The 57,671-nt window shown below is 57.9% G+C and carries 49 protein-coding genes; 22 read left to right on the plus strand and 27 right to left on the minus strand.

The window, feature by feature from the left end:
- The 6 genes from WBG04_RS09735 to WBG04_RS09760 form a co-directional block, all read right to left on the minus strand.
- On the minus strand, nt 1-572 hold a 572-nt coding region (locus WBG04_RS09735; RefSeq protein WP_424314220.1), incomplete at its 3' end, for a hypothetical protein.
- 73 nt (nt 573-645) lie between these two features.
- On the minus strand, nt 646-1,794 hold the full coding sequence (locus WBG04_RS09740; RefSeq protein ID WP_424314221.1) for a Gfo/Idh/MocA family protein: 1,149 nt from the start codon (nt 1,792-1,794) through the stop codon (nt 646-648).
- 15 nt (nt 1,795-1,809) lie between these two features.
- Complete coding sequence (locus tag WBG04_RS09745; RefSeq protein ID WP_424314222.1) at nt 1,810-3,120, minus strand: hypothetical protein; 1,311 nt, start codon at nt 3,118-3,120, stop codon at nt 1,810-1,812.
- A gap of 43 nt (nt 3,121-3,163) precedes the next feature.
- A complete protein-coding gene (locus WBG04_RS09750) occupies nt 3,164-4,165 on the minus strand; it encodes a sugar phosphate isomerase/epimerase family protein (protein WP_424314223.1) in 1,002 nt (333 codons plus the stop codon).
- Nucleotides 4,166-4,195: 30 nt separating this feature from the next.
- Nucleotides 4,196-5,296, minus strand: coding sequence for a hypothetical protein (locus tag WBG04_RS09755; RefSeq protein WP_424314224.1), 1,101 nt, complete (start codon nt 5,294-5,296; stop codon nt 4,196-4,198).
- Nucleotides 5,297-5,303: 7 nt separating this feature from the next.
- Nucleotides 5,304-6,386 carry a hypothetical protein gene (locus WBG04_RS09760; protein ID WP_424314225.1) on the minus strand — a complete coding sequence of 361 codons (1,083 nt, stop codon included), beginning with the start codon at nt 6,384-6,386 and terminating at the stop codon, nt 5,304-5,306.
- 70 nt (nt 6,387-6,456) lie between these two features.
- Here WBG04_RS09760 and WBG04_RS09765 point away from each other — a divergent pair, with 70 nt between their 5' ends.
- The 6 genes from WBG04_RS09765 (at nt 6,457) to WBG04_RS09790 (ending at nt 12,804) form a co-directional block, all read left to right on the plus strand.
- Nucleotides 6,457-7,932: a sulfatase gene (locus WBG04_RS09765; RefSeq protein WP_424314226.1), complete on the plus strand. Its 1,476-nt coding sequence runs from the start codon at nt 6,457-6,459 to the stop codon at nt 7,930-7,932.
- Between the two features lie 126 nt (nt 7,933-8,058).
- Complete coding sequence (gene upp / locus WBG04_RS09770; RefSeq protein ID WP_424314227.1) at nt 8,059-8,682, plus strand: uracil phosphoribosyltransferase; 624 nt, start codon at nt 8,059-8,061, stop codon at nt 8,680-8,682.
- Between the two features lie 102 nt (nt 8,683-8,784).
- Nucleotides 8,785-8,940: a small basic protein gene (locus WBG04_RS09775; RefSeq protein WP_424314228.1), complete on the plus strand. Its 156-nt coding sequence runs from the start codon at nt 8,785-8,787 to the stop codon at nt 8,938-8,940.
- Nucleotides 8,941-9,034: 94 nt separating this feature from the next.
- Nucleotides 9,035-9,901: a pseudouridine synthase gene (locus tag WBG04_RS09780; RefSeq protein ID WP_424314229.1), complete on the plus strand. Its 867-nt coding sequence runs from the start codon at nt 9,035-9,037 to the stop codon at nt 9,899-9,901.
- A gap of 70 nt (nt 9,902-9,971) precedes the next feature.
- Entirely contained in the window at nt 9,972-11,924 is a 1,953-nt protein-coding gene (gene acs, locus WBG04_RS09785) for an acetate--CoA ligase (RefSeq protein WP_424314230.1), read from the plus strand.
- Between the two features lie 10 nt (nt 11,925-11,934).
- Nucleotides 11,935-12,804, plus strand: a complete 870-nt coding sequence (locus WBG04_RS09790; protein ID WP_424314231.1) for a hypothetical protein — start codon at nt 11,935-11,937, stop codon at nt 12,802-12,804.
- Between the two features lie 27 nt (nt 12,805-12,831).
- On the opposite strand, the gene WBG04_RS09795 is transcribed toward WBG04_RS09790, so the two are convergent.
- The 4 genes from WBG04_RS09795 to WBG04_RS09810 form a co-directional block, all read right to left on the minus strand.
- On the minus strand, nt 12,832-14,241 hold the full coding sequence (locus WBG04_RS09795; protein ID WP_424314232.1) for a DUF1501 domain-containing protein: 1,410 nt from the start codon (nt 14,239-14,241) through the stop codon (nt 12,832-12,834).
- The gene (locus WBG04_RS09800; protein ID WP_424314233.1) at nt 14,231-17,479 is read right to left on the minus strand and encodes a PSD1 and planctomycete cytochrome C domain-containing protein; all 3,249 of its coding nucleotides are present in this window, start codon (nt 17,477-17,479) and stop codon (nt 14,231-14,233) included. Before WBG04_RS09800 ends, WBG04_RS09795 begins: the two co-directional genes overlap by 11 nt.
- Before the next feature lie 235 nt (nt 17,480-17,714).
- Nucleotides 17,715-19,319 carry a LamG-like jellyroll fold domain-containing protein gene (locus tag WBG04_RS09805; protein ID WP_424314234.1) on the minus strand — a complete coding sequence of 535 codons (1,605 nt, stop codon included), beginning with the start codon at nt 19,317-19,319 and terminating at the stop codon, nt 17,715-17,717.
- Nucleotides 19,316-20,062 (minus strand): sigma-70 family RNA polymerase sigma factor, encoded by a 747-nt coding sequence (locus WBG04_RS09810; protein ID WP_424314235.1) that lies wholly within the window; start codon nt 20,060-20,062, stop codon nt 19,316-19,318. Before WBG04_RS09810 ends, WBG04_RS09805 begins: the two co-directional genes overlap by 4 nt.
- Between WBG04_RS09810 and WBG04_RS09815 the strand changes: the two genes are divergently transcribed.
- The 5 genes from WBG04_RS09815 to WBG04_RS09835 all read left to right on the plus strand — a co-directional run bounded on the left by WBG04_RS09815 (nt 20,046) and on the right by WBG04_RS09835 (nt 28,081).
- On the plus strand, nt 20,046-20,777 hold the full coding sequence (locus WBG04_RS09815; RefSeq protein ID WP_424314236.1) for a PEP-CTERM sorting domain-containing protein: 732 nt from the start codon (nt 20,046-20,048) through the stop codon (nt 20,775-20,777). The two genes, WBG04_RS09810 and WBG04_RS09815, sit on opposite strands and share 17 nt — an antisense overlap.
- A gap of 55 nt (nt 20,778-20,832) precedes the next feature.
- Nucleotides 20,833-23,403, plus strand: a complete 2,571-nt coding sequence (locus WBG04_RS09820; protein ID WP_424314237.1) for an alpha/beta hydrolase — start codon at nt 20,833-20,835, stop codon at nt 23,401-23,403.
- Between the two features lie 66 nt (nt 23,404-23,469).
- Entirely contained in the window at nt 23,470-25,014 is a 1,545-nt protein-coding gene (locus WBG04_RS09825; RefSeq protein WP_424314238.1) for a hypothetical protein, read from the plus strand.
- Entirely contained in the window at nt 25,011-26,264 is a 1,254-nt protein-coding gene (locus WBG04_RS09830) for a hypothetical protein (protein WP_424314239.1), read from the plus strand. The genes WBG04_RS09825 and WBG04_RS09830 overlap by 4 nt, the downstream gene beginning before the upstream one ends.
- Nucleotides 26,261-28,081: a sulfatase gene (locus tag WBG04_RS09835; RefSeq protein ID WP_424314240.1), complete on the plus strand. Its 1,821-nt coding sequence runs from the start codon at nt 26,261-26,263 to the stop codon at nt 28,079-28,081. The genes WBG04_RS09830 and WBG04_RS09835 overlap by 4 nt, the downstream gene beginning before the upstream one ends.
- Before the next feature lie 56 nt (nt 28,082-28,137).
- On the opposite strand, the gene mpl is transcribed toward WBG04_RS09835, so the two are convergent.
- From mpl to WBG04_RS09850, 3 genes are all read right to left on the minus strand, one after another.
- On the minus strand, nt 28,138-29,517 hold the full coding sequence (gene mpl, locus WBG04_RS09840; protein ID WP_424314241.1) for a UDP-N-acetylmuramate:L-alanyl-gamma-D-glutamyl-meso-diaminopimelate ligase: 1,380 nt from the start codon (nt 29,515-29,517) through the stop codon (nt 28,138-28,140).
- Between the two features lie 3 nt (nt 29,518-29,520).
- Nucleotides 29,521-30,402 (minus strand): haloacid dehalogenase-like hydrolase, encoded by an 882-nt coding sequence (locus WBG04_RS09845; protein ID WP_424314242.1) that lies wholly within the window; start codon nt 30,400-30,402, stop codon nt 29,521-29,523.
- A 105-nt stretch (nt 30,403-30,507) separates the two neighbouring features.
- Nucleotides 30,508-31,401 (minus strand): TIGR01777 family oxidoreductase, encoded by an 894-nt coding sequence (locus WBG04_RS09850; protein WP_424314243.1) that lies wholly within the window; start codon nt 31,399-31,401, stop codon nt 30,508-30,510.
- A gap of 85 nt (nt 31,402-31,486) precedes the next feature.
- Between WBG04_RS09850 and WBG04_RS09855 the strand changes: the two genes are divergently transcribed.
- Together WBG04_RS09855 and WBG04_RS09860 are read left to right on the plus strand one after the other, a co-directional pair.
- Entirely contained in the window at nt 31,487-34,012 is a 2,526-nt protein-coding gene (locus WBG04_RS09855; RefSeq protein ID WP_424314244.1) for an LPS-assembly protein LptD, read from the plus strand.
- A gap of 38 nt (nt 34,013-34,050) precedes the next feature.
- Entirely contained in the window at nt 34,051-34,689 is a 639-nt protein-coding gene (locus WBG04_RS09860; protein ID WP_424314245.1) for an NAD(P)H-dependent oxidoreductase, read from the plus strand.
- Nucleotides 34,690-34,699: 10 nt separating this feature from the next.
- On the opposite strand, the gene WBG04_RS09865 is transcribed toward WBG04_RS09860, so the two are convergent.
- From WBG04_RS09865 to WBG04_RS09890, 6 genes are all read right to left on the minus strand, one after another.
- Complete coding sequence (locus WBG04_RS09865; RefSeq protein ID WP_424314246.1) at nt 34,700-35,374, minus strand: hypothetical protein; 675 nt, start codon at nt 35,372-35,374, stop codon at nt 34,700-34,702.
- The gene (locus WBG04_RS09870; RefSeq protein ID WP_424314247.1) at nt 35,358-38,366 is read right to left on the minus strand and encodes a type IV pilus modification PilV family protein; all 3,009 of its coding nucleotides are present in this window, start codon (nt 38,364-38,366) and stop codon (nt 35,358-35,360) included. Before WBG04_RS09870 ends, WBG04_RS09865 begins: the two co-directional genes overlap by 17 nt.
- Nucleotides 38,356-39,093 (minus strand): PulJ/GspJ family protein, encoded by a 738-nt coding sequence (locus tag WBG04_RS09875; protein ID WP_424314248.1) that lies wholly within the window; start codon nt 39,091-39,093, stop codon nt 38,356-38,358. Before WBG04_RS09875 ends, WBG04_RS09870 begins: the two co-directional genes overlap by 11 nt.
- The gene (locus WBG04_RS09880; protein ID WP_424314249.1) at nt 39,090-39,599 is read right to left on the minus strand and encodes a type IV pilus modification PilV family protein; all 510 of its coding nucleotides are present in this window, start codon (nt 39,597-39,599) and stop codon (nt 39,090-39,092) included. The genes WBG04_RS09875 and WBG04_RS09880 overlap by 4 nt, the downstream gene beginning before the upstream one ends.
- Nucleotides 39,596-40,231, minus strand: a complete 636-nt coding sequence (locus WBG04_RS09885) for a prepilin-type N-terminal cleavage/methylation domain-containing protein (RefSeq protein WP_424314250.1) — start codon at nt 40,229-40,231, stop codon at nt 39,596-39,598. Before WBG04_RS09885 ends, WBG04_RS09880 begins: the two co-directional genes overlap by 4 nt.
- 309 nt (nt 40,232-40,540) lie before the next feature.
- On the minus strand, nt 40,541-41,110 hold the full coding sequence (locus tag WBG04_RS09890) for a type II secretion system protein (RefSeq protein ID WP_424314251.1): 570 nt from the start codon (nt 41,108-41,110) through the stop codon (nt 40,541-40,543).
- A 226-nt stretch (nt 41,111-41,336) separates the two neighbouring features.
- Between WBG04_RS09890 and rnr the strand changes: the two genes are divergently transcribed.
- Complete coding sequence (gene rnr / locus WBG04_RS09895; RefSeq protein ID WP_424314252.1) at nt 41,337-43,724, plus strand: ribonuclease R; 2,388 nt, start codon at nt 41,337-41,339, stop codon at nt 43,722-43,724.
- Between the two features lie 96 nt (nt 43,725-43,820).
- Here rnr and WBG04_RS09900 read toward each other — a convergent pair whose 3' ends face one another.
- Nucleotides 43,821-44,516 carry a hypothetical protein gene (locus WBG04_RS09900; RefSeq protein WP_424314253.1) on the minus strand — a complete coding sequence of 232 codons (696 nt, stop codon included), beginning with the start codon at nt 44,514-44,516 and terminating at the stop codon, nt 43,821-43,823.
- Here WBG04_RS09900 and WBG04_RS09905 point away from each other — a divergent pair.
- From WBG04_RS09905 to WBG04_RS09915, 3 genes are all read left to right on the plus strand, one after another.
- Nucleotides 44,515-45,528, plus strand: coding sequence for a 6-bladed beta-propeller (locus WBG04_RS09905; RefSeq protein WP_424314254.1), 1,014 nt, complete (start codon nt 44,515-44,517; stop codon nt 45,526-45,528). The genes WBG04_RS09900 and WBG04_RS09905 overlap by 2 nt on opposite strands.
- Nucleotides 45,529-45,653: 125 nt before the next feature.
- Complete coding sequence (locus WBG04_RS09910) at nt 45,654-46,490, plus strand: FKBP-type peptidyl-prolyl cis-trans isomerase N-terminal domain-containing protein (protein ID WP_424314255.1); 837 nt, start codon at nt 45,654-45,656, stop codon at nt 46,488-46,490.
- A 13-nt stretch (nt 46,491-46,503) separates the two neighbouring features.
- Entirely contained in the window at nt 46,504-47,190 is a 687-nt protein-coding gene (locus tag WBG04_RS09915; RefSeq protein WP_424314256.1) for a metal-dependent hydrolase, read from the plus strand.
- 14 nt (nt 47,191-47,204) lie between these two features.
- Here WBG04_RS09915 and WBG04_RS09920 read toward each other — a convergent pair whose 3' ends face one another.
- On the minus strand, nt 47,205-47,810 hold the full coding sequence (locus WBG04_RS09920) for a polysaccharide biosynthesis/export family protein (RefSeq protein WP_424314257.1): 606 nt from the start codon (nt 47,808-47,810) through the stop codon (nt 47,205-47,207).
- A 108-nt stretch (nt 47,811-47,918) separates the two neighbouring features.
- Between WBG04_RS09920 and WBG04_RS09925 the strand changes: the two genes are divergently transcribed.
- Both WBG04_RS09925 and WBG04_RS09930 read left to right on the plus strand, forming a co-directional pair.
- Entirely contained in the window at nt 47,919-48,893 is a 975-nt protein-coding gene (locus WBG04_RS09925) for an alpha/beta fold hydrolase (RefSeq protein WP_424314258.1), read from the plus strand.
- A gap of 80 nt (nt 48,894-48,973) precedes the next feature.
- Nucleotides 48,974-49,273, plus strand: coding sequence for a hypothetical protein (locus WBG04_RS09930; protein WP_424314259.1), 300 nt, complete (start codon nt 48,974-48,976; stop codon nt 49,271-49,273).
- On the opposite strand, the gene WBG04_RS09935 is transcribed toward WBG04_RS09930, so the two are convergent.
- Nucleotides 49,260-49,625, minus strand: a complete 366-nt coding sequence (locus WBG04_RS09935) for a hypothetical protein (protein WP_424314260.1) — start codon at nt 49,623-49,625, stop codon at nt 49,260-49,262. The two genes, WBG04_RS09930 and WBG04_RS09935, sit on opposite strands and share 14 nt — an antisense overlap.
- An 82-nt stretch (nt 49,626-49,707) precedes the next feature.
- Between WBG04_RS09935 and WBG04_RS09940 the strand changes: the two genes are divergently transcribed.
- The gene (locus tag WBG04_RS09940; protein WP_424314261.1) at nt 49,708-50,976 is read left to right on the plus strand and encodes a class I SAM-dependent RNA methyltransferase; all 1,269 of its coding nucleotides are present in this window, start codon (nt 49,708-49,710) and stop codon (nt 50,974-50,976) included.
- Between the two features lie 9 nt (nt 50,977-50,985).
- Here WBG04_RS09940 and WBG04_RS09945 read toward each other — a convergent pair whose 3' ends face one another.
- Nucleotides 50,986-52,131 (minus strand): phosphotransferase enzyme family protein, encoded by a 1,146-nt coding sequence (locus WBG04_RS09945; protein ID WP_424314262.1) that lies wholly within the window; start codon nt 52,129-52,131, stop codon nt 50,986-50,988.
- Between the two features lie 128 nt (nt 52,132-52,259).
- On the opposite strand from WBG04_RS09945, the gene WBG04_RS09950 reads away from it, so the two are divergent.
- Nucleotides 52,260-52,889, plus strand: coding sequence for a hypothetical protein (locus WBG04_RS09950; RefSeq protein WP_424314263.1), 630 nt, complete (start codon nt 52,260-52,262; stop codon nt 52,887-52,889).
- 143 nt (nt 52,890-53,032) lie between these two features.
- On the opposite strand, the gene WBG04_RS09955 is transcribed toward WBG04_RS09950, so the two are convergent.
- Both WBG04_RS09955 and WBG04_RS09960 read right to left on the minus strand, forming a co-directional pair.
- Nucleotides 53,033-53,743, minus strand: coding sequence for a hypothetical protein (locus tag WBG04_RS09955; protein ID WP_424314264.1), 711 nt, complete (start codon nt 53,741-53,743; stop codon nt 53,033-53,035).
- A gap of 125 nt (nt 53,744-53,868) precedes the next feature.
- Nucleotides 53,869-55,005: a serine hydrolase domain-containing protein gene (locus WBG04_RS09960; RefSeq protein ID WP_424314265.1), complete on the minus strand. Its 1,137-nt coding sequence runs from the start codon at nt 55,003-55,005 to the stop codon at nt 53,869-53,871.
- 110 nt (nt 55,006-55,115) lie between these two features.
- Between WBG04_RS09960 and WBG04_RS09965 the strand changes: the two genes are divergently transcribed.
- Nucleotides 55,116-56,438, plus strand: coding sequence for a CCA tRNA nucleotidyltransferase (locus WBG04_RS09965; protein WP_424314266.1), 1,323 nt, complete (start codon nt 55,116-55,118; stop codon nt 56,436-56,438).
- 87 nt (nt 56,439-56,525) lie between these two features.
- On the opposite strand, the gene WBG04_RS09970 is transcribed toward WBG04_RS09965, so the two are convergent.
- Nucleotides 56,526-56,798, minus strand: a complete 273-nt coding sequence (locus tag WBG04_RS09970) for an antitoxin VapB family protein (RefSeq protein WP_424314267.1) — start codon at nt 56,796-56,798, stop codon at nt 56,526-56,528.
- Nucleotides 56,799-57,025: 227 nt separating this feature from the next.
- On the minus strand, nt 57,026-57,421 hold the full coding sequence (locus WBG04_RS09975; RefSeq protein WP_424314268.1) for a group I truncated hemoglobin: 396 nt from the start codon (nt 57,419-57,421) through the stop codon (nt 57,026-57,028).
- Between the last annotated feature and the right edge of the window lie 250 nt (nt 57,422-57,671).

Here is a 57,671-nt window from a genome sequence, read left to right on the forward strand (position 1 = left end):
CCAGGTTCGATCTTGATCGAGTTCACCCCAGCGAGCTTGCCACCCTTTCCGCCGATTACCTCGCCGAGCAGATTGCGGCCCTTGAGGCCACCCAGCCAGTCGTTGGGCATCGAGACACCCCATACCGTGACATCCTCGATCACGAGGTTTACTCCATTCTCATCCTCGTGAACGAGGAATCGAGCTTTCGCCTTGAGCGTGCTGCCTCCGATCACCGGAACGTCTTTGTCGAGAGGCATCTCAACACGCGCATGCACTGCGTCGGTTGCCAGCTCAAACTTCACCGTATCTCCCAGCGTGGTGTGTTCGTTGAGCAGCCCGTTGAGTTCCCTCTGAGTGAGCTCAATCTCACGCTTGCCCGGCTCATACGTCGGTTCCGCAGGCGCCTCCTGCTGAATCGCCTCGACCTTCTGTTCGACCACCTGCTTCTCCTCAGGCGACAGCACGACCGGGTCGATCGGACGATTCTGCCACCACCACACGCCACCCGCAATGAGGGCAAGGACAGCAACGATGAACAAACCCTTGATCAAACAAGAGCCCTTCTTTGGAGGAGCAGGCGAATCATTCATAATCGCCGCCCAGCTTCGTCCTCACGGCGAATATCGCAATGAGAACTTCGCTGTCAGATTGGAACGGCCAATCTCAGGACTGCTTGACCTCGACCCACTGCCCGGTGCGGGCCGACTCGAGGACCGCATCGCAAACATACTGGGTGCCGAGCGCGTTGCGGAAATCCGGATACTGTTTCTCGGCGGATGGATCATCCAGCGACTTCATGAATTCATAAAGGCCGTGGGTGAAGCTGTGCTCGTAGCCGAGACACAGACCCGGGACCCACCAGTTTCCAGCATAAGGCTGATCTCCATCGGTCACGTGGATGTTGCTCCAGCCGCGTCGATCACCCGGAACTCCGTGGTCGAAGTAGGAGAGCCGGTTGAGGTCGTGCAGGTCCCACGAAAGCGACTTGTTTTCACCATTGATTTCAAAAGTGTAGAGCGCCTTGTGGCCGCGAGCGTAGCGGGTGCTTTCAAAAATCGCCAACGATCCATTTTCAAAGCGGGCGAGGAAGGCGCAGGCATCATCAATCGTCACCGCCTGCTTCTCACCGGTTTCCTGATGCACGCGCTCCTTGATGAAGGTCTCGGTCATCGCGGAAACGGAGACGATGTTGCCGTTGATCCAGCGGGCCGTATCGATGCAGTGCGCCAGCAAATCACCGGTCACGCCCGATCCTGCGGCCGCCGCATCGAGACGCCACAAGGCCGCCCCGCCCTGAGGTAGGTCTTCGGAAATGGTCCAGTCCTGCAGGAAGTTCGCACGGTAGTGGAAAACGCGGCCGAGTTCACCAGCAGCCACGATATTCTTCGCGTGGGTGACGGCCGGCAGGAAGCGGTAGTTATACCAGACAAGGTTCGGAAGACCGGAAGCCTCGATAGCTTTCACCATCTCTTCACCTTCCTCGCCATTCAGTGCGAGCGGCTTTTCGCACAGCACCATCTTGCCGTGCTTGATGCACTCAAGCGCGATCTCGGCATGTGAGTTGTTAGGCGTGCAGATGTCGATCGCATCGATGTCATCACGCTTTACCAGCTCACGCCAGTCGGTTTCATACGAGGCGTAGCCCCACTTCTCGGCAAACTCCTTCACCGCTTCCTCGTTGCGACCGCAGACGGCCTGACGAACGGGCACGTGCTGGGTGTCGAAGAAGTGTTCGAGCTGCGAGTAGGCATTTGAGTGGGTCCGGCCCATGAAGCCGTAGCCGATAAGTCCGATTCGGATTTGCTTTTTCATGATAGTGGGAACGAGTTATTCGGCGTGAATACCGGGTGTTTTAGAATGCGCGTTTTGCGGGAAGTCGAAGGTCAGCACGAGCGGTTCAGTCCCCACGTTCTCAATCTCCACTCCGCCGCGATTCAGCGCAGCCTGGGTAATGAATCCGATCTCCGGATAGATTTCACCGAGCTTCATATCCTGGTGATATCGCACTTCGAGCTTTCCAACCCTCCCGCGTCCGCCATTCGTGTGGAACAACGCGGGGCTCTCCGGGCAGAAATTCGTCTTCGCGCCGGGTGCAAGGGTGAGACGGAGAATCGAGCACTTCTGGTCGCCAAGGAAATCGCCGTAAACAATCCACTGGGCATCCACGCCGTCGCCGGCGAATTCCTCAGCGATGATGGCCGGACGCGAATTCTTTTTCACGAAGTCCGGGTCCTGATTGGCTTTGAAGTCGAAGGTATCCACCAGGAACTCCCAGTCTTCATGCCGGTCCTTCGGATAGTCCTGTTCCCGGCAGGCATAAAACGCATCCGCTGCACCGATTCGGCCATCGAGCGTTCGGTCCTCGGCGAGGAAGTGCTCGTCCATCGTCACATGCAACTCGTGCGTGCAAAGGTCCGTCGGTGAGTGAAGCACGCCATTCGGCATCACGAAGCCGTTATCAAGCTGCATCATCGTATGCGGCGAAAGATGCCGTACCCCGTTGTATTCGCCTTGCCCCCAGCGCTTCATGCACGCCAGAAAATCATCCTTCGTGACGAACGGATACAGCCCCATGGCGGTGGTGTGATAATGCGACGGATTGACTCCGGGGTTGTCGAAGGAGTTGATGTCGTAAACCTCCCACTTTGACCAATGCAGGTGATGGGGAATCGGATTCAGGTTGTCGAACTTCTTGGAGACAATCGGCCAAGTGATTTCACCGAACAGTGATTCTGACACTGCCATGATCTTCTCGCCCATGACGGCTTTGGGATCGGCCGCAATCAAATCCTGCAGCGAGATGACTTGCCCGTCCGGCGTGAGCACGTGGGCTTCCCCTTCACGAAATGGTGCCTTTCCCGTGCGGGTATCGATGACGCCCGTCACAATGGGCACGGTGCAGCACATCCAGATCTCATCGAGCCCGGTTCCGCCCATGTAGTCCGGATAGTACGATTTCGCATCCAGACGGATTCGTTTCCCGGGGGTGCAAAATGTCCGGCCGGCATACCGGTGCAGAAGCTGAAGCACGCCGTCGTTCTGATTGAGGCAGTCATCGAGAATCGAATTCGATCCTCCATCGATGACATCGTGTTGCGGATACTCGTGCAGTTTCTCCGGGAGAGTTGAAGCAGCCATGGCAGATGGGTCTCTGAGATTAGGTGGTAGAGTGGCGGCAGCTTCAGAGCGCCTTATCGACGTCGATCATCGCCTTGAGGATGGCGTTCCAGGTGGCCGGATCCTCGAGGACCGAGTTGTCGAACATGCAGCCATCCCAGCAGATGTGCTCGATGCCGCGCTCGGCGGCGCCCTGCAGCCAGTACGTCGAGCACTTGGCGATATCGAGCTTGCCCTTCGGATCGTCCGCCGGGCAGTGGCGGCCGGTCTTGTCGTGACTGCCGGTGCCGTGCACCGTGCCGTCGTTCTGGGCGACGTGAAAGTCGATGGTCCACGGACGAAGCGCGTCCGTCATCGTCTTGTAGGCGGCCCAGAACTCGTCGTCCGAGTAGCCTTCCTTCAGCAGCGCGGCTTCAGGAGCGTTGTAGCCTAACAGGTAGAGATAGGTGTGCGCGAGGTCGGCCTGGAAACCGACGACGCCGGGAATGGCGGTCGCTTCCAGCGTATCGACCGCTGCCTTCCATGAATGGAAGCCACCCCAGCAGATCTCACCTTCCGCAGCGACGCGCTCGCCGTATTGCTCGGCGATCTTGCCCGCTTCGCGGAAAGTCTCGGCCACCTTGGCGGTGTTGCCGGCAGGGTCCTTGGCGAAATCCTCGGTGCCACCGGCGGTGTCGACCCGAATCACGCCCGACTTGCGGACGCCGTGGTCGTTGAGGATCTTGGCGATGCGGCAGGTCTTCTCGACAGCCAGCACGAAGTTCTTGCGATCCTCATCGGAACCGAAGGCCGGACCACCGACCGTGCCCGGCCAGACCGGCGCAACCAGCGATCCAACGGAAAGCCCGGCGCCCGCGATCTTGTCCGCCATCTTCTTGATCTCGTCCTCCGAAGCATCGGGATCGGTGTGCGGGTGGAAGATAAACAGATCGACGCCGTCGTATTTCCGACCGCCGACCTCGGCAGCGGTGGTGAGTTCGAGCATGTGATCGAGCGAGATCGGCGGGTGATCGGTATCGGGCTCCTTGCCAACCAGGCCGGGCCACATCGCATTATGGAGTTTCATGGTGTTCTTGGGGTTGTGGATTGAGAGATTTCAGAGAACGTGGGACCAGTCAACGGAGCACTCCACGGAGGCACCGTTTTCACCCGTGATCACCACCCGCTTCGGACCGTCGGGAAGAATACTCACGACCCGTCCGAACCCGGCGGGCACTTCAGCGACCGCCTGTACGATCCTCAGCGTCGTGGTTTCATCAGACCGGAAAGTTCGCGTCGTCGGAATTCCTTCCGCCGGCAAGTCGCTGGCCCTCGAGTCGTCGACCCGATCGCAAAAATGCGAACAGACCTCCTCGATTCCCACCCGGCCCGTATGCCGGCCGCTCCACGGACCATCCTGACGCCCGCCGTTCGACAGCCAGAACAGGGTCGAGGGAAAATCCGCAGGATCCTTCAGTGAAAACCAGACGTAGCCATCAAGCACCGCCGCCGACCACGCAAAGGGCTGCTCCTCGCTGGCCTCTTCGTTGACCATCATGACAAGATCCTCGAATCCCGGGCGCGCCGGGTAGCGGCTCAAATCCGTCGTCGATCCATCCGCCAGCGGGACCTCGCCCAACTCCACGAACTCTCCCCCGGATTCGAGTGCCTGGCTTTCACCCTTTTCAGGATCGGAAAACACCCCGCGATAGACTGAGCCCCACCTGAATGATGACACGCTCAGAAAGCCTTCTCCGTCAGCCACCTTCGAAAAATCGATAATCGGGTGATTGCCGTAGCTCCACTCACCATCCAGTCCCGCAATACGAAATTCATAGTAGATCGACGTCTCTCCGGATCGCAGCGAGATCTCTTTTTCAATCCGCGCCCCGCTATCCGGACAATCGATCCCGACGACCAGTCGCCCGTCGTCCCCCTCGATCCGGCTCCACTCGCCGTTGGCGGATGTGCCATGGGGAGGCCCGTCGTCCTGCGGTCCGAAGGGAAGGCAGAAGAAATCACCACGGAGCACCTTCAGCAACACGGGGAGCTGCTGATCGACCTCGTCCGGTTTCCACGGAGAAAGCGAGTAGGGAGAAACCTCACGCTCACCGAGCTGGAACCGCACCGGAGCCACATGCGCGCCCTCCCGCGTGACCGCGAGCGCCACCAATCCATTGCCAATCTTCCAGCAGTCTGCTCCGTGAATTCTCTCCATCACTTTTTCAGCGTGCCTCAAGCTTTCCGCGAACCACGAAATTGTTCAAGCGTCTCGCCACCGATTCCAGTCCGTCGGCCACGACCTGAGTGTAGGTCCGTCCATCGCAGGTGTCCACGCCGTGGCGCGGATCAAGCTCCCTCAGCGGAGCCAGCGCCACATCGTCGTGGCAGAACATCTCGACAAAAACCTGCTCGAGATTCCCCGTCTCCGCACAGGTCGCGAGCAGAGCGCCGACCCATCCGTCGTCGGTCGACAGACATCCGCGGGTCGTCTTCGCCGACGCATGAAACAGGCCCATGTCCCCAGCAGCAGCCATCTCTCGGATCAAAGCCTCATTCGCCGGAATATCGAGATCAGAATCACCGCAGTGGGCGGCATCGATGAGACACTTGAAGAATGATTTTCCAACCAACTCGTTCGCCGCTTTCACAAAAGTCCAGGCTCTCCCAAGATCGGTGAAGGTGTTGAACTCACCGGGTCTCAGGAATTCGATGTGCCACGCCTTCACGCAGGAATCCTCCAAGCCGGCCTCGCGATAAGCGCGGGCATGCAATTTCGCCAACTGGGCGACCGCGGCCTCGAAATCCGCCCCATCGCGTCTTCCCGCTCCGGCGTCCAGCCATTGCTCGATCGATGTCGATGCCACATGGACCACACCGTGCCTCTTTGCCGCTTCCAGCGATGGCAACAACTGCGCGACCACCGCATCCTCATCGTCGGGATTCATCGGGTCCGCTCCTCCCACCATCATCACCAGATGGACGATCAGGCCGAGTTCCTTGAATGCCTCAATCACGGCATCCAGTTCTTCGTCCAAAGTTCCGGGAAACACCGAAAGCTGCACGGCATCCAGACCGACAGGCGAACAATCGATGAGATCACGCAGCGCCTCAACAACCACCATTTCACCAGAGCTATTTCGTGGCATCCGCCCATTCTCGTCGGGGACGACACCTCCCACGAACTTGGCATGGGTCGGCACCACGCCCAACTCCACCTTGGCCTTGAGTGAAAAATCATTCATCATGCGTCGCGTGTCCTCAGAAAAGCTGATCTCCTTACTGGAGGGAGCCGCCTTCTTTGTCATTTCGTCATTTATTGCTCCACCAAATGTCGTGCTTTTTGCCGAAGTGACCCGACCTCACCCTCGACCCGACTTGAAATCACTCGCCATCCTTGCCGCCCTGACACTGCCAGCCATTGCCACCAACATTATTTTCATGATGGCCGATGACCTCGGCTACATGGATGTGGGATTCAACAATCCTGAAACTTTCTACGATACCCCCCACCTCAATCAGTTGGCGAGCGAGTCGCTCCGCTTCACCGCAGGCTACGCCGCCTGCCCGGTCTGCTCGCCGACGCGATCGTCGATCCTGACCGGCCAATACCCCGCACGCACCCGCAATACGGACTTTTTTGGTGCGCCCAACGGATTCGACCAGATCCCCGACGACTACGACCCGTCCAAAACCGGCCGCTTCGGCAAGCATGCGAACCGCCCGGTCCTCCCCGCTCCCTACTTGGAGAAGCTCGCCGCCGACCACACGACCCTCGCCGAGGCCCTGAAATCCAAGGGCTACGCCACCATGCACGCCGGCAAGTGGCATCTGGGAAAAAAGGGCTCATGGCCGGAAGACCACGGCTTCGACATCAATGTGGGAGGCACGGACCGCGGCGGCCCCTACGGCGGCGACAAGTATTTTTCCCCCTACGCGAACCCGAATCTCCCCAACGGTCCGAAGGGAGAACACCTCCCGGATCGCCTTGCCACGGAAGTCAGCAAGTTCATCAAGCAGCACAAGGACCAGCCTTTCTTTGTCTATCTCCCCTTTTACTCGGTTCATACCCCGCTCATGGCCCCCGAGGATCTGGTCAAAAAATACCGTCAGAAGCGAAAGGAACTCGGGCTCAAGGCGGAGTTCGGACCCGAGAATCCTCGCGAGAACCGCACCGTCCAGGAACATGCGGTCTACGCCGGCATGGTCGAATCCATGGACCGCGCCGTTGGCAAAGTCATGCAGGCTCTCGACGACAACGGACTCACGGACGACACCATCGTCATCTTTTTCTCCGACAACGGCGGCCTCTCGACCTCAGAAGGCTCCCCCACCAGCAACCTCCCCTACCGAGCGGGCAAAGGCTGGATGTATGAAGGAGGCATCAGGGAGCCGCTGATCGTTCGCTGGCCGAAGGCGATCAAAGGCGGCGAGGTCTGCGAGACTCCCGTCATTTCCACCGACTTTTACCCGACTCTCCTGGAAGCCTGCGGATTCGAACTACTCCCCGATCAGCATCAGGACGGCACCAGTTTCCTCACTCTGCTGAAAAATCCGACCGCGTCCCACTCCCGGGCCCCACTCTTCTGGCACTATCCCCACTGGGGCAATCAAGGTGGCATCCCATCATCCGCGATCCGCGATGGGAACTGGAAGCTCATCGATTACTACTGGAAAAAGGACATCGAACTCTTCGATCTCAGCAAGGACCCCGGCGAGCGCCACAACCTCGCCAAGGCCGAGCCGGAAATCGCCGCCAAGCTCAAAGCCCAACTCGACGCCCTGCGCAAAGAAACCGACGCCCTCGCACCAGCACCCAATCCGAAGGCGAAAAAAGACTTCAGCAAGTGGTAGATCCGCCTCGAGCGGCTTCTCGTCCCGCCCTCAAATAATGGACTGAGCTCCCTCGCCTCTGAGCGACGAGGGCGTTGCTCCTCCATTGGTGATTGGAGGCCGGACCGTAAACTGCTCTCCTCACTCATGCTTCACATCGTCGACCACCCGCTGATCCAAGCAGAGCTCACCGCCCTTCGCGACCGCCACTGTCCGGGCACCGCTTTTCGCCAACACCTGCGCCGAATCTCCTCGCTGATGGTTCCAGCCGTCACCGCCGATTTCACCACCCGCCCCATCCCTTGCGAGACCCCGCTGGAGATCACCACGGGCGTCGCCGCCGAACGCGGCATCGTCCTCACCCCGGTCCTGAGAGCCGGCCTCGGCTTTCTCGACGGCTTTTTCGACCTCCTCCCGCAGGCTTCGGTCGCCCACATCGGCCTCGCCCGCAATGAGAAGACGCTGCTCCCGGAGCCCTACTACATGAAAGTCCCGCCAAACCTGGCCGACTGCGAGGTGATCCTCCTCGACCCGATGCTCGCGACCGGCGGTTCGGCCGTCGAAGCCCTACGCAACCTCAAGAATGCCGGGGCCAAGCACCTGCGATTCGTCTGCCTTGTGGCCTCTCCCGAGGGGATCCAGACCTTCGAGGACGCGATGCCGGGAGTGCCGATCTTCACCGCCGCCGTCGATCGCTGCCTGAACGACCACGGCTACATCCTGCCGGGCCTCGGAGACGCCGGTGACCGGCTTTTCGGCACTGCCGGGTGATTTCCGACCGGAAACTCGATTCTCGGGTGTTTTTCCCATTGCCATCCTCGCACTTGGCTCCTAGTTTCCGCGCCCCGCGACCTGAATCCCGCGATTTTTCCCATGTCCAAGCACAGCACTCTCAAGCTCAAAGGTGGCGCCGAAGGTAAGCGCTCCGTCATGAAGCGCTTCGAACGCGTCAAGATCCTCAAGGCCCGCGGCCTGTGGAAAGATGGTCGTAGCCCGATCGGTCTTCCAAAGACCAAGGGTGAGGATTGATTCCTCCCTCCATTCGCTTTTCCTTTCAAAGAGCGCGGTCCTTTTACGGGGATCGCGCCTTTTCTGTATCTGGCAATCCTCTTAATCTGTTCTCATGAGCGACGGAACCCGCCTCAACAAGTACCTCGCCTCCTGCGGCGTCGGATCTCGCCGCGCCTGTGACCTCCTCGTCCAGGAAGGCCACGTCGAGATCAACGGCCACCCTTGTCTCAGCCCCGCGCAGAAAGTTCAACCCGGCGATTTCGTCAAGGTCGACGGTCGGCGCGTGATCGCCAAGCAGACCAACGTCATCATGATGCACAAGCCGCGGGGCCTGGTCTGCACGAAGGCCGACGAACTTGGACGGAACACCATTTACGAACTGCTCCCCGGCTCGCTCCAGCACCTCAACCACGTCGGCAGGCTCGACCGGGAATCCGAGGGACTGCTGATCATGACCAATGACGGCACGCTTTCCCAAAGCTTGCTCCATCCCTCGAAGAACATCGAAAAGGAGTACATCGTCACCGCCAACCAGATCGTTCGCGACGACCACCTCGACCAGTTTCTCTCCGGCCTCTACACCGAGGATGGCAAGCTCCAGGCAAAGGAGATCGAACGCCTTTCCCCGCGCCGGATCCGCATCGTCCTCATCACCGGCCACAAACGGCAGATCCGGATGATGTTCAAGACCCTCGGATACAGCGTGCAGCGCCTGGTCCGGATTCGCATCGGATCCTTCCAACTGACCGATATCCCGCCCGGAAAGTGGCGTCCCATTTCCGAGGAAGAGATCGCCCTGATCAAAACCAATCCCGAGAAGAAAAAGCGAATCAAGGCCCGCCGCACGCCTCGTTCGAAAGAGGCCAAGGAAGCGGGACGCCGACCTGCCCGAAAAGCGGCCAAAAAGGCAGCCAAGAAGTCACTTCGCCGCCCGCCTGCTGGCCTCGCCAAAAAACAGTCACTCAAGCGGAAATATTGAGTAGCGGGCACCGCTCTGGGATTGTTAGCTCTTTCAACCAGAAGCCAGCCCCCCAGAAACCCAAGAAACCATGAGCAACAATATCGAGAGCCACCAGACCGAGCACCGGATCTTCAAACCCTCCAAAGCGTTTTCCAAGAAGGCGCGGATCTCGAGCATGGCCCAGTATAAGAAGCTTTGGAAGGAATCCGTCGAAAGCCCGAAGAAGTTCTGGGCGCGCGAAGCCAAGGAGCTGTGCTGGCAAAAGAAGTGGAAAAAGGCGCTCGATTGGAAGGCCCCCGATGCCAAGTGGTTCATCGGCGGCAAACTCAATGTCAGCGAAAGCTGTGTCGACCGTCACGCCAAGGGCCCGCGCAAAAACAAGGCCGCCATTATTTTCGAAGGAGAACCCGGCGACAAGCGGGTGATCACCTACGCGCAGCTCCACCGCGAAGTCTGCAAGTTTGCCAACGTACTCCTCGCTCAAGGGGTGAAACCCAAGGACCGGGTCCTCATCTACATGCCGATGATTCCCGAAGCTGCCTTCGCGATGCTTGCCTGTGCCAGGATCGGTGCCGTCCACTCCGTCGTCTTCGGTGGCTTCTCCGCCGACTCGATTTTTGACCGGCTCGAGGACTCCGGTGCCGAGCACATCATCACGGCCGATGGAGGTTGGCGACGAGGCAAGATCGTTCCACTAAAGAACAACGTCGACGAGGCGATCAAGAACCTCAAGACGATCCAAAGCGTGATCGTGGTCAAACGCACCGGCCAGAAGATCACGATGAAGAGGGGCCGCGACCACTGGCTGCACGACCTTGAGGCAAAAGTCTCCGCCAAACATGAAGCCGAGCCGTTCGACTCCGAGCATCCGCTTTTCATTCTCTACACTTCCGGTTCGACCGGGAAACCCAAAGGCATCCTTCATACCTCGGGCGGTTACCTCACCGGTGCCTACACCACCTGCAAGTATATCTTCGATATGCGGGACGATGACGTCTACTGGTGCACCGCCGATGTCGGTTGGATCACCGGACATACCTATGTCGTCTATGGACCCATGGCAATGGGCGTGACCCAGGTCATGTACGAAGGCGCCCCGAATCAACCCGACTTCGGACGCTTCTGGCAAATGGTCGAGGAATACGGCGTCTCGATTTTCTATACCGCACCGACCGCCATCCGCGCCTTCATCAAGGCTGGCGACGAGTTTCCCGAAAAGCACGACCTTTCCTCACTACGCCTGCTCGGCACCGTCGGCGAACCGATCAACCCCGAAGCCTGGATGTGGTATTACAACAAGATCGGCGGTGGCCGCTGTCCGATCGTCGATACCTGGTGGCAAACGGAGACTGGGGCGATCATGATCACGCCACTGCCGGGTTGCACCCCGACCAAACCCGGCACCGCCACCCTGCCCTTCTTCGGCATCGACGCCGCGATCCTCGATGAGTCGGGCAAGGAAATGAAAGCCAATCAGGGCGGTCGACTCGTTATCCGCCAGCCATGGCCTTCGATGGCACGCACCATTTACGGCGACAAATCCCGCTTCAGGAAAACCTACTGGTCGAACTACAAAGGCATTTACACCGCCGGTGATGGAGCACGCCGTGACAAGAAAGGGAATTTCTGGATCGTCGGCCGTCTCGATGATGTCCTCAACGTCTCCGGTCACCGCCTTGGCACCGCCGAAGTCGAAAGCGCGCTCGTCGCTCACCCTGCCGTCGCCGAAGCCGCGGTGGTCGGAAGGCCTCACGACATCAAAGGCCAAGCCGTCGTGGCATTCGTTACCTTGAAGGGCAAACACAAGGAATCCGCCGCACTCCAAACCGAACTCCGCAACCACGTCGGCAAGTCCATCGGTGCCATCGCCAAACCTGACGACCTGCATTTCGCTCCGAGCTTGCCCAAAACCCGCTCGGGGAAAATCATGCGCCGTCTGCTCAAGGAACTCGTCGAGACCGGCGACGTTTCAGGCAACACCACCACCCTCGAAGACTTCGAGGTCATCGCCATCCTGAAGAAGAAGCTCAGCGAGGAATAATTGGCCATCCATGACAACGACACGATACTTCCTGGCACGGGTGGCACTGGCTTTCGGAATCAACCGACGCCAGAACCGCATGGCTGATGCCGCCTCGGAGACCCACTTGCTCCGCGAAGCCGAGCAAATCCTCGGCGAGCGTATCTGGGAAAATGTCGAAGACGTCGAGGAGTTGGGTATCGAATACTGGAACCTGCGACGCCTCTTCTCGGAAAAGGAGCGTTTGCAGAAGGATCTCGCCAAATCTCAGGAGATCCTCACCGAGGCTCATGAACAGCGGGCTGCGCTTCTCAGCGAGCGCTCCGTAGAACAGGATCATCTCGAAGAAGCTCGCCGCGACCGGATCTCAGAACTCGAGACCCTCGCGCACAGCCGTGACACCGTGGTGACCAAGGCTCGCGAGGTCCGTCGACTCTACGACGGCCTGAAAACCAAACTCGAAGTTCTCAAGGAGGAATCCCGCGAGGAATCGGATGTCCTCGAGAAGACCAAGACCCGCATGGCCGAGTTACGCAGTTCTTTTGAAAAACTCAAAGCCGATCGGGATCGCATCGCGCGGGAAATCAAGACCTTCGACACCAAGCTCAACGATATCGACAAGCAACTCGATGCCGAGCGGAAAAGACACCGCGACGAGGCCGCCGGTGCCTTCCAACAGATCGGCGATGCCAACCGGGCCATTTCCGAATACAAAGCCGAGCTCGGCCTGATCGAGACGCGTATGCAGCAGCTGTTCGGCGAAATTGGCCGCCATGTCAGCCGTCACGCCCTCGTTGATCCAGGCTGCCGATCCGCCGTCCATACCCAGCGCCCGATGGTCGACGTCATGGCTCAGCTGCGCAAATCGATCAAGTTGAACCATCGACTGACAGGCAACTGATCCGTCGGTCTCCTGTGCAACGATTCTCTAAACCAGAATCTCGGGAATGATCTCGCCGTGCACATCGGTGAGCCGGGTGTCACGCCCGCCATACCGGAATGTCAATTGTGTGTGATCCATCCCCATGAGGTGGAGCATGTTGGCATGCAGATCGTGAACCGTCATTTTCTTGTCGATGACTCGATAGCCATACTCATCGGTTTCCCCGTAGGTCATGCCACCACGGACGCCCCCACCCGCCATCCAGATACTGAAACCCTGCGGGTTGTGATCCCGACCATCCCTTCCCTGAGCGAAGGGCGTCCGGCCGAACTCGCCGGCGAAAACCACCAGCGTTGATTCAAGCAAGCCGCGTGACTTCAGATCCTTGAGAAGGCCAGCAATCGGTTGATCAACCATCGCCGCATTGGCTTCATGACCCTCTTTCAGCTTCGAGTGCTGGTCCCAGCGGTCACCTCCCGCTTTGTCGATCGTCAACTCGATGAACCGAACACCGCGCTCAACAAGTCGGCGTGCCATCAGGCACTGAGCCCCGTAGGTCCGAGTCGCCTTGGTCTTCGAGTCGAGGCCATACAAACTCTTCGTCGCCTTGCTCTCCGTCTCCAGATCCGCCACGTCGGGCACCGACATCTGCATGCGATAGGCCATTTCATAGTTCCTGATCGCGGACCGGATCGCCTCGGAATCCTCACGCTGCCTTGCCAGGCTTCCATCAATTTCACGCAGGAAATCCAGCTTTCGCCGCTGTATCGCCGTAGATGCCTCCCGCGGCGAGATATTCTTGAGCACCTGCCCATGGGGCAGGAAAATCGAGGGTTCGTGGGCCGCCGACAGGAAGCCATTGCCCATCGATTGCATCCCGCCGCTCGGAACCTGACCGCCATGAATCACGACATAACTTGGCAGATCCCGACCCTCGGTCCCAAGACCATAGGAAGCCCAAGCTCCCATACTCGGCCGACCTGTTAGAATATGCCCACTGTGGAGCGAATAAACGGCATTCGGGTGATTGGGTGAAAAGGAAGTCATCGAACGCAACACGCACAAGTCATCCGCACAACTACCGATGTGGGGAAACAGATCACTGATCGGCAGCCCGCTCTCGCCATAATTCCTGAACTCCCACGGACTCTTGAGAATGTTTCCGTTGTTGTTGAAGACCGTTTTGTCGACCTGGAACTTCGGCTTCTGGCCATTCTCCTTCGCCAGAAGCGGCTTCGGATCAAAGCTGTCCACATGCGATACCCCGCCGTCCATGAAGAGGAAAATCACCTGCTTCGCCCGGGGTGGAAAATGGGGGGAAACCGGGCGCAACCCGGCGGACTCCCCCCGGGCCTGATCCTGCATCAGACTCGCCAGGGCCAGGGACCCGAAACCCATCGCTCCGCGCCCCATGAACTCGCGGCGCCTGAGGAAACCCGCTGCATCAAAAGACATAAAGAAACTCCTTTCGATTGATCATCAGATGACAAAGGGCTTTCCAGGCCACCACTTCGCGACCCTCCTCCCGGAACTCCTCGAGCACCTCCTTCGCCCACGCCATCTCTTCATCTGTTGCGGAGCGGGAAAAGGCCTGAAGATGAAGACGTTCGATCCGGACCTCAACCCCTGGAACCAACATCAGGGACTTCGCCCATGCCTCCGCCTGCTGATGAACAAAGCGGTGATTCATCAAGGTCAGTGATTGGGCTGGCACATTTGTTTGCTGACGCTGGCCCACCGGAGCGCTGGGATCGGGGAGATTGAAAGCCCTCTGGAAGCTCGGCAGGTAACTCCGCCTCATGGTCTGGTAGATCGATCTTCTCCCGGCACCATCCAACGGGCCGTTGCGTGGCATTGCCCTGCTGGGCAGCTGATCATCCGTATTCACATCGATACACTCCCCATAAAGATCACGCTTCAGCTCGCCGCTCACCTGCAGAATGTGATCCCTTAGCGACTCCGCATCCATCCGCTGAACCGCCATGTGCTGCAGAAAAAGGTTCTTCGGATCCTCATCCCTCACCCCGGCACCCGGAACCGACACCATCCGGTAGGTTCTCGAAGTCACCAGGTCACGGATCAATCGCTTGGTCGACCAACCCTCGTCGATGAAACGCCGCGCCATGAAATCAAGCAATTCGGGATGACTTGGTTTCTCCCCCATTTTCCCGAAGTCGTCGACCGAAGACACCAGTCCGTTTCCAAAAATTCGCGACCAGATTCGATTCACCCTTACTCGGGCCGTGAGAAAATCCGAAGTTGTCAGGAGGTGCTCGGCGTACTCGAGGCGACCACTCTTTCCCTTGCCGATGCGTGATCCACCAAACACGTCGAGATAATGCTTCGGATTGGGTTCCTTGCTCGGTTGCTTGTGACTACCCCGGACGTAGACCGGTTCGTCATAGTGAGTCCCATCGACGAGACTTCTCACATATCGAGGCTGCGGTAGCTTTTCATGCAGTCTCCTCAAACCATCGAGCAATCCCTCAAGCTCCCCGACCAAGGGATCGACTCGGACCAGTCCTTCCCCAAACAAGGCACCGACAAGATCCGCTTCATGTCCATCGATCTGACTCGACGCGGCACCCGCCACCAAATCCACAATACCTTCGGCAATCAGTTGCGGGTCACGGTCGATCCAGTAGTTGTCGAAAAACCCGAAATCCACTTTACCCAGAAGCGCCACATGGGCCCGGTCCGAAGGCTGTGTGACTTCCTGCTTCGGCGAAACACATTGCATCTCACGACCGTGATGAAGCACCTCAAGATAGGCCGGCTCCCCCTGCCAAAGCTCCGTTGGAATGCTGACCCGGGTCATACGCGATGAATCAACATTGAATCTCAAAACCCCCGTAGTGGGCCCCATGCCCGTCATCTCGTAGTTTCTCACGATCAAATTGACCGCCGCCTCACGCCCTCTCACCCACAACTCGATCGGCTTGCCATCGAGAATGAAATCCTCGCTTCTCAAAACGCCATCGAGTCGCGGCGCCTTCAACCCACTCGCCGCCCCATGGCTGCTCCCGCTACGGATGATCGAAGGATGATCCAGATCAACCGTGAACGCCGGTTCATCGACCCACTCGAAGCCCCGCCCCTGAATCGTCCACTTGAAGCGCCGATCCATCACATACGGAGGTTTGGATGACCTTCCCCACCTGGAGGCCTTCCCGACAAGAGCCCGGCGCAAACCATTCAATTCGGGAATATCCTCGTCGAGCCACAAGAACAGGAACCAGTTCGCCACCTCCCTACCGGTCTCAGGCCCAATTTCACGGGAGGCCTTTGCAACGACGCTGCTTCTGAGCTCTTGGAGTGCTTTTGCATCCCTGCGGGCCTTTTCCAGAAGCTTCTTCAACTCAGGATCATCACCAAGATCCACGGCAGAACCGATCACCTCGACCAGCTCCCCACCCTGACCAACAGCTCCTTCAAGCACCGCGGACACCACCCGGGATTGGTGGGCTTTCAATTTCTCCAGCACCTCCTCGTGTCGGACCGAAAGCGAACGGATGTTTGCATAATGCAGCCTCGAACTACGAAGCATCCCGTAGAACGAATAGTAATCCGCTGCCGTAATTGCGTCGAACTTGTGATCATGACACTTCGCACAAGCCACGGTCAGCCCCTGAAACGCCACCGTCGCCGTATTGATCATACCGTCGAAAACCCGCGCTTCATCCACATGAAGATCCGGCGGTCCATGCTGGCCATCCGTTGACAGCAGGAAACCCGGACCGATCACCGACTCATTGATTCCCGTCGCCGGATCGATCCGGGGTGATTCCAGAAGGTCACCCGCAAAGGCCTCCCTGACGAACTGGTCGTAGGGAATGTCCCTATTGAAAGCCCTGATCAGATAGTCCCGGTACTCGTTCCCATAAGGAATCGTATAGTCCTGTTCGAAAGCCTTGGAGTCGGCATATCTGACCACATCCATCCAATGCCTGGCAAATCGCTCCCCGTAGTGGGGGGAATCGAGCAAACGATCCACCTGGCGTTCATAGGCATCCTCGGAATCATCCATCAGAAACGCCTCGAGTTCCTCGGGTGTCGGAGCCAGACCCGTGAGAGCCAGGCTCACACGCCGTAGGAGGGTTGCCTTGTCGGCACCCTCGGCTGGCTTCCACGCTTTCTCCTCAAGCCGCGAAAGAATGAATCGATCATAGTCGTTGATTGGCCAGGACTCATCCCGGACGTCCGGGGCCGAGCTTTCAATCAATGGCTGAAGCGACCACCAGTCGCTGCGCGCCTCGAGATCGAAATCACTCACTGCGACCGCCTCGCCAATCTCCTCGTCTCGAGGATCCGGAGCTCCTCGCACAATCCACTCTTCAAGGCTCGCAATCTCATCATTTGACAGCTTGCTCTTCGGCGGCATGGCTTCGAAATCGGGATCGTGATGTACCATGCGGATCATCAAGCTCCGTTGCGGGTTGTTCAGATCAATGACGGAACCACCGCTATCGCCTCCAGCCTCCCACCCAGCCCGTCGGTCGAGCAGCAGACCTCCCTTGCTTTTCCCAGCCTTCTCCGAGTGACATTCGTAGCAGTGGCTTGAGAGCAAGGGCCGGATCTTCGCTTCGAAAAAGGACCGATCCTCAGCGTTCAATGGGCTCTCTTCTCCGGCGCTCACTGGGAGCCCAAGCACCCAAGGAACGGCAGTAGCGAGAACGAGGGCGTGGCGAAACATGATCGATTTCTCAGAGTTATCCAAGGGCCTCCAAAGAAAACGTTGGGAAACCACGAATCTGTCTCCAATTCACTTTCTGGAACGGACAGTCACCCTTTTCCATAGCTACAAGCCCCTGCTAATACGGGAGATTCCCATCAAACCTTTGCTGATCCGAACCATCTGGAACCGTCGGACTCAGGTCAGTCATGCAAGAGCCACCCTCATTGAGACACAGGAACCACTTGAAGCCTGCTCAGTCCGGCGTCTCTCCAAGCGCAGACCGGTACTGATGGGAAACCTCTCCGTGGGTCAATGGACGACTCCAGAGCGCCAATTCATCAACCCATCCGCTGAACGACTGATAACCTTGTTGCTGAAGATCGTAGCTTGGCTTGCCGAAGCGGACATACCTGCCTGCGGTGATGCCCTCTTTCAGCGTGCGTGAATCTCCATCGCGAGCCACTCGCTTTCCATCGACATACAGGTCGACCGAAGTCGGTCCCCAGCTTGCTACGATTTGATGCCAGCGGCCATCCGCAATACTTCGCGTCGACGACAACTGCACATCGTACGCTCCGTTCTCGATAAAAAACTCAACCCTACCCTCGGAAGTGAGCAAAGTGTGCAACATCGAGGCTTCTGGTATACTGCCTCCCGATCCCTTCACGCCAGCCAACCACAGAACTTCGTCTGCCATGGCTCCGGGATGGCGACGGATCCAAAAACCGATTGCACCTTCCTGTCGCGAGATCCCCTGCGAACTATCGAGACCTACCAGAACCGATCTCAGCGGATCCTCACCGATGAGCTTCACTGCCTTGCTGTCGTCTCCGAAGCCCAGGAAACCACCGGCCGATCCCAGACCATCGACCCCTGTTACGACACTAAGCCCATACCCCCCGGTCGAGCCGTCAGGCAGTTCGTTGACCAGCTCCCCATGGTCTTTCTCCTCAAAGCGCCAGTATCCCACCGGCGTCTGGCTGAGAACCGTCGTTCGATAGTTCGACTCCTCTGAAAGCAATGCCGCAAGCTCCGGAAATGGATCGCGCCCCAAGGGAACTTGATACGGCTCCTCATCGATCGGGATCGCAAGCCCTTCTGCCGCAGGGATCAAGCTGGTGAGCATCCCGCCACTTTCCTTGTCAATAATGTCGATCAAACCATCAACCAAATGCACCTCAACCGGCTCGTGAGCCGGAACACGAACTCCGAAGCGGGTTCCAATATCACGGATCAGCAGCTCTGGGGTGCCGACCTCAAACGCTTCGTCGGACTCCCCTGAATCGACCCACAGCCAACCTTCTTGGAGAAATGGCCGATCAAGCTCAGCGAACGAAATTTCTGCAGGCCCTTGCATGACCATAACAGTGCCGGACTCGAGCTGTAATCTTACAGTTCCGGATGTAACCCGAACCTTCGAACCTTCGACGACCACGACTTCTTCCGATCCCGAAAGCTGGACCTCGCCATCCACCATCCATCTCGTACCGGCTGCCACGCGAGTGGTCAGCTTCGACAACTCAGGTTGGCGGATCATGAAGAGCGTTCCTACGGTCGCGGAAAGGACAACCAACGCCGCCGCAGTAATGATCGACCTCCTGAAAACACGCCACGGACGCAGCGAATCGGCAATCACCGGCATCTTCCCGTGCTCATCGAGAAATTTTGCTTCAGCCTCCAATCCGACCGAGTGATCAAAATATTCCAAATACAATTTGCGAGCGGACTTGGACACATCAAGCAAGGCCATCAACTTGTCCCGACTCTCTGGATCCAAAGTGCCGTCCTCAAGTTGGGCCAGCTTTCCCCAAATATTCGCAACGTCGATCACCTCGTGACTACCATCCGATCCTTTCACGATGTCCCCTCCTGCTGGTGTTGCCGACGTCGAATGCACATTCCGAGCACAAGCCGGATTCTGCGAAGGGAAACCTTCACGCTATCCGCGCTGCGGCCAACCTCCAAAGCAAGCGCCTTGACGCGACTGCCATCGAAGTAACGCCTAAGAATCAATCCCCGGTCTTCCGGCCTTAGTTGATTCAAACACTCCTTCAAGATTTCGTGGCGCGGGACGCTAGTCCGAATGGCGTCATCCATACTCTCCTCAATCAGCTTGGTCAAAACGTCCTCAGGCACCCACCATTCCCTGCGGCGCTTTTGATCGCGCCATGCCGCCATCACCTTGAACTTGGCCACCGAAAACATCCACGCCTTGAAACTCGAACCAATTTCGAATTCCCCCCGCTTCTGCCAGATCGAGATATTGGCTTCTTGGATCACGTCATCCACATCCGCGCTCCCAGGCATCATCGAGACCACGAAAGCGCGCAGCTCCAGCTGGTGTTTGGCGACCAGATGCACGAAGGTCTCTTCCATCCTCGAAGTTTCTTTCATCGACACGACAAAGGCAAATACCGCGTTCAACAAAAGGGTAATCTGGAAATCAACGCAATTTTCGATGCCAGGGAGGAATCTGGACCAAAATTTCTTCAAAAAAAGACGATTACCTAATTCTCGGAGGCGGTATTCATTAGGTTGGAGCTCGGTGATTCCACCCTGAGCCCAAATATCCCAGTTTGTCAAAATGAACAGAATATCCAAATTTGCGCCCCTTCCCCTTGCCTCGCTGGCAGGCCTTGCCCTTGTTACGGCCTCATCCAACGCTGCCATTACCTACGTGGATGCCCAAAAAGGCTCCTCCGGCAATACTTATGCCACCGGTGGCTCACTTGCAGTTACGACTTGGGCGGCCGGCAACAGCACGAGCGCTAACGATACTCAGTGGAAAGAGCGGATAGAAGGAAATGGGGGGAATCTTTTCGAGGCCCTTCCAAATGGCTCATCAGCCAATATCCCGGAGCTCACGACCGAGCTGACTGGCCTTGATGATGGCACCTATGACATTTGGGTTTTCTTCTGGGATCAGGTCACCAACGATACTCAGAACTGGACCATTTCGGCGGGGATGGAGACAGGCGATCTCACCACCTACAGCGCACCTGGTCAGCCAGCGGTTGCTGGGGCAACAACCGTCGGAGTTTCCGACGCCTCTACCTTGAGCTTTACGAATACTTCCCCGACGGTCTTCAGCAGCCAGGCTAGCGGGAATCAGGGCATGTATGGTGTGAAGATCGGACAGAAAATAGTGAGCGGTGGTTCCGAGATCGAAGTCTTCATTGGCATGGAGCTAGACGGCAGCACAACTGACTCCCGCGCCCGATACGATGGCCTCGGCTACGAGTTGATTCCGGAGCCATCGTCGGTTTCGCTGATCGGCCTTGGCTGCGCAGCGTTCCTGATGCGCCGCCGCCGTTGAAGCTACCCTCACCAACAAAATCGGATGCCATGCAAAACGGCATCCGATTTTTCTTATGCATTCAGGACTCAAAACGATTCTCTCGATCTTCGGTTGGTCCCTGTCGCTGCCAGTCGCACTCGGCTACGATGTCCCAGGCTATACCCCGGATCAAATCATCGCCTTCAAGCAGACTGTCAACAGTAGCGGTGGTGCCGTCAGCCTGAATCTTGATGTCTTTACGCCCGATGGGCATCAGTCCTCTGACAGCCGACCTGCCATCGTTTTCTTCTTTGGCGGTGGCTGGGTGAGTGGTTCTTCGAGCCATTTTCATCCCCATTGCGAGTATCTAGCCTCGCGTGGCATGGTCGCGATCTCAGCGGAATATCGGATCAGAAACACTCACGGCACCACGCCTGAAGAATGCGTCAAGGACGGGAAGTCGGCGGTCCGATACATTCGCGAACACGCCTCTGAACTCGGCATCGACCCGAACCGAATCGCTGCTGGAGGCGGCTCGGCAGGTGGTCACATCGCTGCCGCAGCAGGGACACTGACAGCCTACGAGGAACAAGGCGAAAACCTCGCCATCAGCTCCCGGCCGAACGCGCTCGTTCTCTTCAACCCGGTCATCGATAATGGCCCCGGCGGCTATGGCTACAGCACCGTCCAGTCCTATTGGGAAGACATCTCGCCTTTGGAAAACATCACGGCCAGTGCACCCCCCACCGTGTTCTTCCTTGGCACCAACGATAGCCTCATACCCGTTGCAACGGGCAAGGCATACCAAACCGCCATGGAGGCAGAAGGGGTGCGCTGCGACCTCCACCTCTATGATGGCCAGCCGCACAGCTTCTTCAATTTCGACGTCATTGGCGACAGCAGCGGACCATTTTACGGCTATCAGGATACCGTCTTCAAAACGGACGAGTTTCTCGTTTCGCTTGGCTACCTTTCCGATCCGCATGAAGACCCGGTTCCGGTAAACGGATGGGTCACCATTTTTGGAAACGCCGGATTCACTGGCAGTAGCGCAAATACTGCTTCGCCTGCTATGAGCGATGCGGATGCCGACAGCATCGCCGCCAACTTCGATTCAGTCAGCCTGGCCGATGGCGAATTCCTGCGGCTCACTGGCTCGGTAAGCTTCAACGCAGCACTAAGTAGCGGAAGTTTCAGCCTCGGACTCTTTTCCAGCGATGCTCCCGTCACCCCTGGTGTCGGCGCTGGATTTGCCGGCATCTGGTCGAGCATACCCACCACGAGCGCTACCCTCATCGCCAAGGGGGACGGCTCCGGATCCATCAACCCCTTCGAAACTTCTTCATCCACGACTCTGGGACCCGTCCCGGCGGCGGATTTTACAGTGGCGGCCAGTACTCCAGTCGAGTTCTCCCTGATGATCGCCCGCAACGGCAACAATCTCGACGTCGCAGTCGAATTTGACGACGGTGATTTCTACCGCTCGTCGCAGAACCTCCTCAACAAGACAGTCAGCCAATACCATTTTGACAGCGTTGCCTTCCTCATGAACGGCAACTTGAACGCGACTCAAGCCAGTTTTTCCAATATCGCGATAACCAGCGGCCGAGCGCTTCCCCCGCCTCCCGCTCCACCCTTCGAGCCACCCGTCACGACAACTGGTGAAATCACCTATGTCGATGCGGTGGAAGGCTCGGGTGGCAATACGTTTAAGACCGGTTCCAGTCCGTCCGATTTAAGTTGGAGAGTCGTGGATCAAAGCGGTACCGACAACAACCGCTGGAGCAAGCGGACAACGGTTGAAGGCACCAACGATACTCTTTTCCAAGCGATGCCCAATGGACCCGCGACTTCGATCCCCGAACTCACAGTCCGGATGACCGGGCTAGCCGACGGCATCTACGACATCTACGCTTTTTACTGGGACCAAGTCGTGAACGACGATCAGAACTGGGTTCTCTCAGCTAAAATCGGCTCAGGAGCCCTGATGACCTACAGTTCGCCGGGAGAGCCTGCCGTAAACGGAGCCACCACCGACGGTGTCTTCCAAGCAGGGACCTTGAATTTCGCTTCACCTGCACCTGCAACCAATGCAGGAGGCGGCGTCCGCGAACTTTTTGGAATCAATCTCGGTCGAGTCACCGTCATTGGAGGCAGTGCCGTCGATGTTCGCGTGGGGATGCTTCTGAATGGTAACAGTTCAACCACTCGATCATGGTTCGATGGCGTCGGCTACGCCAGGGTGAACAGCTTCAGCAACTGGATTTCGGGATTTAATACCGGAGGCATGGACGAATTTGATGATGATGCGGATGCTGATGGAATTAAGAATGGAGTGGAGAATTTCTTCGGCTCCAATCCCAGTGTTGCCAACCAGGCGGAACTCATTCCAAGGGCGACATCGGCAGGGGGAAGCAGTTTCATCTTTACTCATCCCCAGAGCCCAAATTCTGCGGAAGATGTTTCGGCACTTTACGAGTGGTCTACCACACTAGGCGACTTCCACGGCGATGGTTTGTCCAATGACATGGGGACCACCGTCAACTTCTCTGCAGAGACCAACACGCCAACGGCGAGTATCACCACGGTCACGGCTTCGGTAAGTGGTGAGACTATTCCCGTAAACCTTTTTGTCCGCCTACGTGTTTCCCTTTCGCCTCCCTGATGCCTGGCCCTCCTTTGTCGTCGGCGGCGCCACCCATCACCGAGGTACTCCAATTGCAATAACACCATGAATACCAAAAGACCGAGTCCGACTCTTCTGCTCGCCATATCCTTCTTGGCAGGATATTCTGCGCGGGCTGACATTACTTATGTTGACGCCATCGAAGGCGCTGACGGCAACACTTACGCCGTTGGCAGACCTTTGGCGGACACCTCATGGGAAAGCGGTTTGGACAATCCGGATCCCGTCGAGGACCAGTGGACGAAACGAACCAGCGTTGGAGGAAATTCGAGCACCATTTTTCAAGGCAGGTATGTCCTTGGTAACGGAGATGAGCTACCAGAACTGGCGACAGAAATCACAGGGCTTGCGGACGGTACCTACAACATCTGGGTATTCTACTGGGATCAGGTTGCGAGCGCATCTCAGAACTGGGTTATTTCGACTGGATTCGCGTCCTCTGAAACACTGATTTCCTTCAGTTCACCCGGCCAACCGCAGATCACTGGTGCCACCCCCTTGAGTGTCAGCGATGCCGGAGCGCTCGCTTTCACCACTGATGTCGCCGTGATTGATGGCGCTGGTTCGGAAAATGAGAGACGGATGTTCGGAGTTAATTTAGGACGGGTCAAGCTCTCGGGTGGAAACTCTACCGTTACCGTCTACGTCGACAATCTCATCGGAGATGGAGAAAACAATCGAACCTGGTATGACGGGGTCGGTTTTGAACCGGTGGCCCCAATCACCTACATCGACGCCGTGGAAGGCATCGATGGCAACACTTATGCCACCGGAAGCACCTTGGACGATATCACTTGGGTTGGGCCGGATAGCCCCGACACTGACAACTTTCTTTGGAACAAGCGGAGCCCCGGCAACAACTCCTCGCTTTTCCAAGCCCTTCCCAGTGGCAGTCCTTCAGGGATCCCGGAGCTTACGACTGAAATTACCGGCCTCACGGACGGCACGTACGAAGTGTGGGCCTTCTACTGGGACCAAGTGGACAACGACACTCAGAACTGGGTAATCTCTGCAGGCCTTGAATCTGGCTCCCTTGGTACCTACAGCTCTCCGGGAGAACCTGAGGTCCCCAATGCCACAACGGCGGGCGTCACCAATGCCGCAGACCTTGTTTTCACCAATAATGTGCTGCCTGCTGAGGACGGTCTGCGAAATCTATTCGGAGTCAATCTTGGTCGCATCGCAGTGTCAGGCGGCTCCCCTATCAACGTCCGAGTCGACATGCTACTCTTCGGCTTCGGCAGCTCAAGGAGAGTCTGGTATGATGGTGTCGGCTACTCACGCCTTTCAGAAATAATGCAGGATTCTCAGCTGGCGATCACATCGTTCACTTCGGTGGGTGGAAATCTCTGGGAGCTCTCGCTCAAGGGGGAAGCGGATTCGGAATACGAATTCCGTTCGTCCTCGTCGCTTGACTTCACCCCAGGCACTCTTGTGTTGGGCTTGAGTCAGGGAAATCCCGCCGATCCCGGCCTTGTTGACCCTACCACCGAAGCCTTCGTCACAACCGATAGCAACGGTGACGCCAAGGTCAGGGTGACTTTGACCGGAGACCCAACAGACTTTATCCGCGCCGAGAGCAAGCAATGATCAGAAACTGCCAAGCTCTGCTTGCCCTCGCACTATTCATCACCTCGGTCCATGGGAGCATCACTTATGTTGATGCCGTTGAAGGTGAGACGGGGAACACCTTTGCCACGTCGGGCTCACAAGCCAATACATCGTGGCTCAGTTCAGAAACGGGACCCGATGCCGATCAGGATCAGTGGAAAAAGCGACCCTCTGGAAATGGCGGAAGCATTTTCCAGGCGCGGCACTCAGGCTCCTCGATGCCCGAACTAACCACCGAGATCAGGGGCCTCACTGATGGAACCTACGATATCTGGGCCTTCTTCTGGGACGGACCGGATCCCAATACCTGGACTCTCTCCGCAGGACTGACCTCCGGTGCCCTCACCATCTTCAGTCACGATGGTCCCGGCGACACGGCTGCTCCAGTCAGAGCAGGCGGTCTAGATTTTGCCAATCCACCGGTCATGACTGCTGAATCACCGCGCGAGTTGTACGGCGTCAAGCTCGGTCAGACCACCGTTTCAGAAGGCTCGAATGTCAGGGTGTTCATTGATAATCTCACAGGTGGGGACTCCGATACACGGACCTGGTTCGATGGCGTCGGCTATGAATCTGTAACAGCCACTGCCAGTCTCGGCGCTCGACTTCTCGGCATCGACTTCAACCGCAGCGATAACTTAGGTGCACCCAGCCAGTCTTGTTTCCGAATCGTTTCAGGGTCTGGCATCCAAGGGGAAAATAGTCCGGCCTACACGAGGAATGTTGGCGCACAGCAGATGACCGTTTCCCAACCGAACGGCAGCAATTTCGAGTTCCGCGGCGCCAACGGTGATAGTTCGCGGGCCATCCCTGGAGGTGACACCTCGCGTTCCTTCCTTGTCTCCGACTTCATTGCCACCCGGGATGGCGCGATCAATCTGGAGATCACCGGCCTTCCTTCCGGAAACTATCATTTCCGCTCGTATCACTTAGATACGATCACCGGCACGGCTCTCGGCTTCGCGCAGGGAGCCTCTAACACCACGGCAAACATCATCGAGGCGAGCGTTGGCGAAATAGTGAAGGGGACAGTCCGGCCGACCGCCCTCGGCTCCGCAGGACTCAACACCACCTTCATCAGCGACAATCAGATTCCAACCCTCGACTTCACCTTTAGCTACGATGGACTCGCCTCGCCATTTGTGATCGAGCTGCGCGCGACCCAAACAAACGGAAGTGAGAGCTTTCTTCTTCTAAACGGCTTCGAGCTCTTCCAATCCAATCCATGAGATTTCTCTTGCTGCTGATTGGCGCAAGCGTCGCAGTCGCCACGCAACCACCGAATGTCCTCTTCATCGCCGTCGACGATCTTCGCCCGGATCTCGCTTGCTACGGTGAGAGCCACATGATTACCCCGAACATCGACTCGCTCGCCGGCCAAGGTCGCGTCTTTCGCAATCACTACGTGGCTGTCCCTACCTGCGGCGCCTCGCGCTACGCCCTGATGAGCGGGCTGCGCCCAACCGCCTCAACGGACGACAACAATGCCTTCAATCAGATGCCCATCAACCTACCAGCTCAACCAGAAAGCTGGATTGATCTGCTGCGGCGCAATGGCTGGCACACCGTCTCACTCGGAAAAATCACGCACGAGCCCGATGGCTTCCGATGGAATTTTCCATCGAATTACGATAGCGGCCGTAGTTTTGCCACCGTGCCGGACATGCGACACTCGTGGAACGAGATCCTTTACGATCATGGAAAATGGGGAGCCCAGCGATATCCGCTTTTCGCCTATGCCGATGGTGGAGGCAGGATAAGAAACGTGACTCCCGCGTGGGAGAGCGGGGTCGACGCCACCGGACAGAGCCTGGCAGACGATGCCTACCCAGACGGCCAGATGGCGGAGGCTGCAATTGAGAAGCTGCGCGAGTTCGCGGATGAAGAAACCCGTTTTTGCCTGGCTGTCGGATTCTTCAAGCCCCATCTGCCATTCAACGCCCCAAAGGCCTACTTCGATCTATATGACCCTGTCACTTTGCCCGACCCAAGCCCCCTCACGAAGCCGATGGGGGCCATTTCAGCCACAACCACAGATTCCAGCGAGATTAACGCCTACACTGACCGTAACGACCGAGACCAGCTCAGGCACGCCTACTTTGCCTGCGTTTCATACGTCGACGCTCAGATTGGAAAGGTCCTTGATGAGCTCGATGTTCTCGGGCTTGCCGACAATACCGTGGTCGTGCTCTGGGGAGACCATGGCTGGTGCCTCGATGACTACGGACTGATCGGCAAACACAAGGTCCTTGAGCGCTCGGTTGAAGCTCCGCTCATCATCCGTCCGCCTACAGGCCTTCGACCCAAGGCCTTTGCTGGAATTCAGGCTGAGGGAGTCGTCGAGACCATCGATATCTATCCCACCATCGCCGAACTCTGTAGCCTGATTCCTCCCGCTTCGGCTGCCGGATCATCGCTGGTCCCGATGCTCCGCAACCCCTTCGCACCAGGAAAGAACCACGCCTACTCGCGCTACGGCTCCCTCACCAGCATTCGCACCCAGAACTGGCGCCTCATCAGCGCCAGCGGAGGCTTTGATCTCTACGACCTGTCCTCTTTCCGCTACGAGGTCGCGGATGTTTCAGGAAGCAATCCCGCAGTGATCAGCGCCCTGCGTGCCGACCTCAACAGACAAGGAGTCCGTTCTGGCACCACCTATGCCGATTGGGCTGGTGGGGATCCTCGGCTTGCTGACCCGAACCATGACGGCGACGGCGATGGCGTTTCCAATGGCATCGAATACGGTTCGGGGACGCTTGGGCTCGATCCCGCTTCACGTCCGACGCCAACCCTCTCGTTTGAGGATCTCACCGCAATGGGATTAGGCGACAATGAGAGGGTTTACAGTTTCACTCTTGCGACTGATCCGAATGACCTCACTCTTCTACCCTCAACCAGCAGCGATCTTTCCTACTGGTCTTTCGAGCCCTTGGAGTTTCTCGAAGCCATCGAGCTTGGAGGCTCAAAACGCCAACTTCGTTTCCGTCTCGCCGATGATACGTTCCCAACTCGGTTTTTCCGATTGAAAGACTCGAATGGACCGTAGTCCTCCGGCGAAAACTATGGGATCCCACACGCACTCAGGATTCAGGCATTCACGCTTTAAGCCAGACGATCCAAAAGCTTTTGGTGAATCCCACCAAATCCCCCATTGCTCAGCACGGCGATGATGTCGCCGCTCGCGACTTCAGAGCTTACGACGGAAACAATCTCGTCGACGGTTGCGATATGACGTCCCCGCCCCCCTTCGACAGCTGCGGCCACCAGCGCTGGATCCAGTCGGTCCTCCAAGGGGATCTTCTCAGGTTCCGAGAGGTCGGGAATGATTGCCACATCCGCCCCGGCCAGGCAATCGGCCAGTTCAGCTTGAAAAATCTTCCGTTTGGTGGTGTTTGATCGCGGCTCGAAGATCACCCACAGCTTTCCATCGGGATGCTGTTGCCGGATGGCCTCGATCGACTGGCGGATTGCCGTTGGATGATGGGCGAAGTCGTCGACCACTTTCACACCACGCACCTCGCCTCGCACTTCCTGCCGGCGTGCAATGCCATCAAAACTCTCAAGCCCCTCGCGCATCTCATCCTCAGTCAATCCCCCAAGACCTCCTGCAACCACGGCCATCGCCGCGTTACGAACGTTGAACTCTCCAGGCATGCGGATGGAATACGCAACGCCATCCAGCTTGAATGAACTACGGTCTTTGTCGTAAATAATGTCGGTGATCTTCAGGTCATTGGCTTCGCCCAGGCCCACCCTGGTGATCGGACATGGTGCCTTGGCGATGATATCGAGACAGTTCTGATCATCACCATTGATCACCGCCCTGCCGTTCCTCGGAACGACATTCAACAAGCGCTTGAAGGTCAGCTTGATCTCGTCGAGATGATCGTAGATATCGGCATGATCGAACTCGATATTGTTCACCACTGCCACTTCAGGGAGGTAGTGCAGGAACTTCGAACGCTTGTCGAAAAAGGCGGTGTCGTATTCATCGCCCTCGAGCACATTGAACTCCGAATCCGGGAAATTCGCGCCGCGCCCGAGGTTCTTCGGAATACCACCAATCATCCATCCGGGATTCCGACCGGCGGAGAGGAACAACCAGGCGAGAATCGACGAAGTCGTCGTTTTCCCATGGGTTCCACTCACCACGAAGTTCCTTCGCCCACGCAGGAAGTGCTCCTTCATCACCTCCGGCAGCGAAACGTAGAGCAGACGACGGTCGAGCGTCGCCTCCGCCTCCTCGTTTCCGCGACTGATCGCATTGCCGATCACGATCGCATCCGCTCCGGCAGGAATGTTCTCCGCACGGTATCCTTCCGTCAGTTCAATCCCTTCGCCACGCAGGAAATCCGACATCGGCGGGTAAACATTGGCGTCTGATCCGGTGACAACGAATCCTTTTCGTTTCATCGCAACCGCGACCGATCCCATGGCCGTGCCGCAGATGCCGACAAAGTGGAAGTGCTTCTTTTCAGACATCGATCAAAAGGTCGGTGCTGCCACGGTTCCACTATCACGCTCTTCCTCACGCTTGCGCAGGATCCTGTCTGCCGTCTCACGCACCATCGCACTGAGCAGAAGCCAGAGATGACTCCCTTCCCGATAGTCCGCCGGTGCGATGTGCTTCACCCGGTTGGCATGCGCACAAAGCTGGAAGCACTTTCCAAAACTACGACCCGTCTTGTCCTCCGGATTGTAAACGGCAATACCATGGCCGCCGTTTCTCGTGATCACCGTGAAGCAGGGCACATCGGTCGGCCCGTCACCGACGTAGATCATGTTGTTGAATGGCACAGGCCGAAGCTCCGGCGGCATGTGGTCATTCACATCCTGCGAGTATTCGAGCATGCCCTTGTTGATCCGGAAAAGAAACTGGGTCTTGGTGGTGTGGGAGATCGCCCGCTTGGGAAACGAGATGTGCCCCGAAGCATTCTCACCGAACTCACAGCCGAAGATCGCCTTCACCTTGTTCCTCAAGCGCGAGCCATCGAGCAAGGCCTTCAGTCCGGATGAAATGATGTAGTATTCCACCGAGATACCTGCTGCCTCGTGATCGGGAGTCAGAATCCCCTTGTGAAGTTCATCGAAAATTTCCGGCACGCCGGGAAAAAAGCTCAAACCCGCGCCGAGTTCCTCCAGGCGCTTGTTGGTCACCTGATCCATCTCAAGGTAGTCGAGCAGACACTTCAGGTAGGCCATTTCCCCATCCCATTGTTCGTCTTTTACCAGCGTATTGCACTTCTTCCAGAATTGCTCCGGATCGATTCCAAATTCAGGAAAGACAACGTCGTCCTGCATGTAGCGCGGACTCAGCGTCTGGTCGTAGTCGAATACCAGCGCGATTCTATTTTGTGGGACAGCCATTGATACGAGGCGAAAGCATGCAATCCCCCCATCGACCGGCAAGCGGAATCGTGGCATCCAGACGCCAATTCATCGCGATCCATGGGAAGGAGGCTCAAACGGCGTTCAGTCCACGAGGTCTTCCAGTGCCTCTTCGAGTGTCGGGAAACGAAACGAGAATCCTTTCTCAAGCAACGCTGCCGGCACGGCCCGCTGACTCGACAGCAAGGCGTCGGCAAAACCACCCAAGCCGATCTTCAGTGCCCAAGCCGGTGCATGCATGAACGCCGGCCGCCCCATCGCCTTGGCCAGCTTGCGGGTGAAATCCGCGTTCCGCTCGGGATTGGGTGATGTCGCATTCACCGCCCCGTGATGATCGGCATCGATCATCCACAGCATGCCCCCCACCAGATCCTCGACGTGAATCCAGGGCATCCACTGCTGCCCGCCGCCAAGACGCCCGCCGGCACCCAGAGCGAAGACTTTCCGCAACTGACTCCAGGCTGCCCCGCCCCGGCCTAGCACCACACCCGTCCGCCAGTTGATCACTCTGATTCCAAGCTCCTGCGCCGGATCGGCGGCCTTTTCCCAGTCTTCACAGAGTTCTGCCAGATAGCCATTTCCGGCCCTTGCCTGCTCTTCGAGAATTTCATCTCCACGATCGCCATAAATGCCGACCGCCGTGCCGTTCAAAAACACCTTCGGCCGCGTCTCCGCTGCCCGCATCGCAGCGACGATGGTCTCGACCACTCCCACCCGACTCTCGCGGAAACGCTTTTTATTCTCGTCGGTCCAACGTTTGTCGATCCCCTCACCCGCCAAGTTCACCATCACGTCAAGCCCGGACAGGTCCGGCTCATCCGTCCACAGCCGCCACTCATCGACCTCTCCGCCCGGCTCACGCTGGCTCCGGCTGAAGCCAACGAGGTCCCAGCCTGCCGCAGCCGCCTGCCGGACCAGTTCTCCTCCAATGAAGCCTGAGGCTCCCACAATTCCCATCTTTCCCTTATTCCCGCTCATCCTCCGCCATCATCTGTCGGTCTCGGCATCACGCAATCGCTTTCCACCTTTACTTGCCCTCCTCCAGCGCATGAGATGCCGCCCGATGAGGCTTGTTACCTTCCTGCTTTCCACAACCCTCCCCATTGTCGCCCAACAAGCCGGTGACATCCCCGATCAGGAGCCTCAACCGATCGCACCGGTCAAACCGGTGCCGCTCCCGACCGATATCGACATGCTCGCGGCCGAGGACCTGACTCCCGCCGAGCCGGAATCGGTGAAATTGGAGATGGACGGCGGCGCCGAATACACCGCAGCAACCAAAACTCTCGTCTCCAAGGGACCGATCCGTGCCACGGCTGACACCGGCATGACGCTGACCGCCGATCGCGGAAGTTTCGATGGCTCTTCCAACAAAATACTCGTCCGAGGAAACGTCAAACTCCGCACCGAGACCGGCATCGAGATTTTTGCCGACAAGGGAGTTCTCGATGACAAGGCACAGACCGTAACGCTCACAGGAGACGTCTCCATTTATCAAGGTCAGACACTCCAGCGCGGTGAAAGCGTGGTCTACCTGATGAAGGATCAGAAAATCGACGCCTCCGGCTTGCGCACCGGAGTCGATCCCATCCTCCTCGAAGCCGGGCAGTTCACGATCGAGGAGCGCGACGGAAAACAGATCTTTGTCGGGCGGGACGCAGGCGTCACCACTCACGATGTCGAGGATCCGGGCTTCTGGGTCCGGGCGGACGAAACCACCGTTTACCCTGACGACAAGGTCACCTTCAAAAACATGAAGGTCTATGCCGGTGACACCCCGATTTTCTGGCTCCCCTACTTCTCCCAGCCCCTCGATGGTGATCTGGGATACCATTTCATTCCGGGGGCTCGCAGTGCTTGGGGTGCCTATTTGCTCAACAGCTACGGCATCTTGCTTGGCGACGGTGATTCGGTCACAGGCGATGAAGCCTGGTTGCTGTCTCGCTGGAATTTCGATCTGCGCAGTCGCCGCGGTGCAGCCGCCGGTGTCGACCTCATCGACCGCCGTCTGGAAGATAACCCCAATCTAACCGGTCTCTCACTCTACTACGCCTACGATCTTGATCCAACCATCAGCCGCACCGGCCTGCCGCGGCCGCCGCTGAGCAACAACCGTTGGAAAGCCGCGCTCCAATATCAGACGCCACTTCCCTTCGAAGGAGGTGACAAGTGGCGGGCGGATTTCAACCTGACCGCGCTCAGCGATGCCTACTATCTCGAGGATTTCGATCAGGAAATGTTCCAGATCGATCCGAATCCTGACAACACGATCGGGCTCTACCGTCAGGCTGAAGACTCACTCTTCGGGATCATGCTCCGGGTCAGGCCGAACGACTTCTATCGCTCCGATACCCGCCTCCCGGAGATCAGCTTTGACCAATCCCGCCGTCCGATCTTCGGCTCGCCCATTCTTCACGAGGGTCTGAATTCGCTGACCATCGCAGCCGAACAAATCGGAACGAGCTCGGCCTCCACGATCAATGCGCTTCTCGCTCTCCCTCCCGGCAGTCCGCTCGCGCCGGTCCTCTTCAACCAGCTTCCGCCCTACGAAAGACAACTTGTCGCTGCCATTCGGGCCATCCCCCCCGGTAGCCCGGCGCTGCCTTCCCTCACCGAGCAACTTCTCGGCCCCTCGTTCACCCGCTTCAATACCTACCAGGAATTCTCGATTCAAAAAACCTATGGCGGATGGCTTCACGTCACTCCCGAACTCGGCGTCGGCTACAGTCGCTACTGGAATGTCGATGGCCCCGCCAACTCGATCAGCCGTACCCACTTTTACGCAGGTGCCGAAGCCTCGCTCAAGTTCACCAAGGACTTCGGAGATCACCGCAGCCGCAAGTGGGGGCTCGATGGTCTGCTCCATGTCTTCCAACCCTACGGCCAGTTCTCCTATCTGAATACCGACGACCTTGATCCGCTTTTCCCGGGGATTGATCGCGAGACCTTCTCGACCCGTCCCCGGACGCTCGACCCCAGCCGTTTCACCGCCGTCGACTCGCTTCGCGACTGGTCGATCTTGCGCCTCGGCATGCGCAATCACCTCATCACCAAGCGCGACGGTCAGAACCATGAGTGGCTCTACATGGATACCTACATCGATGCCTATTTCGATGACCCGGATTTCAATCGGAGCTTCTCAAACCTCTACAACGACCTCTACTGGACGCCCCTCCCGTGGGTCGGTCTCACCCTCGAAACCCAGTTTCCCGTCGTCAGTGATGGTTCCGGATTTTCCGAGGTCTCCACCCGGATCCGCTTCATGCCGAACGAAAACATGGAAGTCTCCGTCGGAAACCAATTTCTCAATAATCACCCCATCCTCATCGATTCCAACCGCTTCGATCTACGCACCTTCGTCCGCCTCAACGACGATTGGGGTGTAGGTGCCCTGCAGCTTTGGGAAATGGATGACGGGGTTCTGGAATACCAGCAATACACCGTGCACCGCGACTTCAATCACTGGGTCGCCGCCTTGGGTGTCTCTGCTCGTGACAACCGCCTCAACAACGAATACGGCGTCGTTCTGTCCTTCACGCTCAAGGATTTCCCGTCTGCCACACTGCCATTGAGAATGGACACGCAGTAGTTCCTGGCCGAGGGCAACACCACCATCCATCCCATCGTATGACGCCTGCCGAACTCACCTCCGCCCTCAATTGGCGCTACGCCACCAAGTCCTTCGACTCCGAAAAAGCCGTTCCCGCGGACGCCTGGCAGGCCCTGCTCGACAGCCTCGTTCTCGCCCCTTCATCCTTCGGCCTCCAACCGTGGAAATTCATCGTCGTCTCCGATCCGGAAATCCGTGAGCGACTCCGCGGGAACTCATGGGGACAGTCCCAAGTGACCGCTGCCGACAAGCTCGTCGTCTTCACCAGCCGCACCGACATGGCGCCCGAGGACATCAAACGCTGGGTCGACCGCCTTGCCGAAGTTCAAGGGCAGACGCCGGAAGAACTCAAAGGCTATGCCGGCATCGTCGAGGGCTTTTGCCAGCGCATGTCACCGGAGGCCCGCCACAACTGGAACATTCGCCAAACCTACATCGCCCTCGGCCAATTCATGGCCGCAGCCGCCACCATCGGTGTCGACACCTGTCCGCTCGAAGGCATCGACCCCACGGGCTACGATCACGAACTGGGTCTCGCCGGAAGCGGCTACGCCACCTGTGTCGCCTGCGCCGTCGGCTACCGGGCATCTGATGACCGTTCCGCTACCAGACCCAAGGCCCGGTTCCCGGCGGACGAGGTGGTCTGGGAAAAATAAACCGAGCGCGCTACTCCGCGGTTAGATGGTGGAAATCGCGGAAGTTCAGAGCCTTCACGTTGCCTTCCGGATCATCGTAGAGCACAACGACGTAGTTGCCGATGTCCAGGACGGGAATCGATGGCAGGTCCCCGCTCTCCAAGCGGAGAGGCACATAGCCTTCCGGATATTTCATGGGCGCTGATGTGGTCATGAATCGCTTCACGATGTGCTTTGACCAATTTCCCTCGGGGTCCCTCATTTCCACCTGAATCTCCGGCTGACGGGAGACCGAAATGAAAGTGGCTTCACGTTCCTTTGACTGCGCCTTCTGCTTCAAGCGCAGGATCCTGATCTGCCAGTGGGCCGGCTTGTCGTCGGTCGCCGGAACTCGTTCCGCAAAGGGTATCACTGTCGTCGTCTCCCCAGCCTCGATCTCCACCTTGGTCTCACCCGGCTCCAAACCCTCCCGTTGCACCACGACCTTGCAGCGTCCCAGCTCGACACCCATCCCACCCGTGGCGGCACCAAGCTGATAACCGTCCGGATAAAGATTGTTCCCGTTCAAGAGCAACTCCACCGGTCCTTCGCCAGGAGCAACCGCATTCACAAGGCGGATGAAACCATATTTGTTCCTATCCTGCTCCTGAGCAGCGGCAAAAATCGAAAGACTGAGAAAAACGGCGATGCTAAAAATCGTTCTCATGTTTTATCTGCGGATAGTAGTTCAGTTCGTCGATCTCTCCAACATCGTTCCTCTCACCCGGATCAGCAAAGACGGTAAAGACCTTGCGCGACTCCGCCAAAACCACAGGTTCGACAGTCGACCCCGCAGCCAGTGGCGCCACCGCCTGACCCACCACCCAGACCCTGAAATTCCGGGACCGCACCGTTGTTCCCTCATACATCCGGGCAAAGAGCTCTTCCGCCGCTGCATCGTTCCACTCGATCTCGTCGCCGAGGGAGTACATTTCGCGGTTTCCGAAAACCTTAGGTGCAGATTCATCGTCCGGATCGCCCAAATACTCGCGAATTCTAGCCAGATCGTAGGCTGAAGTGAAGGGTCGAGACTCGACGATCGCCTCCGCCACCAAGTCGGCCGCCCTTTCACGAGTCGGCGTTCCCAAGTCGATCTCCTTCGTCCACCTCCTCATCTGGGGTGCCCCCCGATGGTCGTCGCGCAAGACTCTGGAGAGCTTCGGATCCTGCTTCAAATTGCCAGCTGCCAGTACTCTGAGCACGTCCTCGCTTGCGGTGTTCAAGTTCACCTTCCCATCAACATTGATCACCGGACCTTCCCTCTCTTCCTGATCATCGGACTGGGGAATCCCGACATGGAAAAGGTCAAGCAACCTGGCTGCGTGCTGTTCCGGATTGTCAAATCTAGGATGCTCAATGCTGCCGATGGCCAGCGTGTTGCCACCGCCGTGCATGTCGCTCGGATAGGATTCAAGCGCCACCCGTGGCCAGCGGTCACGGCCGGATGGCATATTGCCTCCCCGCTTCGGAGGAATCGGAGCAAGGGTTTCCGTATCATCCCGACCACTTCCAGAATCACCGTCGAGATCACTGTAAGTCGGCCACCACATCACCGGATCAAATACCCGCCCCAGTTCCGCCGCCGAAAAAAATCGTCCTTCGTTCGACAGACGCTGCACGGCATTCTCCACCTCGGGAGTCGGCGGCTTGCCGATCAGGGCACTCGAAACGGGTGAAGTCGAGTCGTTGCCGGAGACACTCCAAGTGCCCACGTCCGAATCATGTCCACCGTCCGGCCACTCGGAAGGAAGCACCCTGCCGTAGGTCGACCTCTTGCTCTTGGTGTCACGATCATAGATGGTTCCTCGCCTGATGTTCCTCCGGTTCGGACTCGCATTCTCAGGATAAGCGTTGAGCCCGAGCGGCCACCTGGGACTACGAATGTAGTTGGCGATTCTTGGATCCCCCATGTTGTTCACGAAGTCTCCATACGGCCCGAAACTGTGACCCGAAATGGCAGCTTTGGTGACATACTTGGCCCGCTCTGCATTGAAATTAAAGTCCGCCTCACTCGAACCGACCGAATACCTGATGATCTTGTCGACCCGATCGACGTCTTCGGAATTCCAACGGAGCGAAATTCCCGACGCGCCCATGGGTTCAATAAGCGAAAACGAGGTGATGAAGACACTTCCCGGACCCGACCGTGGACCGACGTCCAGACGGTATTCCACGGACGCGAACTCTCTTGTTTCATATTGATCCGGCTGCAATGACATCTGAAGCGGGGGAGACCAGAATCGCCCGTCGATCTCAACCAAGGAATGAGTCGCCCGCTCAGGATTGTTCATGATGATCGGATCATCGAAACGCTGGCCTTGGGGAAGAGCTCCTATACCCGTCGTACTCAGCCCGTTCTCGTAGCTGACCTGCACTTCACCACTCACCTCCTTGTCGGTCATGTTCCATACCTCCGCGTAGAGCTTCATCGTCCACAGCAGATACTTGCGGTCATCCGTCAGCTCCAAACCACGAAAGTGAATTTGAAGGAAAATTTCGCTGAGAAGCGGATACCCATCCAGTCCGCGAATGCCCGCTTCGATCGTCGCATCATTGTCAGCGTCGGCATAATCAAAAGCCCCCGCCGCCAGAGTTCCCAAGTAGTCATCCGGAAAGGCACCGCGGCGCTCTTCGAACTCGGGCAGGGCATCCTCGATCTGCTGCTTGAACTCATCGATCGCTTGGGACCGCGGCTTCACCAGAAGCTCGTTGAGGTTAAGCTTCGGCCTGCCCGCGACCGCCTCGTCAATTCCGGGAGAGAACGGAATCAGCGCCTGCTCCGTGTAAGGGTAGAGTTCGTTGATCGTATGACGCTCGACGGCATCCGCTTTCAAATCCACCAAACCGCCCGTTTCGTTGCGTTCCAGAGGGGCCTCAAAACCAGCGGCCGCCAGAGTCGAATTGGGGGAAAGCATGACTGGACGACCCTCGATCAGCTTGTCATCGAGATCACTACTATCTTCGTCCCCTTCCAAATCCGGATCGAGGACATGCAGAGCCATCTCAACCCCGGGACCCTCGGGCTCCAGTTTGACCGCCGCAGCCGGACTCGGCCACTCCACCCGCGCGAGCATCTCGTCGTCCCAAGCACTTCCTTCACCATTGAGATCAAGCCGTCCCTGCAAATCCTCCACCCAGTAGCCATAGCGCCCGACCATGCGACCTTCTTCATCCTCCACAGGAATCCAAGCGACCGATGCCTCGTCCGCCCAAGGCAAGACCTCAACTTCCAGCGGCGAATTCCCAGTCCCCGTGTTCGGTTCAGGAAGTTCCCTGAGGTCCGTCACCGTTTCCCTTCCCGCATTCGAGGAAAAGAGAGGAATAAGGTCGTAGCTGACATCGGTTCCCCCGCCCATTCCACGAGCGAGATAAAGATAATCCAAATCTTCCTTGGAGGTGTCGCCAGTTTCCAACGACTTGGAGAGAATCAGGTAATCGTCATTGGCGGTCTGCTCGCGCAAAAGACCCCTCACATCCTCCATCCCCGCACGCGCCACCCATTCCGCACGCTTGGCATCGAGATAGGATCGCGCCGTCTTGCGCTCGATCCCCACAACCGCCAATACACCCACCGCCATCAACAGCATCGCCGCCATCACGACAAGAACGGCCGCAAGCGTGAATCCATCTCGGTGACTTTCTCTAATTTCAGCGCGCATGTCCAAAGGGGTGAATGATTTGATATATTTCCAGCTGATCCGAGCGATCCGCCTCATCCGAATCTCCTAGCAGAGGACTGCTGTCCCAGTCAGCGGTCGTCCTGAGCTTGGAAGCGAGCTCACGCCGGGCCACCACGAGCTTCAGACGGATCACGTCGGGCATCTCCGAGAGGGGATCGTCGTCCGTCTGCTCCCAATCCTCCCACGTCCCGTCTTCCCCACGAATCAATCCTTCGGCTTCAAACGACAACACACCGAACGACACCGGCTCGTCTTCAACGCGCTCCTCGTAGAGCTCCTCAATCCGGCCGTTCCTCAAACTACTAAAAACCTCGTCACTGCTACGGAATCCACGCATCAGGCAACGCACCGTATCACGACCCAGTTCGATGTCCTTCACATAGTAATAAACCAGACACAAATCCCCGATCGCCTCGCTCTCCGACTGCGCATCGCTCGGCTGCAAACAAGTGAATCCCAAGGTATCCTTCCGCCACGTGTCGGTCGATTCCTCGATCTCCAAAATACCGGCCGATGCCTTCGACATGTCCTCGGCGACCAGAGTGAGCACCGCGCGCGATTCCCGCTCCGCCGCCACACCATCCGTACTCCGCCCATACTGCTCGCCCGTCGTGCTCAGAGAAGCAACCGCCAGCAGCAAGACAATCGCTCCGATCCCCGTCGAAGCGAGCATCTCGATCAAAGTAAATCCATTCGGCTTCCTCATGGCAATTTGGTGTGAAAACTCGCCTTCGACCGTTTATCCGAAGACTTCGTCGCAGGGTACTCGACGTCAACGGTGACCGTCACCAAGTCGACTTCCCGACTCGTCGTGTCCACATTCCCGGAAATTCTCGCCACATAGTAAACCTGCTCGTTTCCGATTTCAGCGAGACCCTCGTCAAACTGCGCTCGGGTCACATCGCCAAGCACCGCGCCATCTCGACCAAACCCGAGGCCCATGAAACTTCCGCTGCTTCCAAATGCCGCCCCAGCCTCGACCTTTGGAAAATACTCCGAAGTTCCCTCCCGTGCCGCTCTCAGCTCCACCATGCAGAAGTCCGCGATCGCTGGAGCCCGAGTCTCCGCCCGCGCCGAGCTTCCGGTGACTCCCGCCTTCAAGATCGCTGCCAGCACCAGCGGGATGACCACAGCCAGCACCCCCATCGAAACGATCGTCTCGACCAGCGAAATGCCGGAAGCATGCAAACGATGACTGGAACGCTTTTTCATAGGTCAATCAGCCATGGACGGGCGACCACTCGACCGATGCGAATGGTGCGGCTTGCTCCTCCTTCGAACGGCACGGCTGAACCATCGCGGTAGGTGCCTCGGCCGATCCTGACGACCACGGATTGAGATCCCTGCGGCACCGAAAGACCACCGCGAGCGGTGAAAACCAGCGCGTGAACGTCAGCCATTTCGTTTCCATCATTCCACTCAATGCTTATTGGATTTCCATCCCGAAAGTTATCCAGCGAATCCACTTCGCCACCGAAAAATGCGATTCCACCCGGAAGTTTCACCCACCTCTGAAGCAAGCGGCCCTCGAGCGTCCCATCGTCGGTCTCACCCTCGATCTCGAAGAGCCCAAGCCGGCAAACTCCATCCGTGAACCCTCCCTGCCCGGGCTCCAACACCGCCAGGGCGACATCCCGCCTGCGGGTAATTGCAGAAGTCCGCCCCTGTTCGACCATCGCGGTGAACGATTCTCCAGCCGTTCTCAGGGCCGCAGCACCCGTGTTGCCGATCACCGTCAGAGAAATCCCCACCAGGATCACGATGATCCCGATCACGGTGATGATCTCAACCAGCGTAAAGCCCGCCGAATGGCGATCTCTCGATGGATTTCGGAAATGAGTCACAAAAAATAGAGGGGTGGTTTGAGAAGAATAAAACTGATCCTGGGAAGCTTGGTCGCACTCTGAATCAACGGCAATCAATCCAGTTGCGAAGCCATCGCGGTGACGATCTCGTCATGCCGATCAAAGTCTCAGTGGTTTTCATCCTATTAAACTAAAGCCCGTTTCGTGCCGTCTCTTCCTCAATCGATGGCAATCTTGGAAGCAATAGGCCTTGTTCATCATCATTTATCCGAAAATTCCTTCCAAAGAAAAACCCCGACCCGTTCTCACCGGTCGGGGTTTGCAAATTACACTGCAAACAACGCTCGATCAGTTCCAGCTCTTGATGTCGTCCGGCGTGTTGGGCTTCTTATCGCCACCAAAACTATAGACCGCAACCTGCTTGCCACGGAGCCTCACCTGCTGACCACCGAAACTGAACTGCAAGGTGTCTTCGTAATCGTTGTTCAGCACGACCGTGTAACCATTGCCGAAGGGATCGTAGAGTCCGTTGACGGTGTCTCCACTGCCGTAGTCGATCCCACCCTTCTTGCCCTTGGCTTCCTTACCTTGAAGGAAAACAACACCCCGGGTATTCTCCACATCCGATCCGGATCCTTCCATGCCCAGGAGGATCTCAAGGAGCTTGACCCCATCGCCATCGGTCTGCAGCTCGCTGCTGCCCACTTCCGGCAAACGGTTGTATTCCCCATAGAAGTTCTCGACCGCCGAAGCCAGTCCGTTGGCCATGACCAGCCCCTCAGTTTTCTTGGCCTTCTTGATCGCCAGATTCACTCCGGCAAAGCTGAGACCCGCCAAGACGGCGATGATGGTAATGACGACAAGCAGCTCGATCAGCGTGAAGCCCTTGGTACGATGGGAAGTTGAATGGTTTTTCATAAGATTAGTTGGTGATGTTCAGAAAAGAAACCGCATCGGCCCGAGTCTGGCAACGCGCTTTTGCTTAGCCTTGACAACGTAAATACATACTGCCAGCTTCCCGGTCTGGCAAGCGCCCGTTTTCAAAAAATCTCAAATCTCTTGAGACAGGGCGCCATCGGCATTTGAGCCGTGAGAATCCATCGATTCGCGTTGCCGGCTCCCTGTACCCACACCAATATCCGTTATGTCTCAAGCTTCCCTGCCCGACCGCATCCTCGAATTGATGCGCTCGAGCAACTACCGTCCGATGAACAAATCGGACCTCTCCCGCGCTCTCAAAGTCCCGATTCATCAGCGTTCCCTCCTTCGCAGGGAGCTCTCCGCCCTTGAAAAGGCTGGAAAAATCGTCCTCGGCAACAAGAACCGCTACCAGACCCCCTCTTCGACCGGCGACCAGCTGCGCGGCACCGTGAAATTCACTCCAAAGGGGGATGCCTGGTTCTTCCCCGATCAGGCCGATACCGAAAACAAGGCCTCCGGAATCGATCTGGAAAAAAATTCCCGCCTCTACGTCCCCCGTCGCGATACCGGAAACTCCCTCGATGGCGACCGCGTCCTCGCGTCCCTCCACCAGCCGCGCCCCGATTCGAAGGACTTCCGCCGCAATCGCGACGCCGAGCCGGAAACCCGCGCCAAGGTCGAAAACGTCATCGACCGCCGCTCAGGCAAAGTCGTCGGTGCCTTCCACAGCGCCGCCAAAGGCAAAAATTCATGGGTGATCGCCGATGACCCGGCAATGAACGGAAGAGTCGATGTCATCGGAGACAACACCGCCCGCGCCGGCCAGATGGTCGTCGTCGCGATCGACGACTACGAAAGTGTCCCGCCGCGCGGTCACGTCATCGAAGTCCTCGGCTGGCCCGACGAAGCCGGCGTCGACATCCTCGCCATCATCCACCGCAACGGCATCAAGACCTCGTTCCCGGACGAAGTCCTCAGCGAAGCCCGCCAGTTTGGCGACGAGGTCGACCCCAAGGAAATCAAACGCCGCGAAGACTGGCGCGACCGCCTCGTCATCACCATCGACCCCGGCGATGCCAAGGACCACGACGATGCCATCTGGGTCAGCAAGACCAAGAACGGCTGGCAGCTCGCCGTCCACATCGCCGACGTCTCCCACTACGTCAAACCTCGTACTTCACTCGACAAGGAAGCCATCGAACGCGGCAACTCGACCTACCTCGTCGACCGGGTGATCCCGATGCTCCCCGTTGAGCTCTCAAACGGCCTCTGTTCGCTCAAACCCTTTGCCGACCGCCTCACCAAGTGCGCCATCCTCGACGTCAACCGTCAGGGCAAGGTGATCAAGTCACGCTTCTGCGATGCCGTCATCCACTCCCGGTCGAAACTTTCCTACGAACAAGCCCAGACAATTCTCGATGGCAAACCGGCGCCGAAGGATTCTCCTCAGGAGCTCGTCGAGATGGTCAAGGAGGCCTGGGCAATGGCTTCCCGCATGCGCAAAAAGCGCTTCGACGACGGAGCACTCGACCTCGAAATGCCCGAAGTCCGGGTTCGGCTCGACGATCAGGGCAAGGCGGACCGGATCGAAAAGGTCATCCACACCGAAAGCCACCAGCTCATCGAGGAATGCATGCTCGCCGCCAACGAATCGGTGGCCCGCATCATCAAGATGCGCAACAAGCCCGCGATCTATCGCATTCACGAAGAACCCGAAGCCGCTCGCCTGCTTGAATACGGCGAGACCGCCAAAGCCTTCGGCTACAGCTTCGGTGATCTGACCAACAAAAGGCATATTCAGGAACTACTCGATGCCGCCAAGGGCAAGCCCGACGAGCACGCCATCAAGATCGGCCTGCTCAAGTCACTCAAACGCGCCGCCTACTCGCCCGATCCACTCGGTCACTACGGCCTCTCGAAGAGTAACTACTGTCACTTCACCTCGCCGATCCGCCGCTACGCCGACCTGATCATCCACCGCGCGTTACAGCCCTTCCTCGACAACGCCCCGAAGCACCCGGACAAGACCTTCGGTCAGTCCGAGCTTCACGACATCGCCCGCCACATCTCCGACACCGAGCGCGCGTCGGCCGATTCCGAAAACGAGTCGAAAAACATCAAGATGCTCGAGTATCTTGATCGCTGTTCGAAAGCCGACAAACCCGTCATCTTCGAAGGCCTCATCACCGAAGTCCGCAGCATGGGCCTGATGGTCGAAGCCACCGAGATTGGCACCCGCGGCGTCATCAAACGCGAGGACCTCCCGCAAGGCCCCTGGCGGTTCGAGCAAAGCCAGGCCCGCCTCGTCGGCCCCGGCGGCCGCCAGTTCCAGATGGGTCAACGCATCAAACTCGAAGTCGCCAACATCGATCACGAGCGCCGTTTCGTGGACTTCAAAATCTCCGGCGAAGCCGTCGGCACCGGAGGTCGCAGCTCCCGCAGCAACAGCAACCGCCGCCCCTCGAAAACTGCCAGCAAGGGGAATCACGATAAGGACAAGTCGTCCACCAAGGGGGCCCGTTCGTCAAAGCGCCCGCAAAAGAAGGCCGCGAAGAAGGCTGCTAAACAGCACGCCAAGCCCCTCCGCCACAAGCGCAAGAAGAAGGCCTAGCAGACGAAGGGCTCCGCCGGAAAGCGCTCGTAGTCCCGCCTTCAGGCGGATTGAACAACCTCGATGCTCCCATACCAAGGAGCGGCCATGCTCTTATCAATTCCACGACTTCACATCATCGTTCGTCCCCTCGATCCCGTCCTTTCCTACCGACCAAACGGCCGCTTGCTTACCTCTCAACCTGATCGTCTGATCACCGTAGCGGAATTTAAGCGTATCCTTTTTATCCGAATTGAGAATCACGGTGTAAGGTCGGCCGTACGAATCGAAAAGCCCTTCCGGCGAGTCATCGGCAGTGTAAGCAATCCCATCTTTGCCCCCCTTTGCCTCCTTTCCCTGAAGGAAGATCACGGATCGCACATTTTGAGCCTCAGGCAGAGAACCTTCCATATTCAGCAAAATCTCCAATAGTTTCTCACCTGCAGGCCCATCGGTTTGAACCCGATCCCCGCCTACATCCGGAAGGTGATTATACTCGCCGTAGAAATTCTCAACTGCCGAGGCCAGCGATGACGCCATCATTTGACCGCTAGGTTTTCTATTAACCCTAACCGCTCTCTGGACAACAACCCATCCCATCAAGCCAAGCACCACTAGACCTCCAAAAACTGCGATCAAAACTCGACGGACGGAAACCTTCTCCTCACTCATCCCCGAAACCCTACTCTCACCGTCAATCCGTAGAAATCTCCAAACTTCGTTCTCTTCGTTTCCTGGGCCTGAAGACCTCAAATCAAGAGCGCAAATTTTAAAGTTCCCCCTATCGCCCCTCTCAGTTTCACTCCGCCCCATGAAGTTCGTCACCTTCCTCCTTCTCCCCGCTCTCGCCTTCGCCCACCCGGAAGAAGGCAAGGCTCCCGGCAAAGGACCCGAAACCGCCGTCCGCACCGGCAACGGCCAATGGACTTTCGAAGCCGTCCCCCACTGGGGCGAGCTCCCCGAAGGCAAGAACATCGGCCCGACCCACGGCGGCGTGGTCGTCGATGACAAGACCGGCCTGATCTACGCCTCGACCGATGCCGAACACGCGATCCTCGTCTATCAACCCGACGGCAAGCTGGTGAAAAGCATCGCTCCCGAATGTCGCGGCTTCCACGCCATGGACATCGCCGAGGAAGACGGCAAAACGGTCATCTATGGTGCCCAGTTGAAAGGCCCCAAACCACTTCGGGTCGTCAAAATCGATACCGAAGGCAAAACGCTGCTGGAGATCTCCAAGGAAACCATGGGCCCGATCCAAGGTGGCTGGAAGGGCCTGACTGGCGTCGCCGTCGCACCCGATGGCACCATTTTCTGCTCGATGGGCTACGGCGCGAACTTCATTCACAAGTTCGATGCCAGCGGCAAACTGATCAAGAGCTTCGGTGGCAAAGGTGACGGCCACAAGGTCGCCACCAACACCTGCCATGGCCTCAAGGTCGACCTCCGTTTCGATGCCCCCCGCTTGCTGATCTGCGATCGCGAAAACCGCCGCCTCATCCACACCGACCTCGATGGCAACTGGATCGGCGAATACGCCACCAATCTCCGTCGCCCCTGCGCCGTCTCCATTCTCGGCGACTACTGCGCCGTCGCCGAACTCGAAGCCCGCGTTACCATTCTCGACAAACAAGGCACCCCCGTCTCGTTTCTTGGCGACAACCCCAACAAGAAGCAGTGGGCGAACTTCAAGGTCGAAGCGAAGGACATGAGCACCGGCATCTTCACCGCGCCCCACGGCCTCTCCTTCGACAAGGACGGCAACCTCTATGTCGAGGACTGGAACCAAACCGGCCGCATCACCAAGCTGGTGAAGATCAAGTGAGTCACGGCTGGAGACACCGCTCCCGCGCGGCCGCTTTCTCCCGTTCGCAGGGCTGTCAAAAGGGTCCCTTTCGCCGCACACTCGCCTCTTGCATCCTCCGGGATCGCCCCTAGCCTCCCGTCGACATGAAACCTCAAATCATTCCTGGCGTCCTGGCTCTCAGCCTTGCCGCATCGATGGCTGCAAGCGCTGAAGAAACCCCCCCCGCGGAAAAACCGAAGGCCGTTTCGCCACCTGTGCAGGTCCCGCCGGCCACGGCTCCTCCCATGGATCCCGCCGTCATGAAGAGCGATTCGTCCTATGGACTCGGCTACCGCACCGGCGGTGAATTCGGACAGCGCTGGGGCAATTTCGGCGTCACCGTCGACGACATCGACAACGAAAAATTCTTCGAAGGCTTCCTGACCGGCTTCAAGGGCGAAGAGCCTGGACTGGACGTGGAAAAGCTCGGCGCGGCGATGCAGGCCCTCGGCAACATGCTGCAGGAGCGCGAGAAGGAAATCGGCGCCAAGAACCTCGCGGAAGGCACTGCCTTCCTTGAAGAAAATGCCAAAAAAGAGGGCATCATCACCACCGAAAGCGGACTTCAGTATCAGGTCCTCGAGAAGGGCGGCGACACCAAGTATGTCGCTCCGAAAGAAGGGGAGCCTGAGAAGCAGTTCATGGTGAACTACAAGGGATCGCTGATCGATGGCACCGAGTTTGATGCGTCGCCCGAAGGTGAGCCGATCCCGATGACCATGCAGGTCGTCGAAGGTTTCAAGGAAGCCCTCACCCTGATGCCTGTCGGTGCCAAGTGGAGGCTCTTCGTCCCAGGCAAATTGGCCTACGGTGAGCAACGTCGTTCGGCCGATATCGGACCGAATCAGACTCTCATCTTCGATCTCGAGCTCGTCGAAATCAAGGACGCACCGGCTCCCGCCCATCCCGGTGGCATGCCGTTCCCAATGCCAGGACAATAAGCCCACTCTTCCCGTGTCCCGACTCACCTACTACGGTCATGCTTGTTTCGGCGTTGAACTCGCCGACGGAACCAAGTTGCTCTTCGATCCCTTCATCACGCCAAACGAACTGGCGAAGGACATCGATATCGCAGGAGTCGGCGCGGATTATGTGCTCATCACACACGGTCACGAAGACCACCTCGCCGATGCAGAGGAGATCCTGAAGCGCACCGGCGCCACTTTGGTCTCCAACTTTGAAATCGTCACCTGGTTCACGGGCAAGGGCATTGAAAAGGCCCATCCAATGAACCATGGCGGCGGCTTCGACTTCCCTTTCGGACGCGTCAAATACGTCAACGCCATCCATTCCTCCTGCCTGCCGGACGGCAGCAACGGAGGAAACCCCGGCGGCTTCATCATCGAGACCCCGGAGTCATCATTCTATGTCTCCGGCGATACCGCGCTGCACTCCGACCAGAAATTGATTGGCGAGTTTCACCGCCTCGATTTCGGAGTGCTATGCATCGGTGACAACTTCACGATGGGACCCTCCGACGCCGCGATCGCCGCGGAGTGGGCCGGCATCAAGAAGGCCGTGGGCGTCCATTACGACACCTTCCCACCGATCAAGATCGACCACACCGCCGCCAAGGGCGAGTTCGCCAAGCGCGGTGTCGAATTGCTACTACCACCGATTGGTGACAGCATCGATCTCTGAAGAGAGTCGGCGACTCAATTCGGCATCAGGGCCCTGACCGCTTTATCGCTTCCTTTCCAGCGATCAATCAAGGCGGCCTTCATTTCGACCTGAAGCGTGTCATTCGCCCGCAGCGTGATGCTCTTGTGGGTCAGCTGTTTGAAATCGAGGCAGTACTGTCTCGAGTCGCGCAGCAGCAGCACGTTCCGTCCGCCAAACGAATCCCGTCCACCCGCCGCGTCCAAAGCCTGAATGACCGTCATCCCCTGTCGGAAAGGAACCTGACCCGCGCGTTTGACATGTCCTCCAACGCTGATCACCGCGCCGGTGGCCTGCTGGCCTTTCAGCGCCACCACATCGATCGCCGGAGAGGCATAGATGCCGCCATCCTTGTAGGATTTCTCCACGGCTCGCGCAAAACCGTTAGGACTCAAGCCACTGGCACGCACCAGATGATCCAATAGCGGCAAACTCACCCGCCCGTCATCACCGACCGTGTACTCGCCATTGATCTTCTGCTGCTCCTCCGCGGATACCCCACGCAGCGTCAGCCGAATCGCATCCCCCGGTCGCAAGGTTTCTGCCGAAACAGATGCAGCCAGACCAATCACCATCATGCAAAGCGCTATCAAGTTCTTCATAACGGCAACGATCCATGCCGAAATCTTTACTTTGTGTCAAAAAGTTAATTTCTCGCGACGCAAACCTGCCATTGCTTTGCAGGGATTTGCGGGCGATACTGCCGACAGATGACACGGCACCGTCCCATGCAGTTGATTCAGTTCGCCGCCGCTCCGCTAATCGCACTGCTCGCCGCGAATTGCGCGCCGTCGTACACTCTCGTCAAACACAGTCCGGCAGAAAAGGTCCGCAACGAAACTTTTCAGTACCGCAAATGGGTGCGGAGTACGGCCGAACCCGACACCGTGTTGATTGGCCTGCATGGCTTCAGCGGCGCTTCGATCGACTACGAGAATCTGGCGAATCATCTTCTCAAGAATCAACCCGACACAGCGGTCTATGCCTACGAAGTCCGCGGCCAGGGCCGGGACCCCCTGAAGGAGCGGCGCGGCGACATTGATGATCCCGCCAACTGGTCGCGCGACCTGCTCGCCTTCACGGATCTGGTCCGCGAAGAGCACCCCGGCGCACGCGTGGTCTGGTTCGGAGAAAGCATGGGATCGCTCATTCTTTCCCATACCTACCGGGACGTCGTCGCCAACGGCGGCGAGGCTCCCTGCGATGCGATTGGCGTCACCTCACCCGTCGTGAAAATCCGCGACGACTTCCCGAAATGGAAGAAGGAACTCGTCCGCGGCGTTTCGAAGCTCGCACCCGGCGCCCGGGTTTCACTCGAAGCCCTCTCCGGCGGCGAACCGGTGCAGATGACCGAGGACACCATTCACTCCGAGCAATCGGAAACCAACTCGTGGCACGTCGACCGCCACACCCTGCGACTCCTCGTCACCCTCGGCGACATGATCGAGGAAATGCCCGAATGCGCTTCGCAGTACCAGGTTCCGACCCTCGTCCTCTACGGAGGTCAGGATTTCTTCACCACTCCGGATGACGTCAAGGCCTTCAGTTCCCACATTCCCGAGTCGACCGACCTGACTCGAAAATTCTACCCGGAAGGCCATCACCTGCTGATGTATGACTCGGTGAAGGAAAAGGTCATCGCCGACATTGCCGACTGGCTGGACGAGCTTCGAAACAAGGGCTGAGACGCCCTGAATCCGACGCCTCAAGGTCTTTCGGCTCCCCACTTGCCAACTTCGCCGGCTCCATCCAAGTTCCTCCGTCCATGAAGTTTCTCGCTCTTCCCGCCACCGCAATCGTGCTGCTCGGCTCCTGCGCTCCCAAGGCAGTCATGGTCGAAGAAGTGGAGCAACCGACGGCCCCGGCCGTGGCGGAAAAGCCCGAAGAAGAACCCTCTCTGGATGGACTCCCGAATTTTAAACCCAATGACGGCCTACTTGACCCCTCCGGTCTGTCCGCCATGCCCACCGATCGCGACATGAAACCCACCGTCGGCCCTCTCGACGGCAGCCAGTCCACGGTGATCGCCAATCCTCCGGAAGCGGAAAAGGCTACCAGCGAATGATCACGCTGGCACCGCCACGATAGGGCGTTGGGCAGGAACGAAAGTAACCGCCGTAGAATCTCGTTTTCGGATAGAATCCGAAATTCCGCCCATATCGGTAGGGATAATTCCAACGCCTCGGGTAGCCGTTCCCACCCCAGACGGGCCAGATCTCACTACTCCATTCCCCCTGATACCGCGCACGACGATCAATCTCACGCTGTCGCCACTCCGCCACGAAGGGCACCTCGGCCGGGACGGCATCAGGACCTTCAACCAGCACCAACTTCCCTTCTGAGTCATACCATTCCGTCTCCCCCGGCTCGGCCGCCATCAAGGGTATCGCCAAGATCAGGATCCAAAGCGCCTTCATCTCCACACCCTGACATCAACTCGCCCCTCCCGCAAGTTCACTTCCCGCTTGGAAGCTCCACGATCTCGCCTAAACCCAAGCCGTGCCACGCCCGCCGAAGAAATTTCATCCCCATCCGTTCGAATATCATCAGGAACTCGAAGTCACCATCGATTCCCTCACCAACCTCGGCGACGGCATCGCCCGCGTGGCAATCCCTGACGACGACCCGGAAGGATCCGACAGCAAGGACTGGGTGGTCTTTGTTCCCTTCTGCCTCCCTGGCGAGAAAGTCCGCATCCGCATCTTTCGCAACGACAAGAACCACTCGCGAGCCGATTTGCTCGAAGTCCTCGAAGCCTCCCCCGAACGTGCCGAACCCGGCTGTCCGCTCTTCGGTGAATGCGGCGGCTGCCAGTACCAGCACTTCAATTACGAAGCCCAGCTCGCTTGGAAAACCCGCCAGGTCACCGAACTCCTCGAGCACATGGCCGGCATCAAACACGAGGTCCTGCCCTGCCATCCCTCGCCGAAGCTCTGGAACTACCGCTCAAAGATTACCCCCCACTTCGATCGCCCGAAGAACGACGTGATCGGCCCGATCGGCTTCCTGCCGAACGGCCGCCGCTCCGGACAAATCGATGTCGTTCAGTGCCCGATCGCGATGGAGGAAATCAACAAGGCCCTCCCAAGAATACGCGACGAAACCCGCCAGCGCGCGAAGTCCTACAAACGAGGAGCCACCCTTCTCCTCCGCGCCACCGAAGGCCGCGTCGAAACCAACCACAATGCCGTCGCTACGGAAAAGGTCGGAGACCTTTCCTTCGACTTCCTCGCCGGTGACTTCTTTCAGAACAACCCCTACATCCTCCCCGACTTCACCGGCCACGTCGCCCGTGAGGCCTCCGCTGGAAATACGAAATACCTGGTAGATGCCTACTGCGGATCCGGCCTCTTCGCTCTCACCCTTGCCGAGTACTTTGAAAAGGTCGCCGGCGTCGAAGTCAGTGAAACCGCCGCCGACTGGGCCCGCCGCAATGCCGAAACCAACGGCATCACCAACACCACCTTCCTCGCCGCTTCGGCCGAAGCCATCTTCAAGGACATCGATTTTCCCGCTGCCGAGACCGCCATCGTCATTGATCCCCCACGCAAAGGCTGCTCTCAGGAATTCCTCGATCAACTCATCACCTTCGGCCCCGCCCGGGTTGTCTACGTCTCCTGCAACCCCGCCACCCAGGTCCGCGACCTCGCCATCCTCACCGAAGGCGGCTTCGTGCTCGAAAAAGTCCAACCCTTCGATCTCTTCCCCCACACCCGCCACCTTGAAAGCGTAATGACGCTCAGAAACGGCGCCGCACCGGCCCCGTAGCTCGTGCACTCAGGGCTCGCCAAGATCCACCTCAATCTGCCCCTTCACCACCTTCTCCATGCTCTTGGCTTTCGCCTCAAGGCACTCAAGAAGCTTCAATTGAGCACGACATCGCACCAGATTGTGACCATCACGCTGCACCTTAAAATAGAGGTCACCCTCCAGATAATCCGTTAGAAAGCGAATCGCCACCTCCAGCGTGATGAGCCTTGCCGAGAACGCAAGATTGGCCAACTCAACCGGGTTGAGAAACGATTTTGCGCTACTCAGATACCCCTCCACCAAGGCCTTGAAGACCGGCATCCTTACCTCAATCTTCGAAAGGTCCTTCTCATCCTCGGCTGCGGGACTCACCGAAGTGCGCACCAGATCGCCGAAATCATAGAGCACCGAACCGGGCATCACGGTATCGAGATCAATCACACAAACCGCCTCCCCACTTTCCTCATCGATCATCACGTTGTTGATCTTGGTATCGTTGTGAGTGATCCGAAGCGGAACCTCACCCTCTTTGATCAGTTCAACCACACGATCAACTTGAGCTTCCCGTTCGCGGATAAATTCAAGCTCGCTGGCGACGCTCGCTGCCCTGCCGCAAGGATCGGCTTCGGCCACGGCCACCAAGCGGTCGAACCTCGCTCGGGTGTCGTGGAAACCGGGAATGGTTTCTTCCAACTCAGCAGGCGGAAGGTCACTCACCAAATCCTGAAAAGCCCCAAATGCCCGCGCCGCCTCGTAGGCTTGGGTTGGGGTCTCGACCACATCATAGGTCCGGCAACCCTCAATGAAATTGTAGCAACGCCAGATGCCATCGCTCTCATCGACGACCCAGAATTTCCCGTCCCGCCCCGGATAGAGCGCCAATGTCTGACCACTGAGATCCTTTTTCGTCCGCATCACCCGCTCGTTGATGTGCCGGGTGACCCGGTCGACATTCCTCATTACCGCCATCGGATCCTTGAACACCACCCCGTTGATTCTTTGCAGAATATAGCGTCGGCGCTGCCCGTCCTCGGATTCGAAAGCCACCCGCCACGTCGAGTTGATGTGCCCGGTCTCGATGTCCTCGGCACTCGTCAACTTCCCTTCGACCGCGAACTTGCGCGCGATGCCCGTTGCGACTTCAATTCCAATGAAAGGTGGCACCGATGACATGCGCGCAGCATGAAAGCATCTTCAGGGAAATCCAGCAAAGAGGGACCCAATCGTTAGACTTTGTCGTCACCGGACCCGAAACCATTCTATCCAAGCAATCCGCGCTCCCCCAAGCTCCGCCCATCCCCATGCTCCCCGCCAAACCTTTCAGCTACCCGGGCATCGACGGCGATATCGAGCGCCTTTCGAGCCTGCTCGCCATCGCCCTCCGGACCGCCGCCTGGCACCCACCCGAAAGCCCCACCATCCTCAACCTCGCCTGCGGCCGTGCGGACGAAACCGGGATCCTCCTCAAAAGCCTCTCTCCCAAAGCGACCCGGCTCTTCTACCTCGGCATCGACCTCCGCGCCCCCGAGATCAACGAAGCCCGTGCACGCTGGATCCCCACCGCCCCATACGAATGGGACCTCGACTTCCGCGTCGCCGATGCCTCCCACACCGACCGGATGAAACTGCTCCCGCCCTTCGACTTCATCTTCGTCCGCCATCAGAACTTCTGGACCGACGTCTCCGTCTGGACCGAGCTCTACACCAATGCTCTCACCGCCCTGGCACCCAACGGCCTGCTCGCCATCACCTCCTACTTCGACCGCGAACACGAACTCGCCACCGCCTGCCTCAAACAACTTGGAGCCACCCTCCTAACAAGCATCCGCCACCCCCAAAGCCGGGCCCTCCCCGACGTCCCCGGAAAATCCGTCGACCGCCACATCGCGATCTTCAAAATCCCACAAAACCCCATCCAAAGCCTCCCTTAACCAACCGAGGAGATCCCCTGTCGCGAAGCGACCTTCCATAATAGCCGTGGGTTTCAACCCACGGCCCCCATCAACCCATTTCCCCGCGTCGCGTGGCGACGCCTCAATCCCGAAGGCCCCAACCTACCCACAACACCTAGTCGTCAGTCCTCCTTTGCTCGCTCAATTGCAAGGGCTTGCCAATCCCTAACAGGTTTCAGACCCGCCTTCATCACGGCATCCCGAATCACCTCAATCAAGCCCTGGGGAGCAAACAGATTCACTTCATCCCAGTAAAACTCCCCACACTTGAAGCAAACTTCAATACGGCTGCTATCTCCATCCTCCCCGATCAAATCGATTCGATGATGAGCAACGAAAGGACAAGCCGTCCCCTCGTCAGTCACACCACTCAATGACCGAACCCCTTCGAGAAGTGCCAAGCGCTGAGACGAATCCAAAGTCACTGAGCGGTATTCGTATGAAGGCACCTTCTCAGGTATACTCAGATCCGGTAGAATGAAATCCTCCCGGTCCGAATGCTCGGTAATCCGAACCTCTACCGCCTGCTCCAGCTTCTTTACCAACTCCCTCCGAAAGACCGGCCCATGCAGCGCCAACACCCTTTTGTTTTCTACCGCATATGGCTCAAAGTGTTTGTCAAACTTCTCAGCCCCCATCACCTCCTCCGCACTCGCCTCAAGGGTTTGATACAAGGCGAACATTTCCTCAGTCTCCCTCCCGAGTTCTTCCACTGAAAGATCGGAAGCCTCAACGACTTCACTTCCTAATTCAACGGTCTCGCTCGACTCCTGACTGCAGGCACCGAGTGCGAATAAGAAAACGACACCAAGGAGAAGGCGGACTTGAATCATGAACCCGCTGATTCGCCTGCCCAGAAACGCAGGCTCATGAATTGCCTTCTTCAAATTCATGAAGTAATCATAGCTTTTGACCCATCGGGGGGAAGCCCTCAATCTTGGGGTTTAGATTTTAGAACTTAAAGTTTCCCAAAAAGCGCATCCACCAGCGTCGTGCAGCGCCTCCCGGGCATCACATTGAGCTCCATCTGATTCATCGTATAAGCGAAGCTCAGACCGATCTCCGGATCCCCGAAGGCATGACTCCCCCCCGCTCCCGGATGCCCGAAGGCCTCGGTATCCGGCCCGTAGAGCATTCTTTCCTTCGACCCATCTTGCTCCACCGGATCGAGCTGACACCCCGCCGAAAACGCCGTCGGCTGGATCAGCACCTGATCATCCCCCTGCACACGACGCGTTGCCAGTGCGTGTCTAACAGAATCACTCAAGGGACTCTCAATTGCCCCAATCGCCGCCTGATAAAACTTCGCCAATGCCGCAGCCGTTCCAATCCCACCTGACGCTGGCAAACCCGCTGCCCATGCCTTCGAGGTGTTCATCTCCTGGACCGATCGCAATCCCAAGGGAGAACCAAAGGTCCGGCGTGTCAGGCTCCCCTCGCGGTTGAATTCGTGGTAAAAACCACTCGCAAATTCACCCGCCGACGCCCTCCCTGGATAGAGTTTCGCAACCCGCGGCCACTCCTTCTCCGGCAGTCCGATCCAGAAAGACAAACCCATCGGTGCCGCAATTTCATCCCACCAGAACTGACCCAGTGTCTTACCAGTCAGTCGCCTAACAGGTTCATCAACCAAGGCACCAAAAGTTCGCGCATGGTAGCCATGAGCCTGCCCCGGCCGCCAGGCAGGCTCTTGCGCTTCAATTGCTGACACAACCTCTTCGTGCTTCCAGATACTCGCTTTTTGATCCAGGGCCGAGAGCCCGCACTGATGGGAAAGCAGATCGCCGAAACTCGCCTCCGCCAGCGGAAAGCGCCTCCACACTTCGCGTATCCGCGTCTCCACGCCGAGCCCCTTTCTTTCAAGCGCCATCAGCAAGCTCGCCGCAGCCGGTGGCTTGGTCGCGGAATAGACCGGAATGAGTGTGTCCGCTGTCCACTTCCGCGTCTGCTCCTTGTCACACCAGCCCTGCCCCAGCGAAAGAATCTCCTGCCCCTGCCACCAAATGCTCACCGATGCTCCAAGCTCCCCACGACTCCGAAAATTCTCCTCGAAGACTTCAACAACCTCATTCAATGCCGATGGCCCCTCGCCCATGCCCATCGCTAAGCCCCAGCCCCCTCAAGTGAAAGGCAAATTCGGCACGGTTTGCCCAAGTTCTACGTTCTCGATTCGCCCGTTTCATGTCATCCGTGGTTCGGAAAGCCATGTCCGTCCTCATCACACCGCGTCAATCCGCCACCGAGATCGCCCGCAAACTGGCCGCCGCTGGACATGTCGCGTATTTCGCCGGCGGCTGCGTTCGCGACAAAATCCTCGGCCTTGAGCCAAAGGACTACGACGTCGCCACCTCGGCCACTCCCGCTGAAGTCCTCACGATCTTTCCCAAAGCCAACGAAGTCGGTGCCCATTTCGGTGTCGTCATCGTCCGCCACCACGGGCACCACATCGAAATTGCCACCTTCCGAACCGACGGTTCCTACAAGGACGGACGACGCCCGGAAACGGTCGCCTTCTCATCGCCCGAAGAAGACGCCCAACGCCGCGACTTCACCATCAACGGCCTCTTTGAAGATCCCGAAAGCGGAAAGGTCATCGACTTCGTCGGCGGACAGGACGACCTCAAGTCCGCCACCCTCCGCGCCATTGGCAATCCCGTCGCACGATTCACCGAGGACTCGTTGAGACTGCTCAGAGCCATCCGCTTCGCCACCCGCTTTAACTTCACCATCGACCCCGTCACCTGGCAGGCGGTCACCGCTCATGCAGACCTGTTAGATCGTATCTCGCCCGAACGAATCCGCGATGAGTTCTCCCGGATCATCACCTGTCCCAATCGCGCCAAGGGTCTCGACCTTCTCGTCGAATCGGGCCTGATCGCCCGCTTCATGCCCGAAGTGCTCGCCCTGATTGGCTGCGAACAGCCCCCACAGTGGCATCCGGAAGGCGATGTTTACATTCACACCCGGATCATGCTCGACATGCTCGGCCCCGATGCGCCACTCGAGCTTTGCCTGTCGGTGCTACTTCACGACATCGCCAAACCTCCCACTCAGACTTTCGATACGGAAGAGCAGAGGATTCGCTTCAATGGCCACGACGCTCTAGGAGCCACCATGGCCGAAGAAATCCTGCGCCGCCTGAAGTATCCCAACCAGGTCATCGAGGACGTCAGCTTCGCAGTCTCCCGCCACATGCAGTTCATGAACGTGCAGCTGATGCGCACTGCCAAGGTCAAACGCTTCATGTCCGAGCCGACCTTCCCGATGGAACTCGAACTTCACCGTGTCGACTGCGCTTCATCCAACGGCTTCACCGACAATCTCGACTACCTCATCGAGAAGCAGGAGGAATTCGCCAATGAACCCCTCATCCCACCGCCATTGATCACCGGCCGTGACCTCATCGACCAAGGCCTGACACCCAGCCCCCGGTTCAAGGAGATCCTCGAAGCCGCCCAGATCGAGCAACTCGAAGGCCGCCTTACAGATCGTGATCAGGCACTCGAATGGCTGAAGGCACAGCTTTGATCCTGCCAGCTACCATCTCATAACCCAACCACGTCCAGTCCCTTCACTCGCGAAGACTCGGCGACGTGTGCGGTTAAGACTGACAAATCATTGGCTAAGGCCGACGACGCAATCCACATGTCGTTTGTCCCACGGGTTGTCTGGCGGAGAGTCATGATTCGCGATCCTCTCCAGTTCATCCAACTCGCTTTCAGAAAAAAGCGGACCGCGACTACGGATCAGGGCCACCAACTCCGATCCTGATTTCGGCGCATCTGGAATGACGACCCGCTGCACCACTGACGAAAAGGACTCACGTTCTCTCTTCGCAGCGTGGAGCTTCTTGTAAGCATCCAACTCCAGGGTAATCTTCTTCGCCATGCAGGAATCATGCACGAATCGTCTCCTTATTCAAACCGCCTTCCCTCGAAAGCCTGCGGTTCAGAGCCCCGGAGCCGCCCTCGGAATCGCCGAAGGTTCCGCTTTGATCGCGGGCAGCTCAGCCCGAGTTTCATCGACATCCTCAACCACAATCCGAGGAGTCAAAGTATACGCAAACGCCCCGATCAGCTCGCCTTCCCAAAGAAAAGACAAAGGCCTCTTGCCCATCAACCAGACTCGGTCACGTCGTCCGTCAGCCGGTCCGCCTCAATCGCGATTCGGCTGTAGATTTGATCCACATCCTGACGAGTCAGCCCGAAGTCATCCATCTCCTCCTCCAGCGTCGTCAGAAGGATTTCCACGAAACGCCTGAGATGTTCCTTTTGGATCCCTTTGCCCGCATGCACTTGGCGCAGCGAACGCCCGGAAAAAAACAGCGGACCACCCAATGCCTCACTGAAAAACTCCTTCTGCATCGTCTTCAGCCGGTCCATTGGGGCGTGTTCAAAAAACGGAGCCAGATCCGACTCGGCCAGCACCCTTTCGTAAAAGGCCGTGACCAGCTTCTCGATGCCCTCTTCACCACCAATCCGCTCGTAGAGATTATGCTTATCTTCTGCCATGATCGGATGATCACGGCAAACGACCCTCCCCACTCCTCATGCCTTGCGCGAATTCATGCATGAATTCTCAGATGAGCGATAAACTGACGACCCCCACCCTCTGTCCCCATTTTGGGTAATGCCTATGCGACTCGGGGCCTCTCGAATGCAGCAAGTGCTCCGAAAAGAGCATTCAAGAACCCGCAGACTCGGCCCTCAGGATCGCCTGCCGTCACGAATTCCCGCCCGGATTCGCGCAATTTCCGCGTGG

It is taken from the genome of Haloferula sp. (assembly GCF_049672945.1).
GTDB lineage: Bacteria > Verrucomicrobiota > Verrucomicrobiia > Verrucomicrobiales > Akkermansiaceae > Haloferula.

What these genes read in the sequence shown, in the direction of transcription:
- WBG04_RS09920 (WP_424314257.1), bottom strand. Translation starts at nt 47,810, where the DNA reads ATGAAGAACTTGATAGCGCTTTGCATGATGGTGATTGGTCTGGCTGCA.
- WBG04_RS09910 (WP_424314255.1), top strand. Translation starts at nt 45,654, where the DNA reads ATGAAACCTCAAATCATTCCTGGCGTCCTGGCTCTCAGCCTTGCCGCA.
- upp (WP_424314227.1), top strand. Translation starts at nt 8,059, where the DNA reads ATGCTTCACATCGTCGACCACCCGCTGATCCAAGCAGAGCTCACCGCC.
- WBG04_RS09755 (WP_424314224.1), bottom strand. Translation starts at nt 5,296, where the DNA reads ATGGAGAGAATTCACGGAGCAGACTGCTGGAAGATTGGCAATGGATTG.
- WBG04_RS09760 (WP_424314225.1), bottom strand. Translation starts at nt 6,386, where the DNA reads ATGACAAAGAAGGCGGCTCCCTCCAGTAAGGAGATCAGCTTTTCTGAG.
- WBG04_RS09890 (WP_424314251.1), bottom strand. Translation starts at nt 41,110, where the DNA reads ATGAAAAACCATTCAACTTCCCATCGTACCAAGGGCTTCACGCTGATC.
- WBG04_RS09880 (WP_424314249.1), bottom strand. Translation starts at nt 39,599, where the DNA reads ATGAAAAAGCGTTCCAGTCATCGTTTGCATGCTTCCGGCATTTCGCTG.
- mpl (WP_424314241.1), bottom strand. Translation starts at nt 29,517, where the DNA reads ATGTCTGAAAAGAAGCACTTCCACTTTGTCGGCATCTGCGGCACGGCC.
- WBG04_RS09740 (WP_424314221.1), bottom strand. Translation starts at nt 1,794, where the DNA reads ATGAAAAAGCAAATCCGAATCGGACTTATCGGCTACGGCTTCATGGGC.
- WBG04_RS09870 (WP_424314247.1), bottom strand. Translation starts at nt 38,366, where the DNA reads ATGCGCGCTGAAATTAGAGAAAGTCACCGAGATGGATTCACGCTTGCG.
- WBG04_RS09780 (WP_424314229.1), top strand. Translation starts at nt 9,035, where the DNA reads ATGAGCGACGGAACCCGCCTCAACAAGTACCTCGCCTCCTGCGGCGTC.
- WBG04_RS09825 (WP_424314238.1), top strand. Translation starts at nt 23,470, where the DNA reads ATGAATACCAAAAGACCGAGTCCGACTCTTCTGCTCGCCATATCCTTC.
- WBG04_RS09850 (WP_424314243.1), bottom strand. Translation starts at nt 31,401, where the DNA reads ATGAGCGGGAATAAGGGAAAGATGGGAATTGTGGGAGCCTCAGGCTTC.
- WBG04_RS09795 (WP_424314232.1), bottom strand. Translation starts at nt 14,241, where the DNA reads ATGTCTTTTGATGCAGCGGGTTTCCTCAGGCGCCGCGAGTTCATGGGG.
- WBG04_RS09970 (WP_424314267.1), bottom strand. Translation starts at nt 56,798, where the DNA reads ATGGCGAAGAAGATTACCCTGGAGTTGGATGCTTACAAGAAGCTCCAC.
- WBG04_RS09960 (WP_424314265.1), bottom strand. Translation starts at nt 55,005, where the DNA reads ATGGGCGAGGGGCCATCGGCATTGAATGAGGTTGTTGAAGTCTTCGAG.
- WBG04_RS09750 (WP_424314223.1), bottom strand. Translation starts at nt 4,165, where the DNA reads ATGAAACTCCATAATGCGATGTGGCCCGGCCTGGTTGGCAAGGAGCCC.
- rnr (WP_424314252.1), top strand. Translation starts at nt 41,337, where the DNA reads ATGTCTCAAGCTTCCCTGCCCGACCGCATCCTCGAATTGATGCGCTCG.
- WBG04_RS09830 (WP_424314239.1), top strand. Translation starts at nt 25,011, where the DNA reads ATGATCAGAAACTGCCAAGCTCTGCTTGCCCTCGCACTATTCATCACC.
- WBG04_RS09950 (WP_424314263.1), top strand. Translation starts at nt 52,260, where the DNA reads ATGCTCCCCGCCAAACCTTTCAGCTACCCGGGCATCGACGGCGATATC.
- WBG04_RS09945 (WP_424314262.1), bottom strand. Translation starts at nt 52,131, where the DNA reads ATGTCATCGGTGCCACCTTTCATTGGAATTGAAGTCGCAACGGGCATC.
- WBG04_RS09965 (WP_424314266.1), top strand. Translation starts at nt 55,116, where the DNA reads ATGTCCGTCCTCATCACACCGCGTCAATCCGCCACCGAGATCGCCCGC.
- WBG04_RS09845 (WP_424314242.1), bottom strand. Translation starts at nt 30,402, where the DNA reads ATGGCTGTCCCACAAAATAGAATCGCGCTGGTATTCGACTACGACCAG.
- WBG04_RS09935 (WP_424314260.1), bottom strand. Translation starts at nt 49,625, where the DNA reads ATGAAGGCGCTTTGGATCCTGATCTTGGCGATACCCTTGATGGCGGCC.
- WBG04_RS09955 (WP_424314264.1), bottom strand. Translation starts at nt 53,743, where the DNA reads ATGATTCAAGTCCGCCTTCTCCTTGGTGTCGTTTTCTTATTCGCACTC.
- WBG04_RS09835 (WP_424314240.1), top strand. Translation starts at nt 26,261, where the DNA reads ATGAGATTTCTCTTGCTGCTGATTGGCGCAAGCGTCGCAGTCGCCACG.
- WBG04_RS09800 (WP_424314233.1), bottom strand. Translation starts at nt 17,479, where the DNA reads ATGTTTCGCCACGCCCTCGTTCTCGCTACTGCCGTTCCTTGGGTGCTT.
- WBG04_RS09875 (WP_424314248.1), bottom strand. Translation starts at nt 39,093, where the DNA reads ATGAGGAAGCCGAATGGATTTACTTTGATCGAGATGCTCGCTTCGACG.
- WBG04_RS09855 (WP_424314244.1), top strand. Translation starts at nt 31,487, where the DNA reads ATGAGGCTTGTTACCTTCCTGCTTTCCACAACCCTCCCCATTGTCGCC.
- WBG04_RS09930 (WP_424314259.1), top strand. Translation starts at nt 48,974, where the DNA reads ATGAAGTTTCTCGCTCTTCCCGCCACCGCAATCGTGCTGCTCGGCTCC.
- acs (WP_424314230.1), top strand. Translation starts at nt 9,972, where the DNA reads ATGAGCAACAATATCGAGAGCCACCAGACCGAGCACCGGATCTTCAAA.
- WBG04_RS09865 (WP_424314246.1), bottom strand. Translation starts at nt 35,374, where the DNA reads ATGAGAACGATTTTTAGCATCGCCGTTTTTCTCAGTCTTTCGATTTTT.
- WBG04_RS09900 (WP_424314253.1), bottom strand. Translation starts at nt 44,516, where the DNA reads ATGGGGCGGAGTGAAACTGAGAGGGGCGATAGGGGGAACTTTAAAATT.
- WBG04_RS09790 (WP_424314231.1), top strand. Translation starts at nt 11,935, where the DNA reads ATGACAACGACACGATACTTCCTGGCACGGGTGGCACTGGCTTTCGGA.
- WBG04_RS09775 (WP_424314228.1), top strand. Translation starts at nt 8,785, where the DNA reads ATGTCCAAGCACAGCACTCTCAAGCTCAAAGGTGGCGCCGAAGGTAAG.
- WBG04_RS09860 (WP_424314245.1), top strand. Translation starts at nt 34,051, where the DNA reads ATGACGCCTGCCGAACTCACCTCCGCCCTCAATTGGCGCTACGCCACC.
- WBG04_RS09975 (WP_424314268.1), bottom strand. Translation starts at nt 57,421, where the DNA reads ATGGCAGAAGATAAGCATAATCTCTACGAGCGGATTGGTGGTGAAGAG.
- WBG04_RS09815 (WP_424314236.1), top strand. Translation starts at nt 20,046, where the DNA reads ATGAACAGAATATCCAAATTTGCGCCCCTTCCCCTTGCCTCGCTGGCA.
- WBG04_RS09820 (WP_424314237.1), top strand. Translation starts at nt 20,833, where the DNA reads ATGCATTCAGGACTCAAAACGATTCTCTCGATCTTCGGTTGGTCCCTG.
- WBG04_RS09745 (WP_424314222.1), bottom strand. Translation starts at nt 3,120, where the DNA reads ATGGCTGCTTCAACTCTCCCGGAGAAACTGCACGAGTATCCGCAACAC.
- WBG04_RS09905 (WP_424314254.1), top strand. Translation starts at nt 44,515, where the DNA reads ATGAAGTTCGTCACCTTCCTCCTTCTCCCCGCTCTCGCCTTCGCCCAC.
- WBG04_RS09925 (WP_424314258.1), top strand. Translation starts at nt 47,919, where the DNA reads ATGACACGGCACCGTCCCATGCAGTTGATTCAGTTCGCCGCCGCTCCG.